This is a genomic window from Winogradskyella sp. UBA3174 (genome assembly GCF_002364335.1).
Taxonomy (GTDB): Bacteria; Bacteroidota; Bacteroidia; order Flavobacteriales; family Flavobacteriaceae; genus Winogradskyella.
Map to the genome: position 1 here is coordinate 16,644 of NZ_DEXW01000039.1, position 57,671 is coordinate 74,314.

The following is a 57,671-nucleotide window of genomic DNA, read 5'->3' on the forward strand; positions in this document are numbered from 1 at the left end:
GAAATCACGGGAAGTTCAACAAACGAAATTCACGATAGTAAAAGTTTTAAATCACTTTTCACAGAATCTACAAGCATAAGAGATTATCAATATTCTGAATTAGTTGATGGTGCAGATGATGAATGGACAATAAGTAATGGAACATATAAACTTATTGCCAATTCAGTTGGAATGGAAGAAATGTACAATTTAGTGAATGACCCATATGAAAATAGCAATTTATTGAATGGACCTTTATCAACAATTGAACAGAACGCAAAATCGGAATTAGAAACTGAATTAACAAATATCCGAAATTAAAATAACTGGCTACAACACCGCATATTAAAAATTACTTCAAAGTGTCTAATCCATTGGGTTTTTTATATATTTATTGTCTTTTCTAATCCGAAAGGTTCGTCCTTATTTACACGGAACTTTTCATATAGAAACCCGTTAGCATTCATTAAGACCAACCATTAACCAAATGATAAAATTCTTTAGAAAAATTCGACAAAATATGCTGACTCAAAATAAATTCAGTAAATATCTGATTTACGCTATTGGAGAGATACTTCTTGTTGTCATTGGAATATTAATGGTTAGCTATTAATGATTGGAAAAACGAACAAAGAATCAATTCAGAAGAAACAGCAACATTACAAAAGCTTATTCAAGATTTAAAAAGCGACAATAAACGTTATTTGAATAATATTGAGTTTGGCGACTATTTAAAAGATGCCAAAGAAATTATGTTTAAAGAATCATTATCTGATGCTGAAATAAAAGAAGTTATGATTTTTAATGGTGCAATTCACAAAGATTTAAACACACGAACTACAACCTATAATGAAATGCTTAATTCTGGTAGAATTTATAATTTATCCAATGAAAAATTGGTAGATAATGTTATAGCATATTATCAATTTCTTGACGAAAGCATTTACCAAACCAAAGAAAGTAGAAGAGAGTTTAGAACATTGTTTTACGGTCCTTATTTTACTGATTTCTGGTTTTGGAGAGTTGAAAAAAATCCTTTTCCTTATGCGAAAACTTTTTTTAGTAATAATGATTCACCAGCATACAGAAAATTAAAACAAAGTTCAGGATGGAGTATATTTATTAATAATGATTTGTTGGAGAACAACCATGAATTATTAGAAAAGAACAATAAATTAATTGATTTTATAAGTAAAGAATTGACAGATAAAAAATAACGAAAGGCTAACAACGTGTATAATTCTCACCCCTACTGAATAAAGGCTAAATAATTCTAAAAAAATATGTGTAAATATGATAATCTAAGAAAATATTGAAACTTTTAAATAAAAATTTTAATCAAAATTAATACCGATAATAATATTAAGATTAAACAAAAAAGCCTCTATTTCAAAGAATAATCAGAATAATTCACTGGCTTACTTTTTAGGTTTTTTTTGATTTTTAAAATAGTAAGAATGAAAAACTAATTAACTCAATATTTATACTGCATACAATTCTGAATACGGTTTTAGCAATTATTAACTTGTGAGCCCAGTAAACACCTTCTAAAACTTGTTAACCAAGAGTTTACAACCCAGAGATCACGAGTTAAATTCTCGTTCTCGCTACAGCAATAAAAACCGGAATACCTGATGTGGTTTTTTTTAATGCTTTACTAAAGAATTACTTCAAAATACAAAGTCATAAAAAAGCTGGCACCAATTAGTCTAAAACAAGTATAAAGTTGAATTATAATCTATTAGAAATTCAATAACCCATATTATTACGAATAACTATGTCAAAGTAAAAAAATCGCAATACTAAAATGTATAAATTATCTCTTTTTAACTTTAGATTTCACCTCTTTTATTTTTACATAAATCAGCTTCATACGCCCTCTTGAGTCTTCTCGTCTTTCTATTTCAAAAGCAGGTATCGATTTAATTAAAGGTGTTAGTTTCTGAAAGCCATAATTTCTAGAATCAAAATTAGGTTGTTTCTTTTGTAGCAAACTACCAACATCTCCCAAAAACGCCCAACCGTCATCATCAGCAACATCATCTATGGTTGCTGCTATAAACCGAATCTCTTTTTGAGTGATATTATCGTAGTTATTTTTAGTAACAGTTGTGGTCTCTGTAGATTCTGACTCACTTTCTGAATTCTGGTGTTTTAAAATTTCGATATAAATAAATTTATCACAAGCCACTATAAAAGGATTTGGTGTTTTCTTTTCTCCAATACCGTACACAGCCATACCTGCTTCACGTAAGCGAGTTGCCAAGCGTGTAAAGTCGCTATCACTAGATACTAAACAAAACCCATCCACTTTCTCTGAATACAAAATATCCATAGCATCGATAATCATTGCAGAATCTGTAGCGTTCTTACCTGTAGTATACCCATATTGTTGAATTGGTGTAATGGCATTTTCTAACAGCAAATTTTTCCATTTATTTAAATTTGGTTTGGTCCAATCCCCATAAATACGTTTTATGGTTGGGTTACCGTATTTGGCAATTTCTTCCATCATTTCTTTTACGTATGCAGATGGTATGTTGTCTCCATCAATAAGGACTGCTAATTTTATATCCATAAACTTTAATCAAATTATTTATTTACTTATAAAGGTAATTAGTTTAAAGTAAAAAACCACTCAAAAAGAAGTGGCTTTATTAAACGTTGCTTAAAACTATTATGTACGACTTGACTTTTTAGCCAATTTTGCAGCTTTTTTTTCTTTAGGTGTTAATGCCGCCTCTTTTTTTACATTTTTTTTTGAGTCTTTAGATTTTGCCATGCTATTTCAAAGTTTATGATTGTGTTTTTAACTTAAAGAATAAATGTAGTGAAAAAATATCATTGTGCGGCAACAAGTAATCTGCAGGTTGATAATTCTTCTCTTTATAAGATTTTATTAGTTTATTCGCAATAATCACTCTCCCTCAATCCATTTACTATATGTGTATAGAATTCTTCATTTTATCATGTTTGTTTAGTCCTTATTAACAACATTAAAATATATGTCTATTGCTTGAATATTTAAAAATAGCATCTTGTTTTTCTTAAATAATAAACCAATAATACTTTTAGTTTACACATCAAGCATTATAAAATAAACACCCTCATTTATAAGTAATTATAGAAGTTCTTTTAATTTATGAATTAATACTAATCAATCATTAATTTGATTATTTTTAAACACTTAATTAAGCTAATTAACCACATTATGAAAAAACACATTCACTTTTGTATTACCCTCCTCCTGTTGTTTTGTTTAAATTTTTCAACGGCACAAGTCGCCTCTAAAGCAAAAGACACTGCTAAAAAAGCGACTAAAGAATTACCTTTAGAACCCACCCGAAAAATCAACTTTACTACCAATAAAGGGACTTGGGTTTCGGTAGATGTAAGTCCAGATGGTACAACCATAATGTTTGATATGATGGGAGATTTATACACCATACCTATCTCTGGTGGAAAAGCTAAACGAGTTACAGGTGGTATGCCTTACGATGTGCATCCACGCTATAGCCCAGATGGAAAAAGTATTCTGTTTATTTCAGACAAAAGCGGTTCAGATAACCTTTGGACTATGGATTTAGACACCAATGAGCAAACCCAACTCACAAAAGATAAAAACAAGTACCATGTCTCAGCTGCTTGGAGTCCAGATGGTGAATATATTGTTGGAACACATGGTAGAAGAAATATAAAACCATTTATTGTACATAAAGATGGTGGCTCTGGTGCCGATTTAATGAAAGAGCGCAAATCTGGCAAATATATAGATCCTGCCTTTAGTGCAGATGGAAAGCATATATATTTTTCAGCTCGTAACGGTGCTTGGAACTACAATGCGCAGTTACCACAATACCAAATTATGAGTTTTGATCGTGAAGATGGAGATACCGAAACCATAACATCTCGTTATGGTTCTGCCTTTACTCCAACATTATCTAAAAACGGAATGTGGATGGTATATGGTAGCCGTTTTGAAGAGCATACAGGCTTAGTATTACGAAACCTCAACACTGGTGAAGAACGTTGGCTGGCTTATCCTGTTCAACGCGACGACCAAGAATCCATTGCTCCTCTAGGCGTTTTACCAGCAATGGCATTTACACCAGATAGCAAATATCTTGTCGCTTCTTATGGTGGCAAATTGTACAAAATAGGAATTGCTGATGATAAAGCTCAAGAGATCCCATTTTCAGTAGATGTAAATTTAGATATGGGACCAATGGTATCGTTTAAATATCCTATTGATGATGAACCTGAAGCATTTGTAACACAAATTAGAGATGCAAAACCATCACCAGATGGCAAACAAGTTGCATTTACGGCTTTAAACCGACTTTACGTAATGGCACTTAAAAATGGAACTCCAAAACGTTTAACCAATCATAATTTTACAGAAGCCATGCCAGAATGGTCACCAGATGGAAAGCAAATTGTATTTACAACTTGGAAACCAGATGGAGGTCATTTATATAAAGTAAATACCAATGGTAAAGGCAACCCTCAACAATTAACTAAAGAACGTGGTATTTATAGTAATCCCGCTTGGTCTTATAAGAGTAACCGTATTGCTTTCACAAAAGGATCTGCGCAAACGTATGATGACGCTATTGATCCCTTTAACGGACGTGTGTATGAGGAATTAGCTTGGATTTCTATTGAAGACGGAACTATTACAATTATAGACAAGTCAAAAGGCAGAACAATGCCTCATTTTACCAAAGTGACTGACCGTGTGTATCTAAATCATGCTGTTAAAGGTTTAATCTCTATTCGTTGGGATGGTAGTGACGAAAAAGAACATTTAAAATTAACAGGAATAAAAACTTATGGATCTTCTGATATCTTTGGAAAAGACCACGACAAAGCAGCTGCAATGCCAACACATGAAGAAGGTTGGCGTGAAACCAACAAAGGCTCTAGTCCTAGTGAAATAAGAATTGCTCCAGATGGCAAACACGCTTTGGCTAAGATAAATAACGATATCTACTCGGTTGTGATACCTATGATTGGCACCACTCCATCCATCAATTTAGCGAAACCAGAGAATGCAGCATTCCCGGCAAATAAGTTAACGGTTATGGGCGGTGAATTTCCTGCTTGGTCTAACGATAGTAAAAAAGTACATTGGTCTTTAGGAGCAAGTCATTTTGCTTATGATTTAGTAAAAGGGAAAGTCTTTGCAGACAGTTTAGCATTAGCTAAGAAGAAAACGAAAGAATTAAAAGGAGCTAAAAAGAAAAGCGACTCTACCAAAACAGACAAAAAAAAAGAAGTTAAAAAGGATACTCCCGTTTTTAAAGCTCATGAATATAAAGTAAAGGTAACTTACAAACGTGCTATTCCTAAAGGTAAAACCTTACTTAAGGGAGGACGGATTATTACCATGAATGGTAAAAACGTTATAGAAAACGGTGATCTTTTAATTGAAAATAATCGTATTGTAAATGTTGGTGCTTCAGGAAGTTTTAACATACCAAGTGATGCTAAGGTTATAGACATTACCGGAAAAACAGTCACACCAGGTTTTGTAGATACACATGCGCACATGTGGCCAAATTGGGGAATACATAAAAACCAAGTTTGGATTTATTCTGCAAATCTTGCTTATGGAGTTACAACAACTAGAGATCCACAAACAGCAACAACAGATGTACTTACGTACTCTGACATGGTTGATGCAGGTGTCATTCATGGTCCTCGTGTATATAGCACAGGTCCTGGAGTTGGCTATTGGGCTTATAATATTACAAGTCTAGAACACGCAAAAGAAGTGCTGAAGCAGTACAGCGAATACTATAATACTAAAAGTATAAAGAGTTATTTGGTTGGTAATCGTCAGCAAAGACAATGGGTTATTATGGCTTCGAAAGAATTAAAGCTAATGCCAACAACTGAGGGTGGTTTAGATTTTAAACAAAATATGGTAAATATGATGGACGGTTATCCTGGTCATGAACACTCCTTCCCTATTTATCCTATTTACGAAGATGTTATAAAAACGGCTGCACGATCTCAAATGGCAATAACGCCAACACTTTTGGTGAGTTATGGTGGACCTTGGGCAGAAAATTATTTCTATTCAAGAGAAAACCCTTATACAGATAAAAAGATGCAATATTTTACACCTTATGCTGAATTGGCTCAGAAATCGAGACGAAGACCGGGTTGGTTTATGGACGAAGAGCACGTGTTTAAGAAACACGCCGAGTTTATGAAAGACCTAATCGAGGCAGATGGTATTGGAGGTATCGGTAGTCACGGACAATTACAAGGCTTAGGTTTTCATTGGGAATTATGGGCTGTTGCCAGTGGTGGTATGAGTAATTATGATGCGTTGCGTTTGGCGACAATAAAAGGTTGTGAAGCTTTAGGTTTAGATAACGACTTAGGAACGTTAGAAGTTGGTAAACTGGCTGATATATTAATTATGAGCGGTAATCCTCTTAATAATTTAAGAAACACAAATACGTTAACACACGTTGTTAAAAATGGTGTTGTTTATGATGCCAATACTTTAGATGAAATTGCACCTATAGCAAAGAAAGCAGAAACGTTTCATTGGCAAACAAAAAAACCACAAGGTTTACCAGGTGTCAAAAATTAATGAAAACGCTAAATTTAAGTTAAAGCCATTACTATAACAGTAGTGGTTTTTTCTTTAACCTAAGATTATCCTTAACTTTGCTTTTGTATATTAATTGCATTCTATTAAGCTATGAAAAAGGATAAAAAACCAGACCACGTTGTATATAATACCGAAACAGAACGTTATGATGCGTTCTTAAAACCCTATGCAACAAGTTTATCAGCACCTGTAATTACAACTACAGATTCTTTAGCATGGAAAAACAGAAATATTAATAAAGTTAATAAACACGTACAAGCTAAATACAACGAACTTAAAACTGCTTATACTGAAATGATGCAGCAGTACGAGTATAATAATTTGGTATATGGCGCTAGGTTTAATTTTGAACCTATTGTTGGCCAAATCTATCATCTTTATAAAAGAAAGGATGAATCTATCTTCCTTTCTATAATTGCACCTGAAGAATGTAACTTCAATCATGTTAATAGCTTTTATCTAGATGCTGATGGCATTTGGCATAAGAAATAAACACTTCTAAATACAACAATTTACACTTACAAACTCCTCATTTTTAGAATTTCAAATACTAATTTGAAACCTCTCTTGTTTTTCTAATATCCGAATTATACAGTTTCCCCCTACAATAAACATAACCATAAAAACCTAGTTATCAGGTGTTTATTTTTTAATAATGTATTTCATCGATTTTATTTGTATTTAATAGATGATACACTTAGATTTGATACATAATTTAGTCCCAAACTAAAGTTAACCGCTTATGAAAAGTTTTACCCCAACCTCAAAAAGGTGTGCTTTATTTTTATATGCCATCTTATTTACAAGTTTTAGTTTCTCACAATCTGCAGATTTCGTTGTTCAGCATATACAAAATGATGTTAGTAATTCAGGGATTACTAGCGCTATTACACCTGTTTCTTCATTGAATAACGCTTTTGCATTACCTAACAACAATAGAAAGGTAAATGCTGGTCTTAGCAGTGTTACCGACACCAATTTACGTGGAGATGATTTATCTGGAGCACAGGTATTAACAGACACAGGTACTTTATCATACTATAGACAAGGAACCTCAGATTCAGCAAATATGAGGTTTAACTCTTCTATATGGGAGTATATTGGTCCAATTGGCGGTGCTAATGAAATGATTATTAGAGACCGTTTAACTGTTACTTTAAATGGAACTACAAATAGCGTAACTCAAGCCTTAAGTGGCATAACAAATGCAAATAAGTGCATTCCTTTTATAACAGGTATTATAAATAGTGCTTCTGCTGCTGGTGGTGCAGATTCTGGTACAGCCCTTGCCTATTTAGAAAGTGCAACAACATTAAGAGTGCAAAAAGGTTCTAATGCAAATAATGTTACAGTTTATATAACACTTGTAGAATTTACAGGGAGTAATTGGACGGTTTTACATGGTGACTCTGGCAATACAGATGGAGATACTGGGACTGTTACTTTACGTGATGGCTCAGACGGTTCAGGTACAGCAACTAATGTAAGTGCATGGAATGAAGCTATTATTTTTAGTCAACACCGTGCAGATAATAACGCTAGCGGTGTTAACCAAGCTATTGAAGATAACTGGCCAATTATGGATCCTGGTTCAAATAACCAACTCGTAGATTGGACATTTCATAGTGGTCACCTATCTAATGGTACTAATAGACAGTTTGTACATGTATTATCAAACCCAGACCTAATTATTAATCGTTTTCAAAATACGAGTAATTCAGCAAATGCAACAACACTAAATATTACATCTGCAGGTTTAAGTAATATAAACGAAGCATTAATTGTTGGTTCATCTATTAGTACTGGTGGTGGGACAGCTTATGGTAGAGGTTGGAGAAATTATTATTTAAATTCAACCACCCAAGCCGCACATTGGTCGCATAGAAACAATAACACAATGAGCCATGAAATACAAATTGTAGATTTATCTAATTTAACAACAGCTGCTGGCCCAGAGATTAATATACTAGGTAACACAACTTCTATACCAGACGGTGATTCGTTACCTGATCTTGGAGATCATACAGATTTTGGAGATGTAGATACAGCTTCTGGGACACAAACACGTACATTTACTATACAAAATACGGGTGTCTCTGATTTAAATTTAACTGGTGCATCACCTTATGTTGCAATTGGAGGAACGCATTCAGCAGATTTCTCTGTTTTATTAATACCAACAACACCTATAATAGCTAGTGGTTCTACAACATTTCAAATAACTTTTGACCCGAGTGCCGACGGATTAAGAAACGCATCATTAACTATAGCAAATGATGATAGTAACGAAAACTTATATACTTTCAGTATTCAAGGTACAGGTTTTATGCCGCCTTCTTGTGGTTCTACTGTAGTACATACCGCAGATTTTGAAGCTGGCTTAGACGGTTGGACATCTGGTGGGGTTGATGCCGCTAGAGTTAATAACGGTACATGGTCTTATGGTGGTAGTTATAGTTTAAGAGTAAGAAATGATAATGCTGCAGGCTCTGCTTCATCTTTTGATTCTCCTGCTTTTGATTTATCTAGCTACAACAAAGTAGATTTTAAGTTTTTCTTTGCGCCATATAGTGTTGAAGATGTTGAAGGTTTTATGATTGAATATAGTGACGATAATGGAGCAACATGGACAACCGTACAAATATTTGAAGGTGGTTCCGTTGCAGCTAAAACAGCAGATTTTGAAACCTCTACTACTGCTATATTTTACAGTAAAACCGTTACACTAAAAAGCACAGATTATGCATTCCCTGCTTCTGTTACTTCTAGATTTAGAGTAAGATGTGATGCTAGTGATAATGATGACGAAGTATTTATTGATGACATTACTATAACAGGTGTGAGCTATTGTACGCCAACAGAAGCTCCAGGAGGAGTCACTTCTAACTTAGATCTTTGGTTAAAGGCAGATATGATTAATGGTATAAACGAAGCAGCCGATGCATCTTTAGTAAACCAGTGGGTAGACAATGGTAGAGGGAATAATGCAGAAGCTCTAGTTCCTGGTCTAGCACCTATTTACAGAAATAATACGACAAGAAACTTTAACTTCAACCCAGTTATTGATTTTGATAATGACAATAATACTGCAAACAGAGATATGACTTACATTATCAATGATGGCAGTAGAAATGAGCTAAAAGGCACTGGCGGATTTAACAGTAATGATATGTACGTGGTAATTATGCCAGATCCTACAATTACAACAAGTATGATTCCTTTAGATACATTTACTAGTTCTGACCCTACTACATTAGATATTCAAACAGAAGATGTTACTGGTTTCGGGTATGGTGCATACACCAACCGTATAGCAGGTGAATATTTCTCATATTGTATCGGAGTTACATCTGGTACATCAGGAGGTCCGGGTTACGGTAAAGGAGATGCTACAGGTAGTTTTGATTATAATCAAATTAGTATTATTAATATTAGAGATAATGCATCTCTAACCGAAGTAGATATGTACTTTAATGGTAATGTTATAGGAAATATTTCTAATGATATACCAGATTTCTCATCAATCAATAATACAAAATACTGGTTAGGAAGAAGTCAATATTGGAATGGAAGTTTTGATGGTCGTATAGCTGAAGTTATTACTTATTCAACAACAAATAACGATGGAGATTCAACACAAGATAGAAATAGAATACAATCTTATTTAGCAATTAAATACGGAATTACTTTAGGCATTAATGGTACATCACAAGATTATGTAAATAGTGATGGTACTTTAATTTGGGATCAGGTAGCAAATACCGGATTTAATTATGATATCGCTGGTATTGGTCGAGACGATGTTTCTGAGTTAAACCAAAAACAATCAAGTAGTGTAAATAATGCTACAGATGTTGAGGGACCAATTGAAGGTGTCATAACCATAGGGTTAACTGATATTTATGATACTAACAAAGAGAACAAAGATTTTAATGCTACAACTTTAAACAATAAAGAATACTTAGTTTGGGGTAACAATAATGCTGATTTAACTTTAGATCCAACAGAGCACATTGTAAATATGAGTTCTGGAATTATGGCGCCTTCATTGCCACTCGTTACTGATGTTTCGTTTCAATCTATTGAGCGCATTTGGAAATTTATTGAAACAGGTGGTGATGTACCAACTGTAAAATTAAGCATACCATTAAGTGCTGTTAGAAGTATTACACCACCAGGAAATTACTATATGTTTATATCTAATACAGGTATATTTAATCCAACTGCAACTTATCGAGTAATGACAGATGATGGTAACGGTAATCTTGAAACTGAATATGATTTTACTGGTACCGAATACATCACTTTTGGATATGCTGAACGAGTAGAAGTTGAGCGTTCTATATACTTTGATGGTGCTGTAGATTTTGTTAATGTAGAAAATAAATTAAATCTTGATGATACAGGGTTTACTATTTCTTCTTGGATAAAAAGAGATGCAGCAGATACTGGTACAGCTTCTATAGTATCTAAAAGAGATGCAGCATTTACACAAGGTTATGATTTTACAATTTTAGATGATAATAGAGTTGAAATTTTCTGGAAAAATGGAACAGATCAAGTTTTACGATCTAATACAAGTATTCCAGATGATATTTGGCACCATGTTGCTGTAATATACGACGGTACTGAAGTTGCAATCTACATAGATGGCGTATTAGATATTTCTGCAAACAGAAGCCCACCAACAGATACAAATGAGTCTTTCTATATTGCTGCAGCCGGTAAAAACACACCTACACAATATTTTAGAGGAAACATAGACGAAGTCAAAGTATGGGATACAGCACTTAGTGTAGATCAACTTCGATTTGTAATGAATCAAGAGATTTCTGATAACGCTGGTCAAGTAATGGGTAATGAGTTACCTACTGCAATTACAAGAAATGATATTGATGCTATAGATTGGAGTGACTTAGCCGCTTACTACCCAATGTCTGTTTATACTTATACAAATACAGATGATGCATCAGGTAACGCTAATCAAGGTGCTTTAAGAAATCTAAATACTGTAGATAGACAAACAGCTCCACTACCTTATGCATCTACTCAAGATGGGGATTGGGATCTTAATACAACATGGACTAACGGAAATGTACAGTACATACCAGGATCAGCATCTATCGTAGACCCTACAACAACAGTTAATTGGAATATTATTAAAACAGCGCACGACGTTAGTTTAGATAATGCAACATTACCTGTTGCAAATTTAGAAAACAGAGGAGTATTAGGCTTATATGTTGATGCTAACGAATTAACTTTAATTGGTGATAACGCTACAAATACTGGTAACGGAATCACAGTTTCTCATTACTTAAGCTTAACCGGAAAAATTGATTTAGAAGGTGATTCTCAATTATTACAACCAATAGATAGTGATTTAGATGTTGCTGTTAGCGGAGCTTTAGAAAAAGACCAACAAGGAACAGCAGATACTTATACTTATAATTATTGGTCAGCACCAGTTGGAGAAACAGATATTGCTAAAAACGATTACCGTTATACATTAGAGGATATAATGTTTGATGGTACAACACCTATAAACTTTACTCCTATTGGATTTGATGGATCTGCCGGAACACCAATTACTATTGCAGACTATTGGGTTTGGAAATTTGCAAACCAAGCAGGTGGTGACTATTCAGCTTGGCAACATGTAAGACGTACAGGTACTATAGATGCTGGTCAAGGATTTACAATGAAAGGACCTGGTACTGGACCAATAAGCACAGATCAAAACTATGTGTTCTTAGGCAAACCTAATAACGGAGATGTAAATCTCGCTATAACTGGTGGAAACAATTACTTAGTTGGTAATCCGTATGCATCAGCTATAGATGCTAACCAATTTATTATAGATAATGGAGTTGTTTTAGACTATGATCCAGATGCAACAGACCCATCCTCTGTGCCAGATACGACACCATTAATAAGTGGTACGTTATACTTCTGGGAACATTGGGGAGGCGGTTCACATGTATTAGCAGAATACCAAGGTGGTTATGCTACTTATAATTTTTCTGGTGCAGTTGCAGCTGCATCTATAGGAACTAATGATCCAGACGTTGCAACTGGAGGAACTCCAACTAAAACTCCTGGTCGTTACATACCTGTGGGCCAAGGATTCTTTGTATCTGCAGAAAATTCAGGTGTAGTTAACTTTAACAATGGTCAGCGTGTATTCCAGAAAGAAGGCACTGCTAATTCAATATTTGTTAGACCAGACGGTGACGGAGCAGCTTCTAATACAAACGCACAAAGAACTGAAGAAACTGATGACCGAATGAAATTTAGATTCGGATTCAATTCAATAAACACCATACATCGTCAAATACTTTTAACAATTGATGAAAACACAACATCTAATGCTGATTGGGCGTATGACGCCGCTTTGAATGAAGTACAAATAGACGATATGTTCTGGGTTATAAATAATTATGAATATGTAATCCAAGCAAGTGATGAAGCAGAAGAATCTTCTATCTACCCTATTGGTATAAAGACAGATTCTGATGGAATAAATTCAATCACAATTGATGCGTTAGAAAACGTACCAGATAGTATTGATATATTTATTAATGATACAGAATTAAATACATACCATAACCTAAGAGATAGTGATTTTGAAATCTTCTTAAATGCTGGCGAATATTTAAATCGTTTTGAAATTACATTTAGTGAAAACAGTAATATTCTTGGAGTAGATGATATAATTAAAGAAGGAATTGACATTCTTTACTCTAATGATATCGAAAAAATTGTGTTGATTAACCCTAACTTAATTCAAATAGAATCTATTGAACTATTCAATGTTTTAGGCCAATCTGTAAATACTATTGAAAATATTTCGGAGAGTGGTTACTCTGAATATGAAGTTGAGAATTTAAGTACTGGAACTTTTATTATTAAGTTATATACTGTAAGCGGTTCAGTAGTAACTAAAAAAGTTTTAGTAAACTAATTTTGCCCCAAATCTTGAATCTTAACCTAAAAAAGTCCTGATCTTATCAGGGCTTTTTTTTTAAAACCTATTTAGGTCTTAACAAACCTTTATCGTTTTTACTTTAGTTTTAAACTCTTTCTGTAAGATTTGATACTAATAATGTCATTACTCTTTTTAGGATTGATTTTTAAAAGCTTAGCTCTCAACTCAGAAGAAACACATACTTCTGAAGGCACCAAAACTTCTTTGTTTATCTTTTCAGTTTCAATAACGTTACTAGAACTAACTTTAGTTTGTCCAAAGGAAATTGTAGTTGCGATTAGTAAAAAGACTATTGAGGCTATTAATTTTTTCATCCTTTTTTAAAGTTCTATAGTTTAACTTCTATACAAAGTAACAAACAAGACTAATTACAGTTTATATTTTTTAGATGAATGAAAACGGTAAATAGATAAGTGGAAAACGAGAACAATAAACATCGATGAGATACACAAAACAGGTTTATATCCCAATAAAATCAGGGTTTTAAAGAATAAATTTTAATAAACAGTAGTTAAAGTGAAGCTTAGGAAGAAAAACACCTGATTTTATAAAAAAAATGAGTTTTTTACATTTTTGAACAAAAGAAATCACTAGTCTTAATAAGAAATAAGTTAGTAGTTAGTCACAAAAGAGTCTCATTCTAATCAAGATTGAGGCTCTTTTATTTTAAAGCATCTAAAAGTTCAGTATACGGCAACTTTTGTTGTTCTCCAGAACTCATGTTTTTTAGTGTAAATACTCCAGATTTCAATTCTTCTTCACCAACTAAAACTACAAAAGGAATATCACGACGATTCGCATAATTCATTTGTTTTTTCTTTTGTTTACCTGATATCGCTGAATCAGGATATAATTCTGCTTTTACACCAGCTTGTCTTAAACCAGTTACCGCTTTTAAACATGCCATAGCTTCATTGTCACCAAAGTTAATAAACAATACTTTTGTTGAAACCGCAATAGTATCTGGAAACAAACCTAATTCTTCTAAAACCAAATAGATACGGTCCAATCCAAAACTAATTCCTACTCCACTCATATTTGGCAGTCCAAAAACACTTGTAAGATCATCGTAACGACCTCCACCACCAATCGATCCCATATTAACACCTTCTGGTGCAGAAACTTCAAAAATAGCGCCTGTGTAATAATTTAAACCACGTGCAAGCGTTACATCTAACTGCAAGTTTGCTGTTTTTAATTTTAAGTTTGAAATGGCTGTATTTATAAACTCTAGTTCTTCAATACCTTTTAAACCTATTTCCGAAGTACTTAAAATAGATTTTAAACTGTCTACCTGATTTCCAAAATCACCTTTTAAAGTAAATAAAGGTTGAAGCTTAGTAATACCGTCTTCAGAAATACCTTTAGAACGCATTTCTTCTTTTACCTTCTCCTCTCCTATTTTATCTAACTTATCTAAAGCAACTGTAAAATCTATTAATTTATCTTGCGCACCAATAACTTCTGCGATACCAGATAAAATTTTACGATTATTAATTTTTATGGTAACACCTTCTAACTTTAAAGCTGAAAACACAGTATCGTAGAGTTGTATAAATTCAACTTCTTGAAACAAAGATTTAGAACCAACCACATCTGCATCACACTGATAGAATTCTCTAAAACGTCCTTTTTGTGGACGGTCTGCGCGCCAAACAGGTTGCATTTGATAGCGCTTAAATGGGAATTCTATTTCGTTTTGGTGTTGAACTACATAGCGTGCGAAGGGAACTGTAAGGTCGTAACGTAGGGCTTTTTCTGAAATATAATTAGAAAAATAATTTGACTTTAATGTAGAATGCCAATCAGCAAAAATTGTAATAATTAACTGCTCTAATTCTGAATTATTTAATTCAACAAACTCTTTTGACTTTTCAGGATTAGGTGTTGTATTCGTAAATACAAACCAACCCAAATCATAAAGCAACTCTTTTTTTGGGATTTTCTCCTGAATAAAATATTCGCTTTCTTTTTTATTTATCTCTTTTGAAAATTTATCTCTAAAACTATCTACATAGTTATTTTGATTCCAATCAATATCATGAATATGGATTTTCATTTTTTCGTAATGGTAGAAAACAGCCATTTTTATTAGTTTAATCATTATGTGATTAAAACTTTCAATAAACTCTCCACTATTCAAAATCTTAAAAATCAAGCGATCACCTTCATCACCATACTTTCCCATTAAAGTATCCGAGTTTTCAAAACTTGGTGTTTCAATAGGTTGAAACCCAAAGACCTTAAATTGCTCTTTTATGGTTTCCATAATATAAGAACGCTTTGCAACTTGTTCTGCATTAAAATCTCTTGTACCTTTTGGGATGCTTGGTTTTTGTGCCATGTTTACTTCCCACGAAAGTGGGAATCTCTTTTTAGTGAAACTTATGTTTTAGAACAGAGCCTCTAGCTTAAGACGTTTAATATCAAAAGCACTTCGACTGCACTCAGTGTAACAATAATTATTATATCGTTATACTTCAATTAATCACAAAAATATTATAATTTTTAGAGGCATTACTAAGTAATCTCAAATTTATAGTAACTTTATAGTGTTTAAGTAGTCTTATACTTAAAAGAATCCAACTAACTACAAGAAAAAACTATGTTTTCACTAGCTAAAGAGAATATTAAAATTGCTTTTGATTCTATTAAAAGTCAACTATTAAGAACCATTTTAACGGTTTTAATTATTGCGATAGGCATCATGGCTTTGGTTGGTATTCTTAGTGGTGTGTCTGCTTTAGAGAATACCATTTCGGGCAGCTTTGCATCTATGGGTGCAAATACCTTTAATTTTCAGCGCTATGAGTTTAGAGCACAACGTCAAAGTAGTAGAGAACGCCAAAAAGTAAATCCGATTCTTAGTTATAGAAATGTAAAAGACTTTATTGAGTCTTACGACTATCCTTTTACTAATGTAGCGGTATCATTTACTGGTTCTTTTGCTTCTGAGGTGAAATACGAAAATAAAAAAACAGATCCTGAAGTGTTAATAACTGGTTCTAACGAATTTTATATTGAAAATTCTGGTTTAGAAATAGAACAAGGACGCTCTTTAAACTTCGCCGATATAGAGAATAACAATGCCGTTTGTGTTATTGGTAGTGATTTGCAAAAGGCTTTATTTCCAGATGAAAATCCAATAGATAAAATCATAAGTATAAGAGGTTCAAAATTTAAAGTTATTGGGTTGATTAAAAAGAAGGGGTCTACATTTGGCAACAACCAAGATTTAACGGCTATTATTCCTATACAAAAAGCACGTTCTATTTTTACCAATCCTAACATTAATTACAGACTTAGTGTTAAAGTAGATAAAAAAGATATGTTAGAAGGAGCACAAGATGATGCGATAATCACTTTTAGAAATGTACGAGGATTAAACCCAATTGAGAAAAATAATTTTGGAATTGAGCGTAGTGAAGACTTAATTAACAGGGTTGCAGAAAATACATCGACGCTTTATATTGCAGCTTGGATTATAAGTATAATCACCATTTTTGGCTCTACAATTGCTTTAATGAATATTATGTTAGTATCTGTTAGTGAGCGAACTAGAGAGATTGGCGTTCGTAAAGCACTAGGTGCAAAAAGCAAGACTATCGCTTTTCAATTTTTTATGGAAACTATAATTATTGGTCAGCTTGGTGGTATTCTCGGAATCGCTTTAGGTGTTCTTATTGGGTGGGGAGTTGCATCTGCATTCGACCTTCAATTTTCTACACCTTGGGTGGCTATGATTTGGGCAACTAGTATTGCGTTTATTGTTGCTGTGATTTCTGGTTTATATCCTGCAACAAAGGCGGCTAAATTAGATCCTATTGAGTCTTTACGTTATGAGTAATACAAATTCCTTTGAAAAAAGTAATTCGAAGATTAAGCGAAGCTAATCTCACTTTAAATTATTAATTAATATCCCTCCTAACGTTAATTTGAGTGATAAGCCCATGCTTGCTATCGAGAATTTTTCAGAAGACCATCTTAAAAAGAAAAACGTTAAGCTTCTCGATACAATTCCTCATTCTTCGAAATCACTCGAAATGACGAAACGAGAAACTAATAAGTCTAATTGAAAATAAAAAAGAAAACACTGAAACTAGTTCAGTCTGATAAAACGAGGAGATAATTATCTCAACTAAAACAGCTTCAAAAAAAAACAATTTGCCTTCAAAACATACTTCTACTAAATTCATTTAACTCTAATAATGAGATTCCTGCCTTCGTAGTAATTTAGCCCTTTATCAAGGTCGCAAAATACTCAAACAAATCACCTTTTGTGATATGTCCACCAGATTGAATCATTTTAAAAAGATCTAAATGCTTGTCATCAGAGTACTCTTTTTTTGCATTGAAAAATTGAATACTATCAGATAATAAATTATCGCGTAACCAATTAAAACCTTCTTTTGTCGTAAAATCAACAACCTCATTTTCAATTTTAAAAGCAATTAAGCGCATGCTTTTTTCATTACATTGAAAAAGGTGGATTTGTTGCGGTGAAATATGCTCTAGATACTTAACCTTGCCTAAAACTCCGAACCATACCAAATCACTAAAAACATCTAATTCTTGTTCAGCAGCTTCTGGTTTATTCGTTTTTATATCATTCCACTCATCGGCCGTAATAGACTGTGAGGCTAAAAAATTAATGAATTCTTGGTGTAATTCTTCAAACTGTTCCTTAGAAAGTCTTGCGTACTTCATAAAAATTTAATTTATAGTATTGTAAGCGGCAAATGGTCTATCTGTAGCTAAGATATCTACACCTAGATTTTTCCATTTATTATATAAGTTGTCACCTCTAGCTTCTGCTTGCCGATCTAAGTTACCCAATGTACCAAGCATACAAACCATATCTTCTTTATGCAATCGTTCATATAATGATGCATCTGATAAACGTGTACCTGTAAAAGCCAACATATTTTGGGTTGGAATTTTAGTCTCAAGCAAACGATTAAATTCCTTGTCATTTCTCGCAGATACAGATAATAATAGGTCTGGCGCTAATTTGTAAGCTGATTGTGCTTGCGAAACGTTGTAAGTTATAATAATAGTTATATCCTCTGCTTTAGCGTCTCTAATCGCTTTAATAACTACCTCCTGACTTACACTTCGCTTAATATCTACAGTCAGAATTACGTTATTAGTTTTACACCAATTTAAAACATCTGAAAATAAAGGGATTTTAAAAGCAGTTACAGTATTGTAATCATCTACCAAAAAGAATTTACTTAATTCTTTATACGTTAATTTTTTTACAGAACCACTTCCGTTGGTTGTTCTATCTATAGAATTATCGTGCATTAAAATGAGTTGCCCATCTTTTGTTTGTGCTACATCAATTTCATACACTGCAGAAATACTATCGCTAATATATTGAAGTGTTTCTAAACAATTCTCAGGATACCTAGCTAGACCTTTTCCACCACGATGCACACTAATGTTTGGATAATCACCTTTAGATGCTTTAAAAACATCTATAAGCTTAGAATTGGTAATCGTTGTTACTGATAAATCTTCCGTTTCAGATTGTTTACAACCTAAAAAGCTAATAATAACTATGGCAATAAAAATACGTTTCATTAGAGATTAGAATCAAAAAAAACCGCTTAGAAGACTAAACGGTTTTTTATTATTTTAAAAAAGAGATTAAGCTTCTGCAATAACTTCGAAAGTTAAATCTACAGTAACAGACCTGTGTAATCTTACAACAGCTTCGTACTGACCTAAACGCTTAATATTACCACCATTAATAGAGATAAATTTCTTATCTACATCATGACCTTCTTTCTTAAGTGCTGCAGCTAAATCCATATTGGTAATTGAACCAAATATTTTGTCCCCAGCAGTGGCACCTGTACCAGCCTTAGATGTAATTTTAATCTCAAAACCTTTCATTGCTTCTGCAGTTTTTTCTGCATCTGCGATTTCAGATTTTTCTTTAAATGATCTTTGTTTTAATGTTTCTGCTAATACTTTCTTAGCAGAAGTCGTAGCCATTACAGCTTGTCCGTGAGGAATTAAAAAGTTTCTACCATAACCGTTCTTAACAGATACAATATCGTCTTTAAATCCTAAATTTTCAACGTCTTGTTTTAATATAAGTTCCATTGTTATGATATTTTATTTTAATAAATCAGCTACGTAAGGCATTAAAGCTAAGTGTCTCGCTCTCTTTACAGCTACAGATACTTTTCTTTGATACTTTAAAGATGTTCCTGTTAAACGTCTTGGCAACAATTTACCTTGTTCGTTTACAAAACCTAATAACCAATCTGCATCTTTATAGTCTACATACTTGATTCCAGATTTTTTGAAACGACAATATTTTTTAACTTTAGACGTCTCAATATTTAACGGTGTTAAATATCTAATTTCTCCGTCTTTTTTTCCTTTTGCTTGTTGTTCTATTGATGACATAATTACGCTTTTGCTTTTGCTTTAACTTTCATTTTTTCTCTTCTTCTCTCAGCCCATGAAATAGCATGTTTGTCTAAACTCACGGTTAAGTAACGCATAAAACGCTCATCACGTCTAAATTCTAACTCTAAAGGCTCAATTGCTTGACCATCTACAGTGTACTCAAATAAGTGGTAAAATCCACTTTTTTTGTTTTGGATTGCATAGGCTAGCTTTTTTAAGCCCCAATCTTCTTTGGATATCATCTTAGCACCTTTAGAAACGAGCATATCCTCGTATTTCTTTACTGTCTCCTTTATCTGATCTTCAGATAAAACGGGATTTAAGATGAAAACAGTTTCATAATGATTCATAATAAAAATTATTTTTTTGTTGTTAAACGGTTGCAAAAATAAGGATAAATTATAATTCTGGCAATGTTTTTAATATGTTAATTCATAGGTATACTTATGTAATACTTCATGTTAAAAAATACAGTTTGTCGGTAATATTTGTTTTTTAACCGAATTTATTGTACTATTGTCGATATCTTAACCTAATAAACAAATAATGTTATGACTTTAAACTGTGTAGTTGTTGATGATTCTGCGATTCAGCGCCTCTCTATAGTTAAGTTAATCGAGAATCATTCCTCGCTTAACCTAATAGCAGAGTACAGCAGTGCGTTAGAAACAAAAAACGGTCTTAATACCCATAAAGTAGATCTTATCTTCCTAGATATAGAGATGCCAGTATTAAACGGTTTTGAACTTTTAGATGTACTCAACAACAAACCCCAAATTATTTTTGTTACCGGTAAAACCGAATATGCTTTTAAAGCATTTAATTACGATGCTACCGACTACCTACAAAAACCAATCACCAAAGAACGTTTTAATACAGCAGTAGAAAAAGCGGTAGAACAGCATAAATTAAAATTAGATTTTAATGAAACTGACGGTGAACACATCTTTGTGAAAAGTAATCTTAAAAAACGTAAAGTTTATATTAAGGATATTAAATGGATCGAAGCTTTAGGTGATTATGTGAAGGTTGTAACAGAAGAAAACAGCTTGGTAGTATTATCTACTATGAAAGCTTTTGAACAAGAATTACCAGAAGGTAAATTTTTAAGAATTCACAAATCTTATATTGTGAATTTAGATAAAATAGACCGTTTTAACAGTAAAAATGTTGAAGTTGGTGCTTACGAGATTCCATTGAGTCGAAATAAAAAGACCCAATTGGTTGATGCTTTGAATAATATGTAGAAACATTACATTAGCGTTTGATGCGTCACATTATAAGTTAAAAATCCTAAGCTATCTTGCTTAGGATTTTTTTATACATAAAGTTGTGATTTAAAGACCTTGCTTTAAATTAGGATTAGTTCAACTTATAAATTTCCTTGTACTTAATTACAGTTTAAAAATTTGAGTTTCACTAATAATTATCAACATTCAAGACGACTCTAACTGGTCTAAAATCTTTGACCGCATTAAAACTGTTCTCAATCTTCATAATAGCTTCTTTTGTTTTTCCTATAGACTGATTCTGTGGAATTTTAATTAAAATGTTCTTATTATACAAATTTCTTATCCTAGATATTGCTGGGAATTCTGGACCTAAAACATTGCTCTTAAATACTTGTTTTAAAGATTTCGCATACCAATCTGCAGCTAAATTAACACGATTGTAATCCTTGTGCTTAAAGGTTATTTTAATAAGCCTATAAATTGGTGGGTATTTATAATTATGGCGATCATTCATTTGCTCAGCAAACATAGCTTTATAAGAATTTGTAGATACTTGTTGCAAAATATTATGATGCGGATTATACGTCTGAATCAATACTTTTCCCCTTTCTTCAGTTCTCCCTGCTCTACCTGCAACTTGAGACATTAATTGATAACTACGCTCATGCGCTCTAAAATCTGGGAAGTTGAGCAAATTATCTGCATTCATTACACCAACTAATTTCACGTATCTAAAGTCTAAACCTTTGGTTACCATTTGTGTACCAACCAATATATCGACTTCACGTTGCTCAAAACTATTTATTATTTTTTCGAAACCATATTTACCACGTGTCGTATCTAAATCCATACGTGCCACTTTATGATCTGGAAACAGCGCTTTCACCTCCTCTTCTATCTGCTCTGTCCCAAAACCTTTAGTATCTAAGGTTTGATTTCCACAACCTTGACAACTTTTTAACATGGCAGAATTATAACCACAATAATGACAGCGTAATTGATCGCGATACTGATGATACGTTAAACTCACATCACAATTAGGACATTGCGGTGACGTACCACAGGTTGTACATTCTATAATTGGCGAAAATCCTCTTCTATTTTGAAATAATATAATCTGAAAGCCTTGCTCTAAAGTTTCAGTCATTTCTTGAATAAGACGGTCACTAAAATGACCTTTCATGCGTTTTCGCTTGTATTTGTCAGCAATATCTACAAGCTCAATTTCTGGCATTAATACATCATTATATCGTGTATTTAATTCTACCAAACCATATTTGCCTTGGCTTGCATTATAATAACTCTCTAAACTTGGCGTAGCAGAACCTAAAAGTGTTTTAGCTTTATGATAATTAGCTAACACTACTGCTGCATCTCTGGCATGATAACGTGGCGCAGGATCGAATTGTTTATAGGATGACTCGTGTTCTTCATCGACTATAATTAATCCTAAATTATTGAATGGCAACAATAATGACGAACGTGCTCCTATAATAACTTGTGCTTTTTCAGAATTATTGAGCATATTGGTCCACACCTCAACACGTTCGTTTCCTGAATATCTACTATGAAATACAGCAACTTTATCTCCAAAATAATCTTGTAAACGTTGCACTAATTGGGTTGTTAAAGCAATTTCTGGCAATAAATATAAAACCTGTTTACCTAAGGCTAACTGCTTTTGAATAAGCTCTACATAAATTTCTGTTTTACCAGATGATGTTACACCGTGTAATAATGTAACAGACTTGGTTTCAAAAGCTGTTTCAATTTCTGCGTAAGCTTGTTGTTGCGCTTCACTTAATTTTTTTGTATCGGCATCACCTTCTCCTTCAAATTCAATTCTATCTGTTTGAATATGATATTCGTCTAAAATATTCTTATCAATAAGTGTTTTTATAATAGACGTTGATGCTCCACTACGTTCTACTAATTCTGATACTTTTATAGATTCATTGGATGACGCTTCCATCGTAAATAATGCCAAAATAACGTCGCGCTGCTTCGGTGCTCTACTTAATAGCTCTAGTAATTCTTGAAGCTTCCCTTCTAACTTATGGTTATCGTGAAGCTTTACGTAGCGCACCAATTTAGGTTGGTATTTTTCGTAAAGTTCTTCTTGTAAATTCAAAACACCTTTAACCACTAAACCATTAATGACAGGCAATACACGCTTTTTGTCTAAGATAGAAACCACATCTTGAATCTTTAGAGATGACTGATGCAGTAAAGCTTCATAGATTAAAAACTCATCATCTTTTAATTCAGCTTCTTTAACATCTGCATTTTCGTTTTTAGAAATAATAGTTTCACTTTCTAATATAAAAGCGTTGGGCATTGCAGCTCGCATTACTTCGCCCAAACTGCACATATAATAGCCAGCAACCCATTCCCAATGTTTAATTTGTGTTTCTGTAACTACAGGTTTTTCATCGAGGATCTGATGAATGGTTTTAGCTTCATAAGCTGTTGGTGGATTATTATGAATCTTATAAGTCAGCGCAGTATAAATTTTACTCTTACCAAAGGGCACAGCGACGCGCATTCCTTGTTTTAAGAAGTTTGCTTCGGCTTCTGTTATATGATACGTAAAGGCTTTTTGAAGCGGAATTGGCAGTATGACGTCTATAAAATATATCAATCTATAATGCGTTGCCAATATTGGGTTTTATAAAAAAATGCGACGTAGCCTCTAACCTGAAGTTGGTTAGGATTATCTTCATCTAATTTTAATCGGCATTTATAAACTTTACCATTACTTGGGTTAAGTACACTACCACCTTCATAGACATCATCATCTTTTGAAAGACCATCTATAATAAGCATCCCTAAAATAGGCTTGTCTTTATATTTACCTTCGCATTTAGTACACTTAGAATTCTTCTTTTTCGGATTTAAAATTTCAATAATTTTGCCATAAATTTGACCTTCTTTTTCATAAATAGTGACTATAGATTTTTCTTCACCTGTTTCATCATCAATAGTTTTCCATTCACCTTTAATAGATTGTGCAAATGTTAATGCAAAATAAATAAAGAATACTGTACTAAAAAAAATCTTTTTCATCATTTAATATCAAATTTACTTAAACGTCTTAATGTCGCATTTAACTCATATCCTAAGAGTAGAATATTAGAGTTTAACCATAGATAAAATAAAAGAATTAATAAACCTCCAATTGAGCCGTAAAGCTCGTTGTATTGGGAAAAGTTATCAATATAAACACCAAACAAATACGATGTTAATATAATTAATAATGTGGTTAGTAAGGCTCCAAAAGAAAAGAAGCGTGTTTGTCTGCCTTCTTTAGTCCCAAAGTAATATAAAATTGCAGTCGCTAAATATACCATCAATACAAAAAACATATACTTTGCAAATACAATCCACCCTACTCCTTTGTCGTTGCCTGCTAAAGCTTCTCCACTATAACTCTTATATATTGGAGCTAAAATATAAATCTGAAAATAGCCAAATACAGCTACTGTAAGTAATACTAAAATTGCAAGAATTAGAGCTATCCCTAATGCGTACATGTATTGCTGAAATACATTACGCGTCAATTGTGCATGGTATGAATTTTCAAAACCCGAAAACACTGCATTAACTCCATTTGCCATTAACAACATTGATAATAAAAAAACTGAGGATAATAAACCTGCACCTCCACTAATATTTTCAAAAATATTAGAGAAGAAAAAATCTGAAGTTTGAGGTGGTAAGAATGAATTTAAGAAAAGTTCAAACTCAATTTGAAAATCTTTAATTGGTATATGTGGTATAACGATAACCACAAATAACAAAAACGGAAAAATAGCTGTAAAGAAACTAAAAGCAATAGCACTTGCTCTGGTGGTTACAGCACCTTTTACAATACCCAAAATATAAAGCTCCAATAAGTCATAAATAGATAGACCTTCAAAACCTGGTAACTTTATTTGCTTAAAAAAGCGAACAACCAAGTTAAGCACTGGTATTTTATCTAATTTATTCTCAATGGGTTTTGACATCTTAAACGGCTTTCAGGCTTAAATCCATATTATAAACAGAATGCGTTAATGCACCTGAAGAAATATAATCTACACCACATTCTGCATATTTTCTAACCGTATGCTCATTAATACCACCAGAAGATTCTGTTAAACATTGGTCTCCAATAAGCTTAACTGCTTTACGTGTGTCGTTGTAATTAAAATTATCGATGAGAATTCTATAAACTCCACCACAATCTAAGATTTCTTTAATTTCTTCTAAATTTCTGGCTTCAACTATAATTTTTAAATCTCTATTTGTGTCTTTTAAGTATTTTTTAGTAAGGTTAATAGCCTTAGAAACTCCACCTGCAAAATCGATATGATTGTCTTTTAGCATAATCATATCGTACAATGCAAATCTGTGATTTTCGCCACCTCCAATTTTAACAGCCCATTTTTCTAAAGCTCTAATACCTGGTGTTGTTTTGCGTGTATCTAAAATCTTTGTTCCCGTACCTTCCAATAAATCTACAAATATCTTGGTTTTAGTAGCAATAGCACTCATACGCTGCATAGCATTTAAAACTAAACGTTCTGCTTTCAAAATAGACTGTGAAGCACCTTCTACAAAAAATACAATATCGCCATATTTAACATCGCTTCCTTCTTCTATTAAGGTTTCTACTTTCATATCTGCGTCGACATAAGCAAAGACCTGTTTTGCAAACTCGATACCTGCAATAATACCATCATCTTTTACTAAAAGTTTTGCTTTACCCATCGCTGAAGCTGGTATACATGCCAATGAACTATGATCACCATCACCGACATCTTCTCTAATAGCATTGGCTATAATTCCTTCTACTTCTTTATTGAATTGTTCTTGTGAAATCATTAGTAAACTTATTTACTGTAAAAATAGGAATTGAAAGATTAAAACATCAAAAACTAAATACCAAATTCCAAAAAAGTATAACTTTGTGATTATGAATATTAAACTGATAGCCATAGGAAAAACAGACAATAAAAACTTAATCGCACTAATAGAGGATTATAAAAAGCGATTAGGGTTTTACATTCGGTTTGAATTTGAAATAATTCCAGATTTAAAAAAGGTGAAGCACCTTTCTGAAGCGCAACAAAAAGAAAAAGAAGGGGAGCTTATCTTGGCTAAAACACAAACCGCTGATGTACTTGTGCTTTTAGATGAAAATGGAAAACAAATGGACTCTATTGCATTTTCTAGCTATTTACAAAAACACATGAATGCCGGAATTAAGACCTTAATCTTTGTAATTGGAGGTCCTTATGGGTTTTCTAATGCAGTTTACAAAAGAGCGAATGGTAAACTAGGCTTATCTCAGATGACATTTTCTCATCAAATGGTACGCTTATTTTTTATAGAACAACTATACAGAGGATTTACTATTCTTAAAAACGAACCCTATCATCATAGATAATTCTGTGGTTTGTATTATATAATTAAGGGACTAATAAATAGCTATCGTTAACTAGTTACTAATCCCTTATTTACTAAAATCTAGATTATATTTAATGTGTTTTAAAAGTCTCCTTGCGTTTTTTAAGTTGACGTGTTAAATCACTAATCGTTTCATTAACAGATGTTTCATAGGTATGCTCACTCGAATTAGCAAAAATACGAGGACCTGGTAAACTTAATTCTATATTACAAATTTTACCTGCATCGTGGTCTTTATCATTGTGCTTAAAATAAACCTGAGCTGAAATAATAAAATCAAATTTATTAGTTAATTTTTCTAATTTATCTTCTGTGAAAGCTGATAATGTTTCGCTTACGTCTACATTTACATATTGAAAGTTTACCGTCATAATTTATATTATTTTAATTCATATTTTATATCTGAAAGATACATATTTTACCACTTTTTATTCCTGATTTTTATCATAAATAATCGCTAAAATTTATTTGCTTTTAAAAAGTAATTTTTAATAACCTCTTCTATTTAATTCTAAACTAGCTAATTACTAAAAAACAAATACTATAGTTTGTATTTTGTGTCATTTTTCATAAAACATAAATATTTGGTCATTTAAATTTGATTATTATATTCGTTTTAATTTAAATATGTATCTTAGTTTTGCTATTAACCTTCAATGAAACGAAAAACTAGATTATTAATTAGAGATGCATTTTTATCAACAATACTGTCGTGCATATTATTAGCTATTCTTTCTATAGTATTTGTTAACATCAGGTTTTTCAATCCTTTACATAAAGCGCTAAAAGATTTTAGCTTTTTAGATGTTTATTATGCTGAAAAATTTGAAGATAATTCTAAGATTAACAATGATATTATTTTGGTTAATGTCGAAAACCATGGAAGAGAAGTTATTGCTACACTTTTAGAATCTGTTTTAAATGAAGATCCCAAAGTTGTCGGTTTTGATATAATCTTAGAAAAACATAAAAGCCACAATCATTCCGATTCGCTGCTTGCAAAGTTGCTTAAAAATAAAAAAGTCGTTACTTCTTTTGATTTTAATGAAGATGATATTGAAGATAATGTAATAGAGAACGAATCTTTTTTCTACAACCCAAATGAGTCTGCCTATGTTAATTTCGATTTTAACGAGGAAATCGCTGTAGTTAGAGAATTTCAAGGTATGATGGACATAAATGGAGAGAAACGACTTTCATTTGCCACCATGATTTCTAAACATTATTTAAAACCAAAAACATGGAAAAAAAATAAGTACGATACAAAATTAGAAAATTTACAGGTCATCAAGTACTCTGGTAATTTGGAAAAATTCCCTATACTCTCTATTAATGATTTTCTTTTTAGTAGTTCTAAAAAAATATTAAAAGATAAAATAGTAATACTTGGTTATTTAGGTTCTTCAAAATCTGATAATCGTTTTGACATAAGAGATAAACACTTCACTCCATTAAATAATCAATTAGCCGGTAAAAGTGATAAAGACATGTATGGTGTTGTTGTCCATGCCAATATTGTAAACATGCTTATTAAAAATGATCTTATATATAGAGTGTCTTATTTATGGCAAGGTGTAATTACCTTTATTTGTATGTTTATATCTACTATGGTTTATATGAAACTAAATAGGAACTACAAAATAAGTTATCGAACTCGAAAACAGACCTATCAATTTACCTTTTCAGTAGTTTTATTACTAGTTGTATTTGGCTTATTAAAAAATGATATTGTTTTAAGTCCATTCATTATAATAATCGGAATATTATTGGCAGGAAGTTATTTTAAATATTATAAACATTTAGTACGCTACATAAAAACAAAAAGAAAGTGGAAAACCTATGTAAAATAAAAAAATGTATTCGCTTAACCCTATTAGCCGTTCTTATAAGTTCAGCAAGTATGGCTCAAAACAACAACTTATTTGTGCTTAAGTTTGAAGGAGAACCTTATACAAAAAAAAATGACTCGGTAGAAATAGTAACTATAGGAACTATAATAAGCAAGAAAACCAAACTTATTATGAATAGAGACGATGTCGCCTATATCATTAACAACGAGGGAGATGTTTATGAACTGCATGAAACCGGAACCTTTAAGCATAAAGAGCTATTAAGGTTACAGGCAATTAAGAGTAATAATAGCTACAGTAGAGAGGTCATGATTTATTTCTGGAAAGAGTTTACTAACACTCTTTCTGATGGTTATAATAAAAGTGGTTTTGTGTATAGAGGAGATTATGTAAATCTAATTCAACCTATAGACAGCACTAACTTATATTCCAATGAAATTCGTTTTGAGTGGGAACAAAAAAAGAGTAAGACCAAACCTTACTATTTTGTTTTAAGAGAAACTGGTTCTGATAAAGCAACTAAAATTGGAACACACGATACTAACATCACACTTTTCATAGATGACATAAACCTTAAATATGGAGGCTCTTACGAGTGGACCGTAATAGAAAGTAAATATGAAAATTTAGAGACAACTGAATTTAGTCTATTTAAGGTACTTAAAGAAACAGAATACAAAACCAAACAACTAGAATTAAAAGCATTATCAGAGTTCTTGAAACCCCTTGGTTATGGAGATTCTGAAATTAAAGATATGTTTTGCAAGAGTTATAAAACCTGCCTATAACTCTTACATAGATTAAATAAAGTTCTTCTATTCCTTTATGAATTTTATAATTTTCTGTTGCTTTTTATTTGAAATTTTCAGAAAATAAACACCGGCTTCAATCATCTTTACATCAATTTCTTCAAAATTACTTTTAATACTTTTAATTTTTTGTCCAGCAATTGAGAATAGATCAATTCTTTCAACTAAAGTTGTATTACCTTTTAAATAAATAAAATCTGATGTTGGATTTGGATAAATATGTAACGCATCTAATTTGTTAATATTAATGACAGATAAAACAACATCAACTACAGCAGATCTTTCTTCACAAGCACCTGCAGCATGAGTATATGTGTACATTTGAACACCATCTGGAGTAGGTGACCAAACACCTCCTGGATCAGGCGTACCTTCTAAAGCATTAAATAATTGAGATTCAGTTACTGTTTCTCCTGAATTAATTGTGTAACCACCATTCTCACCTGCAGACAGTTGTATTTCTTCTGTTACTGTAACAGTTGCTGAATCACTATTTACGGCATTAACAGTATAGGTATAAACTCCTCCTCCGTTAAGGGCCGGACTCCATGTACCACCAGTTTGTGGACTACCATTTAATGCATTAAACATTAGACCTTCAGTTAATAAATTACCTGAACAAATGTTTAAATCTCCATTCTCTCCAGCATTATCTGGAATATCAATAACAAAATCGAAAGTTGCAGTTTCACTTTGACCGCATTCGTTTTCTACCAAATAAGAGAAGCTATAAAAAAACTGACCTGCACCAGTATCTGGAAAAACAACGGTACCATCATCAACGTTTACTAATAGATCTCCTGACCATAAACCTCCAAGTGTAGCATTATTACTTAAATAGGTGTCTAAATCAACCACACTAGGACTTATAGAAATATCTACTTGACTATTTCCTGCATTAACATCTTCAACATTATTAATTTCAATGTCAATTAGTGCTTCATCTTCTTCACCACAAGAATTTTGTACTCTATATATGAAGTTATAAGTAAACTGACCTGCACCAGTATCTGGAAACTCCACATCTTTATTATTAATAATAGTAAGTCCATCAAGACTTTCCCAAGTACCATTAGCATCAGCATCGAAACTAAGATAATTGCTTAAATCAACAGTATTAAAATCAAAACAATCTTCAAAAACGAAATCAGAGTCACCAGCTACTGGAGAGGGTTCAAAGTCTAAAGTCACAAATACGGGTTCCCCAGCACAATCCTCTAAAAAATTCTTAGCATTGAACTGATAAACACCAGGTTCTGTAATTTCCGTTAAAGGAGACGGGTTAGAGCCATCTTCTAAATTATCGTTTTCATTATACCAAGAATTTTGGGGTTCAAAGATATTACCAAAATCTGCTGCTTCGTTAAATTCCGAAGTATCTACATCTAATTGAATTTCTAACTCATTATACAAATCTAAAAGGCTTGCATTATCAAAATCACATAATTCAACTGTAATATTGGGTCCAGGCTCAAAAGGAATTATCACTTCACCAACTGTCAAATTTGCTGTAGATTCAACATCTAAAGTTAATGTACTACCTATACCTACAGGCGTATCGATGGAAACAATTAATGAATAGGAAAATTGACCTGCCCCTGTATCTGGAAAAGTAACGACTGGACCAGATGAAGTTACACCAGGAAAACCGCCATTTTGGGAAACAGTAATAATAGACGAATTAAATTTTGTGCTATTATAATTTGGACTTGCTAGCTGATTTAAATCATAAGATGTAATGCCGCACAATGTGCCTCCGTTACCAAGACTTAATCCAGCAGTTGGAAAGCTTTCATATTTTAGTAGTGCTGTACTATTACCAATCTCAATTTCATTTATATCAAATGCTTTGAATTCTATTGTGCAAACTAAAAAAGTATCGTCAGGATTTACATCTGTACTCAATTGGAAATCGGTTAATTCCCATTCCCATGTAACATCTCCACAACCTAATGTCGTAGCGCCACCTTTATTATCAAGCCATGCATCAATTTCGGTGTTATTTCCATTTGAATCGTATTGTATGACAAGGTTTTGAGCTTGTTGATTTATTATTAGGTCACCAATAAGTGTTACAAAGACGGGCTCACCAGCACAATCCTGTAAAAAATTCTTAGCATTAAACTGATAAACACCAGGTTCTGTAATTTCCGTTAAAGGAGACGGGTTAGAGCCATCTTCTAAATTAGCGTCTTCATTATACCAAGAATTTTGGGGCTCAAAGACACTACCAAAATCTGCTGCTTCGTTAAATTCCGAAGTATCTACATCTAATTGAATTTCTAACTCATTATACAAATCTAAAAGGCTTACATTATCAAAATCACATATTTCAATTTCAATATTTGGCCCAGGCTCAAAAGCAACTGTTACATTATTTGCGGTATAATTAGTTGTTGTTTCATACATTCTGGGTAGTTCCATTCCAATAATTACTGTTGTCTGAACTTTAAACTGAAAATTAAAAGTAAATTGTCCTGCTCCGGTATCAGGGAATTTTACATCTGTTCCCTGTCTTTCTAATCCTGGCTTACCACTTGTTTGTTCAATGTCAAATATTGATGAGTTATATTTAGCATCTGTATAGTCTACTCCTTGATTTGGAAAAGTAAATAAATCATCATCAAAATCACTTATTGGAAAAGTGTCCTCACAGATTGCCCCTCCGTTACCTGCACCTTCTCCTGCTGTTGCAAAATTGTCGAAAACAATAAATGCATTAGTAAATATTGAATTTCCTTCTTCATCTATTCCTATGAATTCAATTTCAATATTGAGTCTATCGTCTAAAGAATCACCATTAGTATCTTCTAAAAAGTCATCGATAATATCATAGTCCCAATCTACATTACCACATGGTGTGCTTACAATGGCATTACCATTATTGTTTAACCAAGTATTCACCTCATCTACATTTCCATTTCCATCATAAATTAATTCTAAATTTTGAGCAGATTGACTAAGCGTTAGTTGGCAATTATCCTTAATAGTAAAATCATCAAACCCAACACCCTCATCATGTACTATTTGGTCCGACCCAAAAGCGAGTCTAAAATACACACTACCCATTCCAGCTAAATTACTTAAAGGATGTGAAACAGTTACCCAATCACCAGAACCATTATTAGTACCAAGTTCTCTTCCACTCCAGCCTTCATTTTGCCCACCAGGACTTCCACCACCATATCCTCCATCTACTAAGAAAGTATTAAACCAGTTGATTCCAGTTCCAACAGTTCCTACATTTTGCCAATTGACCAAGTCTGAGGAATACTGTAATACAACACCATCCCATTCAAACTCGCTATTCCACCATAATTTAAATTCAACTGAAGGGGTATATAGAAAAGAAAAATCAAATTGTGGGCTGACCACCGACCCGTTTTCATTTGGAACATAATCTCCTGACAAATTAGTCACCCATGCATTAGTACCAGAAGCGGCCGAATTAATTATTGGAGCCAATGGTGAGCCTAAAGTCCAAGTTGTAATACCACCTTCTACTGTCCAACCCGAAGGGCCTGATTCAAAATCCTCAGTATAAGGATAAGACGTTATTTGAGCATTTAAACTACCACTTACAAGAAGCACAAAAAGAATAAGTATTTGATTTAAGGTTCGAGAGAGAAATGTATGTTTTTTCATAATATAATTAATAGCTTGACTAAAGTAATAAAAATAATTTAATATAACGTTAAAACGCATTAAATCAGCACAATAGAACCCTTAACATGTAGGGTTTATAGCAAACTCTTAATTTAAAACTACTCAAACAACACAAAAGCCGCCCATTTTTGAGGCTCTTTTTTATACTTTAAGTACATTTTGCGTTGTGTATTAATAAAAGCATCTCTTAAAGTGGTTCCTTGTAGCCAATTATTATAAAATAATTTCATAAATTCTGAAGTCTCCTCATCTGGCACTTCCCATAAGCTCATTATTAACCGCTCTACGCCTGCCATTTTAAAAGCACGTTGCAACCCATAGACTCCTTCACTTCCATCGATATCACCTAAGCCCGTTTTACAAGCACTTAAAACTACAAGATCCGTATTTGATAAATCTAAATTAGAAATCTCCATAGCAGTTAAAATGCCATCTTCTTCTTCATTTGGATTGCCACCATTTTTCCATGCATAATTAGCACCTGCTAATATTAAGCCTGAGCGCAATAATGGATCTTCTGCTAATCTATAGTTATCTTCTGTACTTAAATTAAATTCTGTACTTGCATCCCTATTTAAGTTTTCATAAAAGAATCCATGCGTAGCAATATGAATAAGGCTTGGACTTTGACCACTAAAAGTTTTAAAACTTGCTTCTGTCGCTTCGTTTTTTGTTAAAACCGAAACACTTGTACCTTCTTGTTTTAGTAAACTATTTAAACTTTCAATTTCATCTACTGCCCCTTCAAGAAGCGTCCAGCTTTCCCCTCTACTCTTTGTGCCTCTTAGCTTATTTAAAGCAGGGTTATTTAAAAAAAAAGTATCCTCTTTTTGGGTTGTTTCGGCTTCCTCTCCATTAGACGATTCATAATCATAAGTTATTCCGCCAATAAGTACTGTTGTATCCATGTTTAAAGGTGCAATTTCTTCAATCAATTTATAGGTACTGCTCAATTGTATGAGTTTATATTGATTAACTAATGCATTATTACTTTTAGTAATAGCGGCGAAAGCGATTTGATTTAGTAAACCGCTCGGTGCGTAAAATATACTATTGCCCTTTGACAAGTGTATTTTAATAGGTTGCCAGATTAAATTGTACAATTGATCTGAACTGTACCAATCATCTGGTGATTTTCTAGCAATGGCTTTTTTCAATTCAGATTCTTTAAATAAAGGGACCACTTTAGGGAATTCATCTATTGCATTAAACACATAAGCGACGTACATGACTTCACCTGTCAACTCATTATCTTTCAATACATTAAAGTGTGAAAACTCAATAGCAACGGCATCGTTCTTTAATTTACTTTTAACAGCTTCCCAATCTCTCACTAATGAAATACCACCCTCAAAGTTAGATGTATATAACTTTACCAGCTCAGCTTCTCTTTTATTAATTATGATTTTTAAACTATCTGCCTCTACCCTGCTTTTTGCTAAATATTGTGTTAATGATTTAGTCCTTTTATTATTTAATTCTTGATAGCTTTTTATTTTAGCGTTAATAGCATCATCTTCTAAAGATTTTAATTTAAAAGTGATGTCTTTGGAGTTATTCAACAACAGTCCTTTTAGCATCAATTGGTTATTTAAATTAATAGTATTTAAAAGGTCATTATTTAAATTTTTGGAAATAGCAATGGACTGCATTTGGTTAAAATTCTTGGTTAGCATTTTTATAAATGCCTTTTTTTCATTTTCACTACTGAACCTAAATATTTTATCTATTTGATTTACAAAAACACTGTTAGATTGTTCTAAAGCGAGCACAGCCTGTTCCGTCATTCCTAAACCAAAATAGGTATCGCCCAAGGTCTTTAAAAACTGACCATAGTCAACATGCGCCTTTCCTAATATTTCTCCTAGCATTTTTGTAGAACCTTCTATTAGAGGTAATGCTTTTTGATAATCACCTCTTAAATTATAAGCTTTGGCAAGACTAAATTTTCTATTATAATATTCTTCATTTTTTGGCCTCTTATTAGTTTCAAAATAAGTTACATTTTTTTTCATAAGTTTAAGCGCCTCTTCAAAGTCACCTAGCTCGAATAAAGTTTTTGAATAATCATTTAACATATAACTATAAAATGAATGCCATATCTGACCTTCTGGAACTTCAATAATAGTTATGGCATCCCTAAAATAGACAAGTGCGTCCTTATATTTCCCTTCTACAAAATAAAGCTTACCAATATTATTGAGCAACTTTGCATATTCAGGATCCTTTTTACCATGAGAAATTTCCATAGCTTCTAAAGCTTCAATATAAACTTCGTGAGAACGCCCATATCGTCCCATATTTTGATAAAAATAGCCCTTATCCATTAGCCTGTTACTATAAGTGATTTTACTTATTTCAGGAATCTCTAGCGCTTTATTACAGTACAGCATTGCTTTTTCATAATCACCAATGCGATCATAGTTCAATCCTATATTTCCTAATGTTATTGCATAGTTATCATTGTTTGTTTTATTGTTTTTTACAAAAACATCTTGTACTTTCATAAAGGCTTTAATAGATTCTATGTAGTTATTATTATCTTTTTCTATGCGTCCTAACATATAGTTAACCGATAAGTAATACATACTTTCGTAATCACCTAAGTCTTCAAATGTTTTTTGAGCTTTGCTCATATAATGTGACGCCTGATCTAAAAACCTTGCATTGAAATAAGCTAGCCCAATATTATAAAGCCTACTTGCAAAAGCTTCATTTATCTTTCCTTCCTTATTCTCAATTAGACTAAGTGCCGATTTAACAGCTTTATTAGCTTTATCTTCTTGCCTTAAGCCAAGATAAACTGGCAGCAACTCTATTAAAACAACTTCTACTTTTAAAGTTTGACTTGGGTCTTGAGATTCAACTATAGTTAATGCATGTTCTAAATATTCTTTAGCTTCAATATTATTTTTACCTGTACCCTTATAGCTTTTACCAAGTCCGAAAAGTGTTTTCGCATAGGTAGAATCCTTGCTATTGCTTACTAAATCGAGTATAGCCAAATACTCATTGTACAACATTATAGCCTTTTGAAATTGTCTATTAGTTAAAGACAAATCTGCCAGTTCTTGAATCTTTGTAGAATATTCGGAACGTTTTGAAGGTTTTAAGGACTTTGAGTAAACCAAAAGTTCTTTAGTAAGGTTTAAAGAATCTAAGATAGTATATGATTTAGTATACATATTAACCTTATAAAAGTTATATAAGGATTTACCATATTTAGGTCTACCTTCATAATGCGCTTCTGCGATAGTATACGCATCTTGCAAATACGGATAGGCTAGCTTAACCGAATCCTTCTTTAATAAGTTTTCACCTTGCTCGTTTAAGGACTTCCAATACTTGGGTTTTAAGTCTTGTGCATTTAATTTGAAAAAGACAAAAAGGAGTAGACTAAATAATATTTGCTTGTAGAACTTCATAATGTTGATTTAATAGCTAAATCAGAACATAAGCCTAGAGCTGAAAATATGTATACAATAGATTTTAGGTGCTATTAAAATAGCTCTTTTTTATAGAAGAACAAAATTGAAGCTATAAGTAGGGTACTTTATATTTTATCTATCAATAACAAAGTCAAATTTTATCTAATCTCTTGTTAATCGCATTTTAGATAAATTTATTTAAATCCATCTCATTTATAGCACCATGAGAATCGTGAGCTACTACTACTCCATTCTTTATCACTAAAAGCTGAGGCGACTGGTGCATTACTTGAAATTTATAACCCACTTCGTTAGAGACATCGCGATAACTCAACAAGTCTAAATAGTGTAAATCAGCATTGTTATTTAAATCATAAGCAGCAACAAACTGTTTCATGACCATTCTACTAATGCCACAAGTTGTAGAATGCTTAAAAACAAACTGTGTTTTGCTTTCCGATTTTTCTTTGATGTTTTCTAACTGAGATACATCATTTAATGCGATCCAAGGCAACACTTTTTCTTCTTTTGGTTCTGATGAACCACTAAACATTTTATTAAAAATTCCCATACTTTAAAATTCAATTATTAAGACCTATAGTCGTTCATATTCTCTAACCTTACAGACTGACGAAACGTCACGCTATCACTGAATAAATCAGTCATTTTGTCGCTAACCCTATGTTGGTAAGATTATTGTCTAAAGGTAAACAAATACAACACTACTATAAACACTATTTGTTTGAGTTTCGTAGAAATAAAGATTGTTTCAACTCTATTCTAGCAAATAAAAATAAAATTAAATATGAACTTTAATAACTATACAATAAAATCACAAGAAGCAATACAGCAAGCACAGCAGCTCGCTCAAGGTTTTGGTCATCAACAAATAGAAAATGAGCATGTTTTTAAAGCGCTGTTTAATGTTGATGAAAACGTATTACCATTCCTCTTAAAAAAGTTGAATGTTAATTTGGCTATGCTTCAACAAATATTGGATGCAGCACTCGAAAGTTTTCCAAAAGTTTCTGGCGGTGAATTGATGCTTTCTCGCGAAGCCAATAAAACGTTAAACGAAGCCTCTATCATTGCTAAAAAGATGAATGACGACTTTGTGTCTATTGAGCACTTAGTATTGGCTGTTTTCAAATCTAAAAGTAAAATAGCACAAATCTTAAAAGACCAAGGAGTTACTGAAAAAGGCTTAAATGCTGCTATTGAAGAATTGCGAAAAGGAGACCGTGTAACATCTCAAAGTCAAGAAGAAACTTATAATGCATTAAATAAATATGCTAAAAACTTAAATCAATTAGCCCGAGATGGTAAGCTAGATCCTGTAATTGGTCGTGATGAAGAAATTCGAAGAATCCTTCAAATTTTATCGCGTCGTACCAAAAACAATCCAATTTTAGTCGGTGAACCTGGCACTGGTAAAACTGCAATTGCAGAAGGTTTAGCACACAGAATTATAGATGGTGATATTCCAGAAAATTTAAAAGACAAACAAATTTTTGCTTTAGATATGGGTTCTTTAATTGCAGGCGCTAAATTTAAAGGTGAGTTTGAAGAGCGCCTAAAAGCAGTCATTAAAGAAGTGACTGAAAGTGATGGAGATATCGTTTTATTTATCGACGAAATTCACACACTTGTTGGCGCTGGTGGAGGACAAGGTGCCATGGATGCGGCTAACATTTTAAAGCCAGCACTAGCACGTGGCGAATTAAGAGCAATTGGAGCTACCACATTAGACGAGTACCAAAAATACTTCGAGAAGGATAAAGCTTTGGAACGTCGTTTTCAAAAAGTTATCGTCAACGAACCAGATACCGAAAGTGCGATTTCGATTTTACGCGGAATTAAGGAGAAATACGAAACACATCACAAAGTAAGAATTAAAGATGAAGCTATTATTGGTGCTGTAGAATTATCTGAACGCTATATCACAAACCGCTTCCTTCCAGATAAAGCTATTGACTTAATGGATGAGGCAGCATCTAAATTACGAATGGAAATTAATTCTAAACCAGAAGAATTAGATGTCTTAGACCGTAAAGTGATGCAGTTAGAAATTGAACTCGAAGCTATTAAACGAGAGAAAGATGAAAGCAAACTAAAATCTTTAAAAGCCGATTTAGCAAATCTTAAAGAAGAACGTAACGAACTTAATGCCAAATGGAAATCTGAAAAAGAGATTGTAGAAAAGGTACAGACTATAAAGCAAGATATTGAAAATTATAAGCTTGAAGCAGAACGCGCAGAACGCGATGGTGACTATGGTAAAGTAGCGGAAATTAGATATGGTAAAATAAAGGAAGCTACTGTAGAGCTTGAAAAATTTCAGAAGCAATTATCAGAGCAGCAAGAAACCTCTATGATTAAAGAGGAAGTTACTTACGAAGATATTGCTGATATCGTAGCAAAATGGACCGGAATTCCGGTGACCAAAATGCTTCAAAGTGATCGTGAAAAATTACTAAAACTTGAGGACGAATTACACAGGCGTGTTGTTGGCCAAGAAGAAGCGATTGAGGCGGTTAGTGACGCTGTAAGACGCTCTAGAGCTGGGCTTCAAAATCCACATAAACCAATTGGTACATTTCTATTTTTAGGAACTACAGGAGTTGGTAAAACAGAATTAGCAAAAGCTTTGGCAGAATATCTATTTGATGATGAAAATGCAATGACCAGAATAGACATGAGTGAATACCAAGAACGCCATGCTGTAAGTAGGTTGGTTGGCGCACCTCCAGGATACGTAGGTTATGATGAAGGTGGACAGTTAACGGAAGCTGTTAGACGCAAACCCTATTCTGTCGTTTTATTAGATGAAATTGAAAAAGCGCATCCAGATACCTTTAATATTCTATTACAAGTTTTAGATGAAGGTCGCTTAACGGACAACAAAGGACGAATTGCAGATTTTAAAAACACCATTATTATTATGACTTCAAATATGGGAAGTCAGATTATACAAGAGCGTTTTGAAGCAACAAAGGATATTCCTTCAGCTATCGCAGCAGCAAAAATAGATGTTTTGGCTTTATTAAAACAGAGCGTTAGACCAGAGTTTTTAAATCGTATCGATGATACCATCATGTTTACGCCTTTATCTAAAAAGAACATTACCGCTATTGTTGGATTACAGTTAAAAGGTATCACAAAAATGATTGCACAACAAGGCATAACGTTTGGTGCAACACCAGAAGCTGTAGCATATTTAGCAGAGAAAGGTTATAATCCAGAATATGGTGCGAGACCTGTAAAACGAGTGATTCAAAAAGAGGTTTTAAATCAACTTAGTAAAGAAATACTCGCTGGTAAAGTAACCACAGATAGTATTATTTTACTCGATGAATTTGACGGACAATTAGTCTTTAGAAATCAAGGTCATTTGGCAGTAACAAAATTATAAACATTAATGTAACAATTAGGTTACAGAATAGTCTTTATATTGATTGGTTGGTTAAGAGCAACATAAATCTCAAGTACTTGGGAGGAGTGTTGCTCTTCCTTTATAATTTTAATACTTTTTTAGATTTATGAATTTGTTCTTTAAACAAATCTTTGGTTAATGATAGGTTATGCCAAAATGCACCCAAAAGTGGTGATATATTATTCAAATTTACAGATTTAAATAAATCGAAAATTAGAAACTTCTTTTAAAAATTTAGGACTAAAACCTGGAAATGGCACAAATAACAATTCTCGTTTACCATCAATATAACGTGTGTCTAAATATGTTGAAGACATCGGTGGATTTGAGGGCCTGCTTTACTTTATACATTAGTATTATGTAAATTAATAATAGCTTCATTAACTAAGTACGACCAAAATTATTTAGAGACTTCAAACTGTTTACAGATATCTATTGCTTTTTTAATAGATACAAAACCATCCTTATTTTCAGGACAATAATTTAATTCGCATAAAGTAGAATAGCCATTACCAGCATTACCCCAAGCAGAAGAACTCTCTTGCGCCACACCATCTAAACGCTCTAAAATTAGCACCTTTAAATCTGGTTTAATAGTTTAGAAATTAATGCTAAAACAGCACTCATTATACCACCTCCAAAACATATTAAATCGTACTCTTGATTTTTATCAATTTCGTCTTTCATTTATAGGTATGTTAGATATATAGATAATTCATATAATTTACTTAAGTCAAAAAAACAATTTTATATATTTGACTTCAAATTCACAAAAAAATAGCTGCTATGGGTATGTTTCATTATTACGAATTACCAAACTCAGAAATGTTTGTTTTTGATGAGTTTTTAATTTGCCAGATAAAAGAAGGCGCTGAAATAAAACCTGAGCTAAATGAACGATTAAATAAAATTATTCAAAATCATTTTGAAGGTAAAAACATTGTCTATATATCTAACCGTGTAAATTCCTATTCTGTAGATCCCTTAACCTATTCTGAAACAGAAAAAATCCCAAACCTAGTTGCTATTGCTATAGTTCCTAATACACAACTTATGCGTAAAAATGCAGAATTTGAAAGTGAGTTTTTTCATAAACCTTATGAAATTTTTGACACATTAAGTGAGGCAATTCAATGGGTTCACAAAATTATTGAGGCAGAATCGAAGTAGTCTACTCACTTTATTCAAAAAAAAATAGGTTTTTTGTAACATTTACTTTTTTTTCATACCAATATGAAAACATAATCTTTAAGAATGAAATATTTATTATCCTTTTTAGTCTTAGTTTTATTATCAACAAGCTCTGTAAATGCACAGGAATTAGAAAATTCTACACTTTGGAAAATTGAAGGTAACGGATTAGAGAAAGCATCTTACCTATTCGGAACAATTCATATTACTTGTGATGCAACCATAGAAGACGATGTAAAAAAAGCACTTGATGCAACATCGCAAGTTGTGTTAGAAATAGATATGGACGATCCTAATATGCAAAGTAAAATGATGCAAGGTATGTATATGAAAGACGGACAGAAACTTAAAGATTTAGTGTCGCCTGAAGATTATGCTGCTGTAGATTCTCTTTTTATTAAAAATATGGGAATGTCTGTTAAAGTGATAGAAAACATAAAACCATTTTTTCTAACAGCAATGCTCTATCCTAAATTATTAGATTGCCCTATGCAATCCTTTGAAACGGAACTAATGAAAGTTGCTAAAGAACAAGGAGAAGAAGTTAATGGATTAGAAACTATTGAAGATCAACTTAAAGTTTTTGATGACATTCCTTATAAGGCTCAAGCAGAAGATTTAGTGCGTAGTGCAAAAGATAATATGACCTACGATAAAGAAACTTTCTCAAAAATGTTAGATATCTACAAAAAGGAGGACATTAATGCAATGATAGAAATGATGAATGACGAGAATTTCACTTCTGTCGCAGAGCACCAAGATGAATTACTTGATAACAGAAATAAAAACTGGATACCTAGAATAGCTGAATATGCAAAAGAACAACCAACATTTTTCGGAGTTGGAGCAGGTCATTTAGCTGGTGATAATGGCGTTATAAACTTACTTAGAAAAGCAGGTTATACACTAACCGCAGTAAAAAACTAGTCTATAATACATATAATCAAAAAAGAGCTCAATAACGAGCTCTTTTTTGATTGTACATTAGAGGTATTAAAATTTCATACCTACACCAAAACCTATAATTAAAGGATTAATATCTACATCTACACCAACTGTAGCTCCTAATGCTGAAGTAGCATCTACAGTAGCATCTGTTGATAACAGAATATACTTAACATCTAAGTTTAAAAACCATTTATCATTTAAGTTATAGTCTAAACCACCCTGAAAAGCAAAACCTATGCTGTTTTCGTACTCAACATTATCTGCTACATCACCTTCATCTATACCATAAAAAATCGTATAGTTAATACCTGCACCTAAATAAGGCTTAAAATTACCTGTGTAAAAATGATACTGTAAAGTTAGTGTTGGAGGTAATAACCAAACATCACCTAAATCTATATCACCAACAGCAGTATCTACCGCATTAACATCGTGATTTGCTGTAGCAAGAATCAACTCTACAGCCCAGTTTTTAGTAAAAAAATAAGTAAAATCAAGTTCTGGTACAAAAGCAGCATCAATTTCTACATCACCACCAATAGCTTCTATATCAGCAGATTCATTCGGTATTACACTAATTAACCTAAATCTAATTTGCCATTTACTATAATCGTCTGTCGCCATATCTTCTTGTGCATTTAAGTTAAAAGTAAAGCCAGCTAAAAGCATAAATAAGAATAAATTTTTAATGAGAATTGTGTTTTAATTTTCAACAAAAATAAAGGTGTCTAAGCACAAAAAAACTGACAAATGTCATAATCTAAAACATAGTCTTATACTGTAATTATTCATTCTATATTTATAAAAAAATAAACTATTGAAATACAGCTTTTTATAGTTTAAAAAGAATGTTTTCGATAAAATGAATAATAAACACGAATTTAAATGCTCATATTATCGGATAAATCATTAATTTTATCGTGCTATTTAATTCCAACAAAACATAAGACATAATTAAAACTTGTCTAGTAATCCCTCTACTTGTAGAAATTACTATAGCTAAATTATTGTCAAAACCCTACTTAAAAAATTGAATGGAATTAAATAGATACATAGACCACACCCTACTTATTGCTTCTGCAACAGAAGCAGATATTCTGCAACTTTGCGAGGAAGCTTTAAAATATAATTTCTATTCTGTTTGCATAAATAGTAGCTTTGTAGCAATAGCGAAACAAGCTCTTGGTAGATCGGATGTAAAAGTTTGCACAGTTGTTGGTTTTCCATTAGGAGCTATGTCTACTGAAGCAAAAATATTTGAAGCTAAAAAAGCTATAGAACAAGGAGCCTCCGAAATAGATATGGTAATGAATATTGGCAGACTTAAAAGTAATAATCATGTTGCAGTGCTAAAAGATATTAGCAATGTAAAACGTGCCATTGGTTTAACTCCATTAAAAGTTATTTTGGAAATAAGCGAACTTTCTAAAAACGAAATTGTAAAAGCATGTGAGATTTGTATCGATGCTAAAGCAGACTTTGTAAAAACATCAACAGGATTTTCTAAGAGTGGAGCCACCTTTACTGCTGTAAAAATAATGAAGAAGTCAGTTAAAGACCAACTTAAAATAAAAGCATCTGGAGGTATTAGGGATGTTGAAACGGCTTTAAAATATATAGAAATTGGTGTTCATAGAATTGGAACATCTTCAGGAGTTGCCATGATGACTAGTCAAATTTTACATTCTACTTACTAATATTAGCCACAATCCTTAACTTTACACCATGAGTGTACATATAGGAGCCAAGAAAGGCGATATCGCAGAAACTATTTTATTACCTGGTGATCCGTTACGAGCAAAATGGATTGCAGAAACATTTTTTGAAAACCCAAAGTGCTTTAACGAAGTTAGAGGCATGTACGGTTATACAGGTACATATAAAGGTAAGCGTGTTTCAACAATGGGAACAGGTATGGGTGTTCCAAGTATTTCAATCTATGCCAATGAGCTTATTACTGAATTTGGTGTCAAAAACCTCATTAGAGTTGGTAGCGCTGGTTCGTATCAAAAAGATGTAAAACTTAGAGATGTTGTTTTAGCTATGGCTGCCTCATCTACTTCTGGTGTAAACGAAATACGTTTTAAAGGTGCCGATTACGCACCTACTGCAGATTTTGGTCTGTTTATAAAAGCTGTTGAAGCTGCTAAATCTAAAAATATTCCTATAAAAGCTGGCAATGTTTTATCTTCTGATGAATTTTATGAAGATGATAAAGAGGCTTATAAAAAGTGGTCTAAATTTGGTGTCCTTTGTGTAGAAATGGAAGCTGCCGGATTATATACTGTAGCAGCAAAACATAATGCAAATGCATTAGCAATACTTACCATTTCCGACTCCTTAGTGACTGGTGAACATACAACTAGTAAAGAACGAGAAACTACATTTAAAAGTATGATTAAAATTGCTCTTGAGTTAGTCTAATACTATGATTTCTATAACAGATAAGATACAACTTCAAGATATTAAAATTGAAGACCAGTCTAAATTAATGACGCTTTTAGAGTCCATTTATCCTCCTGCCTATGAATATCTTTGGAAAAATAAAGATTGTAGTTTTTACTTAAATAAATTCTACAGTCTAGAAAATTTGGAATTAGAATTAGCCGACCCAAATGCCACCTATTATTTTGTCACATATAATTCTGATCTAGCTGGGATATTTAGAATTATTTATAACAAATCATTTGAAGAATTTCAAAAGAAAAAAGCGACCTATATTAATAGAATTTATCTTGCAAAAACTGCTCAAGGTAAAGGAGTGGCTCAACACTTATTTAATTGGGTTGAACAAGAGGCAAAAGAAAAAGGTAATACACTACTTTGGCTAAAGGCAATGGATTCTAAGAAACAAGCATTACGGTTTTATGAGAAACAAAGCTATAATTATGCTTCACCAACACATCTAGATTTCCCCTTAATGCATACTAATTTAAGAGGAATGCAAATCATGTATAAACTACTGACTTAAAATAAGTTATTTAATAAGCTTCTAAAAAATACTAGTATTCTCTTTATATTTGGGTACACTAATTAATCAATCTTATTATGAAATCTTTTATTCTATCAATCATTCTTGCACTATCATTCACTATTTCTGCACAAGACAATTCTGATAAAGCTCAAATTGAAACGACACTAAACAATTATATAGACGCCTTTTATAAAGGTGATACCACAAAGCTAAAAGTTGCGATAAAACCGAGACTAAATAAATTCGGTTATTGGAAAAACGAAGAGTCTGGAGACTACGAGTACTATGCGCATATGAATTATCAGCAAGCGATGAATTTTGTTATAAAGATGAAGGAAGAAGGTAAATCTAGAGATGAAAATGAAATTAGAAATGTTGAAATCTTAGACATAGGTAACCACATTGCTTCTGCAAAAGTTACAGCCGCTTGGGGAATTGATTACATCCTGTTATCTAAAGATGAAGGTAAATGGATGATTGAACAAGTAATCTGGGAAGGCCCATACCAAAAGGAAAATACACAACAAATAACAACGTATTATTTAATAAGACATGCCGAAAAAGACCAATCAGACAAAACCAATAGAAATCCTCATTTGATTGAAGCTGGTATAAAACGCGCAAATAATTGGGTAAAAGTTCTTAAAGATATAAAGTTTGATATGGTCTATTCTACAGACTACAACAGAACTAAAGAAACTGCTGCACCAACAGCAAAAGCTAATGAGGTTGAAGTTAGCTTTTACAATCCTAGAGATTTAGCATCGTCTGCTTTTATGGAAGCTACAAAAGGTAAAACAGTCCTCATTGTTGGTCATAGTAACACAACTCCGATGTTCACAAATGGTTTATTAGGTGAGAAAAAATACGATATGATAACTGAAGATAACAATGCTAATCTTTATATCGTCACTATTAATAAAGACTCAAAATCATCGACTATTTTAGTCGTAGAGTAAGTCTACTTTTACGTTTTTGAGTTCTATTTTAGAAAGTAACTTTAGTTGGTTTTCATTAAAAGCTTTTCCTAAATCAAAAAGCGCGATGGATGTATTTTCAGATTTGTAATTATTGTAATCTACAAATCGTAATTTGTTTATATAGCGTTCGTTATATGCTTCTCTAAAACGCATCCCTACGCCATCGTCTTCATTATAAGAATAGGCGATATAATCTGTTTTAAGCATTTGTTTATTAACCCAATACACAAATACATCTTCAAAGTCCTCACCTCCACCTTGTTCATTAAACGTGACTTTAATTTTGTAATATGCTTCACCCTTTATGAGCTCTTCTCCAAGCAATTCTTTAATAACTGCTTTATCATTTAAACCATAAGGTAAAACGGAAAAATAATGTACAGAATTAACTGATGCAGTATATTTCACAGCCATAGAATCTTCAACCATGATAAACTCTTTATCTACCATTCTTTTAAAACCTGAGTTATCAAGAATATCGATAATACTGTCGTTATTTTGTTTAAATAACCTTAAAAATGAGAATTCCCTTTTTTCTCGATTAGCCACGTATGCTTTATCCCTGAAATCAAATCTAATTATCGAATTTCTGTAGTTTTTCCCACCTGAAATTTCAATAGATTTATTAATAATATCCTTAGCTGACAAAACATTAGAATCTGATTCACCTTTGCAGCTAGCAACTAAAAACACTAATAAAATTATCTGAAAATACTTCATATTAAAGATTTAGACTTTAAAGTCGTAAAACTAGCTAATACATAACAAGTCTATCCCAAAATAATTATAATTTCTATACCTTTGCTATCCATGCAAAAAACAGTTAACATACTTAACAAAAAGGCTAAATTTCAGTACGATATACTAGATAAGTATACGGCCGGAATAGTTTTAACCGGAACTGAGATTAAATCCATCAGATCTGGTAAGGCTTCTATTGCTGAAAGTTTTTGCGAATTTAATGACAGAGAAGAATTATTTGTTATTAATATGACTGTTGAAGAATATGCATTTGGTAATTACTACAATCATAAACCAAAGGCTGAACGAAAGTTACTTTTAAATAGAAAAGAGCTTAAAAAGCTTAAAAAGGAAATGGATGTAAAAGGTAACGCTGTAATTCCATTACGCCTATATATTAACGATAAAGGATTCGCTAAATTAATTATCTCTTTAGCTAAAGGTAAAAAACTCTACGATAAGCGCGAAACTATTAAAGACCGAGATAACAAGCGGGATTTAGATCGTATTAAAAAGAATTTTTAATAAATTTTAAGAGATTTATAACTTTTGTAAGTATTTTTTTATATTATTTTTGAAATAATATAGGCAACCATTTATTAAAATGTTACGTCTATATAAATAGAATCATTAATCAAACACTATGACTAAAAATCTACTCGGCTTATTATTTATTTTTTTAAGCACAATTGCCTCAGCGCAAATTGTTGGATCAGTTACCAACGAAAAAAACGAACCGCTTCCTTTTGTTAATATTCTTTTAGAAAACACCTATAAAGGAACTACTAGTAATGATGATGGGTATTATGAGCTTAATATATCAGAAACTAAAACCTACACACTTGTCTATACCTTTTTGGGATATAAAACGGTTAAGAAAAAAATTACTGTAGATAAATTTCCTTTTGAACTCAATATTACCTTAAAAGAAGAGTCTGTCTCTCTAGGTGAAGTTCTAATTAATTCAGAAGAAAATCCTGCTGATATTATTATTAGAAAAACCATAGCTCAACGTAAGGCTAATCTAGAAAAGATAAATTCATTTAAAGCAGATTTTTATTCTAGAGGATTAATTAAAATTAAAGATGCACCAGAGAAAATATTAGGTCAAGAAGTTGGTGATTTAGGTGGTGGTTTAGACTCAACACGTACCGGAATTATTTACTTGTCAGAAACTATTTCTAAAATTCAATATTTAAGACCAGATAAACTTAAAGAAAAAATAACCGCATCTAAAGTTAGTGGAAACAGCAGTGGCTTTAGTTTTAATAATGCTATTGATGTCGATTATAATTTCTACAATAACACTATTGAATTTGGTAACGAAATGATTTCTCCTATCGCTAAGAATGCTTTTGGCTATTACCGTTACAAACTAGAAGGTGTTTTTTATGATGATCGCGGAAACTTAATTAATAAAATTAACGTGATTCCGAAACGAGAAAATGACCCTGTTTTTACAGGAAGCATTTATATTGTTGAAGATCAATGGACCATTTATGCTTTAGAACTTCATACTACAGGTATTCAAGCACGTATACCAGCTGTAGATATATTATCGTTAAAACAAACATTTTCTTACTCAGAAGAAAATAGTATTTGGGCTTTAATTTCTCAAAGTCTGGACTTTAAGTATGGTATTTTCGGTATTAAAGGAGATGGTCGTTTTACAGCCGTTTACAGTAATTACGAATTTAACGAACCACTAACTAAAAAAGATTTTGGACGAGAAATTGTCGCTTTTGAAGACCAAGCTAATAAAAAAGATTCTTTATTTTGGAACAAAATTAGACCTGTACCTCTAACAGTTGAAGAACGCACAGATTACATTAAAAAAGACAGTATTCAACTTATAAAAGAATCAAAACCATACTTAGATTCTGTTGATCAAGCCAGAAATAAATTCAAATTAGGAGACATTTTAGGTTACACCTATCAAGATTCTGAAAAAGATATTCGGTTAGGTTTCGATATACCAGCAAACGTAAGCTTTAATACAGTTCAAGGCTATACCGCAAATGCAAATGTGTTCTTTACTAAAGATTATGGTGATTTTAAGCGCTATTTTAGTGCTAGAGCCAATTTAGAATACGGATTTTCAGATGACCGTTTAAGAGCAACAGGATCGCTAACTTATAAATTTAATAACACAAGCAGAGGCCTTTTGACGTTCTCTGGAGGTGTGCAAGTACGGCAATTTAATGCTTCAAACCCTATAACAGCCATCGGAAACAGTATTGCAACGCTTTTCTTTGAAGAGAATTATTTGAAACTCTACGAGCGTCGTTTTTTGCAAGTCAACTATTCTGAAGAATTATTTAATGGCTTGGGCTTTTTCTCTAACGTGAGTTATGAAAATCGTAGTGCACTGTTTAATACTACAGACCAAACATTTTATCCAGACAGAAACAAGGTGTTTTTAAGCAACAATCCTATAGACCCATCAAGTACAGACGCGCCATTTGAAAATCATAATATTGTAAAAATCAATGTTTCAGCTCGGATAAACTTCGATCAAAACTACTTAAGCTATCCTGATAGTAAGGTAAATATTTCAAATGACAAATACCCAACATTAGTATTAGGGTATGAAAAAGGCTTAGGAGCCACAAATAGTAATTATAATTTTGACCAAATAAAAGCAAGATTATCTCAATCTCTTAATATCGCGGACAAAGGTCGTTTTAGTTACAACCTCAGAGCTGGTAAATTTTTCAATGCAGATGCTATTGCCTTCATGGATTTTCAACACTTTAATGGGAACCAAATTAACGTAAGTAGAAGAGGTAATTACACGGATGTATTTAACAATTTAGGCTACTATGATTTAAGTACTAATGACAGTTATTTAGAAATGCATGCTGAGCACGATTTTAATGGTTTCATTTTAGGGAAAATTCCACTCTTAAATAAACTTAACTTTAATTTAGTTGTTGGAGCACACAACTTATCTACACCAGACCGCAGACCCTATCAAGAATACACTATTGGTCTCGATAATATTGGTTGGGGAAAATGGCGTTTCTTACGTATAGATTATCTAAGGTCTTACCAAGGAGGTTATCAAGGTGATGCCATTTTGTTTGGACTGAAATTCTTTTAACTTTATAGAATGAAAAATATCTGTTTAGTTTTATTAGTACTCGCTTTAAATACCAAAGCCCAAGAAGCAAAAGACTACTCTAAAAACGTAGCAACATTAGACACTACTATCGAAACTCTATATTCAGTTATATCTGGTGATAAAGGAGTAGAACGCGATTGGGATTTATTTAAATACTTATTTCATAAAAATGCTAAACTAATCCCAACAAGCAAAAATGAAGCTGGTAGAACAGTTGCACGTTTTATCTCACCAGAAGATTATATTAATACCTCTGGGAAATGGTTGCTTGAAAATGGGTTTCACGAAGTAGAGCTCTATAGATCCATCCAAACCTTTGGAAATATTTCACAAGTATTTAGTACATATGAATCTTTTAAAAGTAAAAACGATACGGAACCTTTTATGAGAGGTATCAACAGCATTCAATTAATGAATGATGGAGAGCGTTGGTGGATTATTAATATTTATTGGATGCAAGAATCTGAGGAAAACCAAATTCCTGGTGAGTATTTACCGAAAAATTAATTTTAATAAGCTACATGCTATGTCATTTCGAGTGAAATTCTCTTTTTAGGGTTTTTTTATCTAGAAGCATAAAAGTACAAGAGGTTCTCTATACAATTTCGACGCTTCAAAATCAATCGAACTGACGATATAACTTCTAATTATATCAAACTTATCTTAAACCTATTTGAGTTATAACTTATAGTCCGTATTTTAACATAATATTTTTTTAAACCATATTAATATGTCATTCAAATCAAATTCAATTTTATTTTTTGTTTTTGCTTTCTCTATTTTAAGTTTAGCACAAAATGCAACAGAAAAAGCACAACCCATTTTTAAAGATGGTGAAGCACAAATCGTTGAAGCTTTTAATAATCCTAAAAAATATATTCGTCACGACCTTTGGGTAGAAACGGAATTTGACACAGATGGAGATGGCAAACCAGATCGTATGCACGTTGATGTAACACGACCAGAACAAACAGAAACAGAAGGTTTAAAATTACCTGTAGTTTACGAATCTAGTCCTTATTTTGCTGGTGTTGCAGCTGACGCACCTGGTACAATGTGGAATGTAGAACACGAATTAGGAGGCATTGGTGAAGAACGTTTTCACCCAGAAGTAACACGTCGTGGTAAACGACCAATCATATCTAATTCGCAAATAAGAACTTGGGTTCCTAGAGGTTATATTGTAGTACATTCGTCGTCTCCGGGAACAGGTTTATCAGATGGTGCACCTACTATAGGTGGCAAAAATGAATCTTTAGCTCCAAAAGCAGTTATCGATTGGCTTTGTGGACGTGCAAAAGGGTATAAAGAACGTGATGGAAACGAAGAAGTAAAAGCATTTTGGTCTACAGGAAAAGTAGGAATGACAGGTACATCATATAATGGCACAATTCCGTTAGCTGCTGCAACAACTGGAGTTAAAGGTTTAGAAGCTATTATTCCTATTGCACCGAATACATCTTACTATCATTATTACCGTTCTAACGGTTTAGTGCGCTCTCCTGGTGGTTATTTAGGTGAAGATATTGATGTGCTTTATGATTTTGTTCATAGTGGTGATGAAGACAAACGTGCTTACAATAACAAAACAGTCCGAGACACAGAAATGATGAATGGTATGGACAGACAAACAGGCGACTTAAATGAATTTTGGTCTAGTAGAGATTACCTCAACCAAATGGATAATATGGAAGCTGCATTATTAATGTCACACGGCTTTAATGATTGGAACGTAATGCCCGAACACAGCTATAGAATCTATAAAGCTGCTAAAGAAAAAGGATTATCAACTCAAGTTTATTATCACCAAAATGGACATGGTGGACCACCACCAATGTCTATGATGAATCGTTGGTTTACTAAATACTTACATGGTATTGATAATGGCGTTGAAAAAGAAGAAAATAAAGCTTATATCGTAAGAGAATATGACGACAGGCAAAAGCCAACGGCTTATAAAGATTATCCAAATCCTGAAGCTAAGGATGTTACTTTTTATCCTTTTTTAGCAGGTGCATTAGACCCTATAAAACCTAAGAGTATAGCTTCCGATACATTCAGTGATAACGTTGAGTTTAGTGGTAGTGACTTAGCCAAAGCAAAAAAATCAAATAACAGATTATTATATGTAACCTCAACGTTAAACGAAGATTTACATATTTCTGGTGTAGCAAAAGTGAGTATTACTTTGGCTAGTAGTAAATCTGCAGCAAACTTATCGGTTTGGATGATATCATTGCCTTGGCAAGAAGGAAAAGACGTTAAAATAACGGATAATATTATAACACGTGGTTGGGCAGACCCAAAGAATCACAAATCTTTAACTGATGAAGAAGATTTAGTACCAGGTCAGTTTTACACTGTTAATTTTGAATTACAACCAGATGATCAAATTATTAAAGCAGGACAGCAAATTGGATTCATGATATTTTCTAGTGATAAAGAATACACATTACATCCAAAAGCCGGAACTGAATTAACTATTCAATTAAATAAGACATCATTAACGTTGCCTGTCGTCGGTGGTGAAAGAGCTTTTAATAAATCAACAAGTCCTATTGCCTTCGGTAAAAAAAAATAGATAAAGCTAAAAACTAGTTTTTTATAAGCTTAAAGGTATTTGATGTGTTGTTATTTTCAATATTCAAGAAGTAAATACCAGCTTCTAATGCTGATGTATTTATTGTATTGTAATTGGAAGTAATTATAATCTGCTTGCCTGTAACATCAAACATTTTATAAGTGTTTATTGTGTTAGATTCAATCGTAATTATGTCCGTAAACGGATTTGGGTAAACATTTATTAGTTCTATTTCATTTTCAGCAATATCTAATAAATCACTACAGTTAGGGTTAACAGCAGTGCTAGACTGAAATGTACCATTATTAATGTACCAGTTTTGCCACTCGCCTCCACTTCCGGTTTGCCAATCCGATAAATCAAAATAGTTTTCTCCTGTTGTTTTCCCTGGTACTTTATAAACTTTTAAGGCTTCATTACTACGTGTCCAATTTAGTGGATTTCCGCTAGTGCAATTTTCTGGCAAATAGTCTGTAGCACAATTAGTTTGAATAAAAAAAGCATGCTCCTCATAATTAGGATAATCACCAAATACATAAGCACGTCCATTAGAATCTACACAAACAGCCGTATATTCATTACAAGCAATACCAAAAGCTCTAGACGAATTATCTGTAGCATAACGTGCTAAAAACGTACTATGTCTAGCTCTTCTATCTGGGTCATCGTAATGTGAGTCTGTAATAAGGTTTTCTAAATACGGAATCTCTAAAAAATCATTATAACCTAAAGTTAACCGATTATGATATGGATTACTCAAAGCTTGTGCATTTGTAATTGTTCCGTTTTCAGCAGAAAAATAACCACCACCTAAAATCGCCATTCCTGCACTTGTCCCTCCAATAACTCCACCTTTCACATTTATAAAATCATTTAGCGCATCTTCTAAGGCATTGTCTTTAAAATAAGTTACATAATCGAATTGATCACCTCCTGCAAACCAAATAGCTTCAGCTTTTTCAACCTTATCTAATACATAAGCACTCGTAGCTCCTTCTGCATTATCAATAACGAAGGTTCTAACCGAATTCACAGTAACTCCCAATTCAGAATAAAAATAGTTATTATAACCATCACTTCCCGAAGCTCTTAATACAACAACATCACCTCCATTGGCTTTGTTTAAAAACCAAACCATAGCTTCATCGCTTTCGGTTGCTCCACCCATTAGGCAAATACCAGCATCTGGACTTATAACTGCGTCAATAGTATTTCCTGTAACGTATTCTGTGTAGCCTTGAGAAAAACTTAACTGACCACAAACTAAAAAAAGTAAAATAATTCTATACATATCTAATTTTTATCTTCTAATAAAGGCACAAATCGAAATTCTCCAAACTCATGCTTTTCAAAATCTTTTGAGCCTTTTCTAATAAACAAAGTCATGGTTTGAACATCGTCACCAACAGGTATAACCAAGCGTCCACCAATTTCTAATTGACTTAATAATGGATTTGGAACAAACGGTGCACCAGCCGTTACGATAATACTTTTAAAAGGAGCTTCGTCTGGTAACCCTTTATAACCATCACCAAAAATAAGTTTTTTAGCTCTGTAGCCTATTTTGGGTAGAAATTTAGAAGTTTTTTTAAATAATTCTTGTTGACGCTCAATGCTATAAACTTTTGCTCCTAGCTCAATTAAAACAGCACATTGGTAACCACTTCCTGTTCCAATTTCTAGGACTTTATCACCTTGTTCAATTTGTAATAATTCGGACTGAAAAGCAACTGTGTAAGGCTGAGAAATAGTTTGATCTGCACCAATCGGAAAAGCTTTATCTTGGTATGCATGATCTATAAAACCAGAATCCATAAACAAGTGTCTTGGGATTTTTCCAATAGCCTTTAAAACACCATTGTCATTAATCCCTTTTTTTGTAAGTATGTCAACGAGTTGCTGACGCATTCCTTGGTGCTTAAATGTATCTTTCAAAAGCTTACTTTAATTTACGCTAAATTAAATTAAAGAAGGACAAATTCAAAGCACGTAATTAAACTTTATTTAATTATTAAATTCACAGTATTTTATATTTTCTTTTTAAAATTTCTAATTCAAAACGACTATTTTTGTTAAAAACAGAAAAACATGCTAAAAGTTGGTGTTCTAGGTGCTGGTCACCTTGGTAAAATTCATTTAAGACTACTCAACCAATCCGATAAATATGAACTGGTAGGTTTCTATGATGCTGATGCTGAAAATGCAAAACGTGTAGTTGAAGAATTTGGATATAAATACTTTGATACAATTGAAGCATTAGTAAATGCTGTTGCTGTTGTTGATATTGTAACTCCTACACTTTCACATTACGATTGTGCAAAACAAGCTATTAAAAAAGGGAAGCATATTTTTATAGAAAAACCGATTACAAATACTGTTGAAGAAGCTGAAACTATAAGAGCTTTAGTAGTTGAACATGGTGTTAAAGGGCAAGTTGGACATGTAGAGCGATTTAATCCTGCTTTTACTGGAGTTAAAGATAAGATTGAAAACCCAATGTTTATTGAATGTCATCGTTTAGCAGAATTTAACCCTCGTGGTACTGATGTCCCAGTAGTTTTAGATTTAATGATTCATGATATTGATATTATTTTGAGTGTAGTTAATTCGCCTGTAAAGCATATTTCCGCAAGTGGAGTTTCTGTAGTTAGTGATACACCAGATATTGCAAACGCGCGTATAGAATTTAAAAATGGCTGCGTAGCCAACTTAACTGCAAGTCGTATTTCTTTGAAGAACATGCGTAAAACTCGTTTCTTTCAAAAAGACGCTTACATCTCTGTAGACTTCTTAGAGAAAAAGTGCGAAGTTGTAAAGATGAAAGATGCACCAGAAAACCCTGGTGATTTTGATATGATTCTTCAAAACGCAGAAGGGATTAAAAAACAAATCTATTTTGATAATCCTGAAATAGAAAACAATAATGCCATTTTAGACGAACTAGAAACATTTGCTGATGCCATTAATAATAACACTACACCAATAGTAACATTGCATGATGGCACTGAAGCTTTACGTGTTGCTACAATGATTATTAATCAGTTTTAGATAAATAAATAAATTTTTCAACCTAAATAATAATGAAAAACATAGCAGTTATAGGTGCAGGTACAATGGGTAACGGAATTGCCCACACGTTTGCACAATCCGGATTTAAAGTTCAACTTATAGATATTAGTGAAGCTTCTCTAAAACGAGGTTTAGATACTATTGCTAAGAACTTAGATCGTATGGTCGCTAAAGAAAGAATCACTGAAGCAGAAAAAACCCAAACTTTAGAAAACATAACGCTTCATACAGATATTAAAGAAGGTGTTGCAAAAGCAAGTTTAGTGGTTGAGGCGGCAACAGAAAATGTAGACTTAAAGTTGAACATATTTAAACAACTCGATGAAGCATGTGGTGACGACACTATTTTGGCTACAAACACATCTTCGATATCAATTACTCAGATTGGTGCCGTAACATCGCGACCAGATAAAGTTATTGGTATGCACTTTATGAATCCTGTACCAATTATGAAATTAGTAGAAATCATTAGAGGTTATAATACTAGTGACGAAGTAACACGTATAATTATGGAACTATCTAAAACCTTAGGAAAAACACCTACTGAGGTTAATGATTATCCAGGCTTTGTTGCTAACCGTATATTAATGCCCATGATTAATGAATCTATTGAGACATTATATAATGGCGTAGCTGGTGTTGAAGAAATTGATACGGTTATGAAATTAGGAATGGCACACCCAATGGGACCATTACAATTGGCAGATTTTATTGGGTTAGATGTATGTTTATCTATTCTAAATGTAATGCATGATGGTTTTAAAAATCCAAAATATGCTCCTTGTCCATTATTAGTAAATATGGTTAGAGCTGGTAAACTTGGTATAAAATCTAAGGAAGGTTTTTATGACTATTCTGAAAGTCGTAAAGCTGAGCAAGTTTCTAAACAATTTTTATAGAACAAAGTGATTAGGAATTAGTAATAAGACACTAATGCCTTTTTTTACTAATTACTAATTTTATGGCAGAAATAATTCCATTTAAAGCAGTAAGACCAACACGAGCTATTGTTGGTCTTGTTGCTGCACGCCCTTATCAAAGTTATACAGTAAATGAGCGTGAATCCCGTATGGATTACAATCCATTCAGTTTCTTACACATCGTTAATCCTGGTTATAAATACGATCAGGAGGTTACAGGCACCGAGCGCTACAATCTGGTTAAAAATCGTTATTTAGAATTTAAAGAAGATGGTATTTTTATCCAAGATGAAAAGCCTTCATTTTATGTTTATAAAATAGTGAATAGACTTGGACAAGCATTTAATGGCATAATAGCCGCTACAAGTGCTGAGGACTATGAAAAAGACATTATTAAAAAACATGAAGACACCTTAGCTAAACGCGAAGAAACTTTTAAAAGCTATATACAAACTGTTGGTTTTAACGCGGAACCTGTACTTCTTACCTACCCTGACAACCCAATTATTTCTAAAATAATAGAAGAAGCTCAAAAGGGTTATGCTGAATTTGAATTTACCATGACCTATAGAGATACGCATTATTTATGGAAAATAGATGATGAAGATACGATTGCAACCATACAAACCGAATTTAAAACTATGCAGACCATATATATAGCTGATGGTCATCATAGGTCTTCTTCTTCATATTTATTATATAAAGATGAAAAAGAAAAAAACTCAAAACATAATGGAAGTGAATCTTACAACTTCTTTATGTCTTACCTTATTCCTGAATCAAATTTGGTTATACAAGAATTTAACCGACTAATTAAAGATTTAAACGGACTAACCAAAGAAGTATTTTTAATTAAATTAGACGGTTTTTTTCGGATTGAAAATAGAGGTCTAATGCCATATTCCCCATCTAAACCACATCATTTTAGCATGTATTTAGATGGGGAATTTTATTCTTTGTATTTACGTAAAACAAATTATGAGTTTAATACATCTTTAGATGAACTTGATGCGCAATTACTTTACAAAACTATATTGAAACCAATTCTTGGAATTGAAGATTTAAGGACTGATAATAGAATTGAATACGTTAATGGTAAGCACGAAATGATTACGATTAAAAGTAGTGTAGACAGTGGTAAGTTTAAAGTAGGGTTTGGTATGTGCCCAGCTACTATTACTCAAATGAAGCAGATTGCAAATGAAGGTTTAAAAATGCCTCCTAAAAGCACTTATATATTACCAAAACTA

General features: G+C 32.6%; 45 protein-coding genes and 1 pseudogene (1 of these 46 only partly in view). 24 read left to right on the plus strand and 22 right to left on the minus strand.

The genetic code is table 11. The features are described from left to right. Together B2U95_RS05950 and B2U95_RS05955 are read left to right on the plus strand one after the other, a co-directional pair. A pseudogene (locus B2U95_RS05950) lies at positions 1 to 300 on the plus strand (sulfatase); the annotation flags it as partial. Between the two features lie 383 nt (positions 301 to 683). After that, complete coding sequence (locus tag B2U95_RS05955) at positions 684 to 1,196, plus strand: hypothetical protein (RefSeq protein WP_296313777.1); 513 nt, start codon at positions 684 to 686, stop codon at positions 1,194 to 1,196. A 599-nt stretch (positions 1,197 to 1,795) separates the two neighbouring features. On the opposite strand, the gene B2U95_RS05960 is transcribed toward B2U95_RS05955, so the two are convergent. Next, positions 1,796 to 2,557 (minus strand): NYN domain-containing protein, encoded by a 762-nt coding sequence (locus B2U95_RS05960; RefSeq protein ID WP_296313780.1) that lies wholly within the window; start codon positions 2,555 to 2,557, stop codon positions 1,796 to 1,798. Between the two features lie 633 nt (positions 2,558 to 3,190). On the opposite strand from B2U95_RS05960, the gene B2U95_RS05965 reads away from it, so the two are divergent. From B2U95_RS05965 to B2U95_RS05975, 3 genes are all read left to right on the plus strand, one after another. Beyond that, on the plus strand, positions 3,191 to 6,589 hold the full coding sequence (locus B2U95_RS05965) for an amidohydrolase family protein (protein WP_296313782.1): 3,399 nt from the start codon (positions 3,191 to 3,193) through the stop codon (positions 6,587 to 6,589). A gap of 111 nt (positions 6,590 to 6,700) precedes the next feature. Further along, on the plus strand, positions 6,701 to 7,102 hold the full coding sequence (locus tag B2U95_RS05970) for a DUF2452 domain-containing protein (protein ID WP_296313784.1): 402 nt from the start codon (positions 6,701 to 6,703) through the stop codon (positions 7,100 to 7,102). A 250-nt stretch (positions 7,103 to 7,352) separates the two neighbouring features. Beyond that, the gene (locus B2U95_RS05975) at positions 7,353 to 13,574 is read left to right on the plus strand and encodes a LamG-like jellyroll fold domain-containing protein (protein WP_296313785.1); all 6,222 of its coding nucleotides are present in this window, start codon (positions 7,353 to 7,355) and stop codon (positions 13,572 to 13,574) included. 98 nt (positions 13,575 to 13,672) lie between these two features. Here B2U95_RS05975 and B2U95_RS05980 read toward each other — a convergent pair whose 3' ends face one another. Both B2U95_RS05980 and hisS read right to left on the minus strand, forming a co-directional pair. Continuing rightward, positions 13,673 to 13,912 carry a hypothetical protein gene (locus B2U95_RS05980; RefSeq protein WP_296313787.1) on the minus strand — a complete coding sequence of 80 codons (240 nt, stop codon included), beginning with the start codon at positions 13,910 to 13,912 and terminating at the stop codon, positions 13,673 to 13,675. A gap of 347 nt (positions 13,913 to 14,259) precedes the next feature. Further along, positions 14,260 to 15,942: a histidine--tRNA ligase gene (gene hisS / locus B2U95_RS05985; protein WP_296313788.1), complete on the minus strand. Its 1,683-nt coding sequence runs from the start codon at positions 15,940 to 15,942 to the stop codon at positions 14,260 to 14,262. Between the two features lie 261 nt (positions 15,943 to 16,203). On the opposite strand from hisS, the gene B2U95_RS05990 reads away from it, so the two are divergent. After that, positions 16,204 to 17,445: an ABC transporter permease gene (locus tag B2U95_RS05990; RefSeq protein ID WP_296313790.1), complete on the plus strand. Its 1,242-nt coding sequence runs from the start codon at positions 16,204 to 16,206 to the stop codon at positions 17,443 to 17,445. A gap of 386 nt (positions 17,446 to 17,831) precedes the next feature. Here the strand turns inward: B2U95_RS05990 and B2U95_RS05995 are convergent, their stop codons facing one another. The 5 genes from B2U95_RS05995 to rpsF form a co-directional block, all read right to left on the minus strand. Beyond that, on the minus strand, positions 17,832 to 18,305 hold the full coding sequence (locus B2U95_RS05995) for a DUF6495 family protein (protein WP_296313793.1): 474 nt from the start codon (positions 18,303 to 18,305) through the stop codon (positions 17,832 to 17,834). Positions 18,306 to 18,311: 6 nt separating this feature from the next. Then, positions 18,312 to 19,184: a glycerophosphodiester phosphodiesterase family protein gene (locus tag B2U95_RS06000; RefSeq protein WP_296313796.1), complete on the minus strand. Its 873-nt coding sequence runs from the start codon at positions 19,182 to 19,184 to the stop codon at positions 18,312 to 18,314. A 66-nt stretch (positions 19,185 to 19,250) separates the two neighbouring features. Next, positions 19,251 to 19,712 carry a 50S ribosomal protein L9 gene (rplI, locus tag B2U95_RS06005; RefSeq protein WP_296313798.1) on the minus strand — a complete coding sequence of 154 codons (462 nt, stop codon included), beginning with the start codon at positions 19,710 to 19,712 and terminating at the stop codon, positions 19,251 to 19,253. A 12-nt stretch (positions 19,713 to 19,724) separates the two neighbouring features. Next, positions 19,725 to 20,024, minus strand: a complete 300-nt coding sequence (gene rpsR, locus B2U95_RS06010) for a 30S ribosomal protein S18 (protein ID WP_173588564.1) — start codon at positions 20,022 to 20,024, stop codon at positions 19,725 to 19,727. Further along, positions 20,024 to 20,374 (minus strand): 30S ribosomal protein S6, encoded by a 351-nt coding sequence (rpsF, locus tag B2U95_RS06015; RefSeq protein ID WP_296313800.1) that lies wholly within the window; start codon positions 20,372 to 20,374, stop codon positions 20,024 to 20,026. Before rpsF ends, rpsR begins: the two co-directional genes overlap by 1 nt. Before the next feature lie 201 nt (positions 20,375 to 20,575). Here rpsF and B2U95_RS06020 point away from each other — a divergent pair, with 201 nt between their 5' ends. Beyond that, complete coding sequence (locus B2U95_RS06020) at positions 20,576 to 21,271, plus strand: LytR/AlgR family response regulator transcription factor (RefSeq protein WP_296313802.1); 696 nt, start codon at positions 20,576 to 20,578, stop codon at positions 21,269 to 21,271. A gap of 172 nt (positions 21,272 to 21,443) precedes the next feature. Here B2U95_RS06020 and priA read toward each other — a convergent pair whose 3' ends face one another. The 4 genes from priA to nadC are packed head-to-tail and all read right to left on the minus strand — an operon-like array spanning position 21,444 to position 26,122. After that, positions 21,444 to 23,897, minus strand: coding sequence for a replication restart helicase PriA (gene priA / locus B2U95_RS06025; protein WP_296313958.1), 2,454 nt, complete (start codon positions 23,895 to 23,897; stop codon positions 21,444 to 21,446). Next, positions 23,894 to 24,325 (minus strand): DUF2147 domain-containing protein, encoded by a 432-nt coding sequence (locus B2U95_RS06030; protein WP_339614323.1) that lies wholly within the window; start codon positions 24,323 to 24,325, stop codon positions 23,894 to 23,896. Before B2U95_RS06030 ends, priA begins: the two co-directional genes overlap by 4 nt. Further along, positions 24,322 to 25,263: a YihY/virulence factor BrkB family protein gene (locus B2U95_RS06035; RefSeq protein ID WP_296313804.1), complete on the minus strand. Its 942-nt coding sequence runs from the start codon at positions 25,261 to 25,263 to the stop codon at positions 24,322 to 24,324. Before B2U95_RS06035 ends, B2U95_RS06030 begins: the two co-directional genes overlap by 4 nt. Before the next feature lies 1 nt (position 25,264). Then, complete coding sequence (gene nadC, locus B2U95_RS06040) at positions 25,265 to 26,122, minus strand: carboxylating nicotinate-nucleotide diphosphorylase (RefSeq protein WP_296313807.1); 858 nt, start codon at positions 26,120 to 26,122, stop codon at positions 25,265 to 25,267. Positions 26,123 to 26,213: 91 nt separating this feature from the next. On the opposite strand from nadC, the gene rlmH reads away from it, so the two are divergent. Beyond that, entirely contained in the window at positions 26,214 to 26,687 is a 474-nt protein-coding gene (gene rlmH, locus B2U95_RS06045) for a 23S rRNA (pseudouridine(1915)-N(3))-methyltransferase RlmH (protein WP_296313808.1), read from the plus strand. Between the two features lie 91 nt (positions 26,688 to 26,778). Here rlmH and hpf read toward each other — a convergent pair whose 3' ends face one another. Next, a complete protein-coding gene (hpf, locus tag B2U95_RS06050; protein ID WP_296313810.1) occupies positions 26,779 to 27,078 on the minus strand; it encodes a ribosome hibernation-promoting factor, HPF/YfiA family in 300 nt (99 codons plus the stop codon). Between the two features lie 285 nt (positions 27,079 to 27,363). On the opposite strand from hpf, the gene B2U95_RS06055 reads away from it, so the two are divergent. Both B2U95_RS06055 and B2U95_RS06060 read left to right on the plus strand, forming a co-directional pair. Next, a complete protein-coding gene (locus tag B2U95_RS06055) occupies positions 27,364 to 28,557 on the plus strand; it encodes a CHASE2 domain-containing protein (RefSeq protein WP_296313813.1) in 1,194 nt (397 codons plus the stop codon). Between the two features lie 50 nt (positions 28,558 to 28,607). Next, positions 28,608 to 29,345 (plus strand): hypothetical protein, encoded by a 738-nt coding sequence (locus tag B2U95_RS06060; protein WP_296313815.1) that lies wholly within the window; start codon positions 28,608 to 28,610, stop codon positions 29,343 to 29,345. A 27-nt stretch (positions 29,346 to 29,372) separates the two neighbouring features. Here B2U95_RS06060 and B2U95_RS06065 read toward each other — a convergent pair whose 3' ends face one another. The 3 genes from B2U95_RS06065 to ytxJ form a co-directional block, all read right to left on the minus strand. Continuing rightward, entirely contained in the window at positions 29,373 to 33,011 is a 3,639-nt protein-coding gene (locus B2U95_RS06065; protein ID WP_296313817.1) for a T9SS type A sorting domain-containing protein, read from the minus strand. 119 nt (positions 33,012 to 33,130) lie between these two features. Then, a complete protein-coding gene (locus B2U95_RS06070; RefSeq protein WP_296313819.1) occupies positions 33,131 to 36,457 on the minus strand; it encodes a CHAT domain-containing protein in 3,327 nt (1,108 codons plus the stop codon). Between the two features lie 187 nt (positions 36,458 to 36,644). Then, positions 36,645 to 37,031, minus strand: coding sequence for a bacillithiol system redox-active protein YtxJ (ytxJ, locus tag B2U95_RS06075; protein WP_296313821.1), 387 nt, complete (start codon positions 37,029 to 37,031; stop codon positions 36,645 to 36,647). A 234-nt stretch (positions 37,032 to 37,265) separates the two neighbouring features. On the opposite strand from ytxJ, the gene clpB reads away from it, so the two are divergent. Then, the gene (gene clpB, locus B2U95_RS06080) at positions 37,266 to 39,872 is read left to right on the plus strand and encodes an ATP-dependent chaperone ClpB (RefSeq protein WP_296313822.1); all 2,607 of its coding nucleotides are present in this window, start codon (positions 37,266 to 37,268) and stop codon (positions 39,870 to 39,872) included. 218 nt (positions 39,873 to 40,090) lie between these two features. Here clpB and B2U95_RS16205 read toward each other — a convergent pair whose 3' ends face one another. Together B2U95_RS16205 and B2U95_RS06085 are read right to left on the minus strand one after the other, a co-directional pair. Further along, the gene (locus B2U95_RS16205; RefSeq protein ID WP_349675755.1) at positions 40,091 to 40,210 is read right to left on the minus strand and encodes a malate:quinone oxidoreductase; all 120 of its coding nucleotides are present in this window, start codon (positions 40,208 to 40,210) and stop codon (positions 40,091 to 40,093) included. A gap of 83 nt (positions 40,211 to 40,293) precedes the next feature. Continuing rightward, positions 40,294 to 40,470 carry a malate:quinone oxidoreductase gene (locus tag B2U95_RS06085; RefSeq protein WP_296313823.1) on the minus strand — a complete coding sequence of 59 codons (177 nt, stop codon included), beginning with the start codon at positions 40,468 to 40,470 and terminating at the stop codon, positions 40,294 to 40,296. Positions 40,471 to 40,679: 209 nt separating this feature from the next. On the opposite strand from B2U95_RS06085, the gene B2U95_RS06090 reads away from it, so the two are divergent. Together B2U95_RS06090 and B2U95_RS06095 are read left to right on the plus strand one after the other, a co-directional pair. Next, on the plus strand, positions 40,680 to 41,063 hold the full coding sequence (locus B2U95_RS06090; protein ID WP_296313824.1) for a hypothetical protein: 384 nt from the start codon (positions 40,680 to 40,682) through the stop codon (positions 41,061 to 41,063). 84 nt (positions 41,064 to 41,147) lie between these two features. After that, on the plus strand, positions 41,148 to 42,011 hold the full coding sequence (locus tag B2U95_RS06095; RefSeq protein WP_296313826.1) for a TraB/GumN family protein: 864 nt from the start codon (positions 41,148 to 41,150) through the stop codon (positions 42,009 to 42,011). A 66-nt stretch (positions 42,012 to 42,077) separates the two neighbouring features. Here the strand turns inward: B2U95_RS06095 and B2U95_RS06100 are convergent, their stop codons facing one another. Next, positions 42,078 to 42,701 carry an OmpW/AlkL family protein gene (locus B2U95_RS06100; RefSeq protein ID WP_296313828.1) on the minus strand — a complete coding sequence of 208 codons (624 nt, stop codon included), beginning with the start codon at positions 42,699 to 42,701 and terminating at the stop codon, positions 42,078 to 42,080. 365 nt (positions 42,702 to 43,066) lie between these two features. Between B2U95_RS06100 and deoC the strand changes: the two genes are divergently transcribed. The 4 genes from deoC (at position 43,067) to B2U95_RS06120 (ending at position 45,965) form a co-directional block, all read left to right on the plus strand. Beyond that, a complete protein-coding gene (deoC, locus tag B2U95_RS06105; RefSeq protein ID WP_296313830.1) occupies positions 43,067 to 43,729 on the plus strand; it encodes a deoxyribose-phosphate aldolase in 663 nt (220 codons plus the stop codon). A 28-nt stretch (positions 43,730 to 43,757) separates the two neighbouring features. Then, positions 43,758 to 44,456 (plus strand): purine-nucleoside phosphorylase, encoded by a 699-nt coding sequence (deoD, locus tag B2U95_RS06110; protein ID WP_296313832.1) that lies wholly within the window; start codon positions 43,758 to 43,760, stop codon positions 44,454 to 44,456. A gap of 4 nt (positions 44,457 to 44,460) precedes the next feature. Next, the gene (locus tag B2U95_RS06115) at positions 44,461 to 45,003 is read left to right on the plus strand and encodes a GNAT family N-acetyltransferase (RefSeq protein ID WP_296313834.1); all 543 of its coding nucleotides are present in this window, start codon (positions 44,461 to 44,463) and stop codon (positions 45,001 to 45,003) included. A 77-nt stretch (positions 45,004 to 45,080) separates the two neighbouring features. Then, a complete protein-coding gene (locus tag B2U95_RS06120; RefSeq protein WP_296313836.1) occupies positions 45,081 to 45,965 on the plus strand; it encodes a histidine phosphatase family protein in 885 nt (294 codons plus the stop codon). Here the strand turns inward: B2U95_RS06120 and B2U95_RS06125 are convergent. Then, positions 45,951 to 46,706 carry a DUF6503 family protein gene (locus B2U95_RS06125; protein WP_296313838.1) on the minus strand — a complete coding sequence of 252 codons (756 nt, stop codon included), beginning with the start codon at positions 46,704 to 46,706 and terminating at the stop codon, positions 45,951 to 45,953. The genes B2U95_RS06120 and B2U95_RS06125 overlap by 15 nt on opposite strands. A 90-nt stretch (positions 46,707 to 46,796) precedes the next feature. Here B2U95_RS06125 and smpB point away from each other — a divergent pair, with 90 nt between their 5' ends. The 4 genes from smpB (at position 46,797) to B2U95_RS06145 (ending at position 52,432) form a co-directional block, all read left to right on the plus strand. Then, positions 46,797 to 47,252: an SsrA-binding protein SmpB gene (gene smpB / locus B2U95_RS06130; RefSeq protein ID WP_296313841.1), complete on the plus strand. Its 456-nt coding sequence runs from the start codon at positions 46,797 to 46,799 to the stop codon at positions 47,250 to 47,252. 118 nt (positions 47,253 to 47,370) lie between these two features. After that, the gene (locus tag B2U95_RS06135) at positions 47,371 to 49,830 is read left to right on the plus strand and encodes a DUF5686 and carboxypeptidase regulatory-like domain-containing protein (RefSeq protein WP_296313842.1); all 2,460 of its coding nucleotides are present in this window, start codon (positions 47,371 to 47,373) and stop codon (positions 49,828 to 49,830) included. 9 nt (positions 49,831 to 49,839) lie between these two features. After that, complete coding sequence (locus tag B2U95_RS06140) at positions 49,840 to 50,358, plus strand: hypothetical protein (protein WP_296313844.1); 519 nt, start codon at positions 49,840 to 49,842, stop codon at positions 50,356 to 50,358. Between the two features lie 223 nt (positions 50,359 to 50,581). Next, entirely contained in the window at positions 50,582 to 52,432 is a 1,851-nt protein-coding gene (locus B2U95_RS06145; protein WP_296313846.1) for a Xaa-Pro dipeptidyl-peptidase, read from the plus strand. Between the two features lie 13 nt (positions 52,433 to 52,445). On the opposite strand, the gene B2U95_RS06150 is transcribed toward B2U95_RS06145, so the two are convergent. Continuing rightward, positions 52,446 to 53,723, minus strand: coding sequence for a T9SS type A sorting domain-containing protein (locus B2U95_RS06150; protein ID WP_296313848.1), 1,278 nt, complete (start codon positions 53,721 to 53,723; stop codon positions 52,446 to 52,448). Between the two features lie 2 nt (positions 53,724 to 53,725). Further along, positions 53,726 to 54,367 carry a protein-L-isoaspartate(D-aspartate) O-methyltransferase gene (locus B2U95_RS06155; RefSeq protein ID WP_296313849.1) on the minus strand — a complete coding sequence of 214 codons (642 nt, stop codon included), beginning with the start codon at positions 54,365 to 54,367 and terminating at the stop codon, positions 53,726 to 53,728. A gap of 153 nt (positions 54,368 to 54,520) precedes the next feature. Here B2U95_RS06155 and B2U95_RS06160 point away from each other — a divergent pair, with 153 nt between their 5' ends. From B2U95_RS06160 to B2U95_RS06170, 3 genes are all read left to right on the plus strand, one after another. Then, on the plus strand, positions 54,521 to 55,480 hold the full coding sequence (locus B2U95_RS06160) for a Gfo/Idh/MocA family protein (RefSeq protein ID WP_296313851.1): 960 nt from the start codon (positions 54,521 to 54,523) through the stop codon (positions 55,478 to 55,480). Positions 55,481 to 55,512: 32 nt separating this feature from the next. Then, the gene (locus B2U95_RS06165; RefSeq protein ID WP_296313853.1) at positions 55,513 to 56,400 is read left to right on the plus strand and encodes a 3-hydroxybutyryl-CoA dehydrogenase; all 888 of its coding nucleotides are present in this window, start codon (positions 55,513 to 55,515) and stop codon (positions 56,398 to 56,400) included. 62 nt (positions 56,401 to 56,462) lie between these two features. Then, positions 56,463 to 57,671: the 5' portion of a DUF1015 domain-containing protein gene (locus B2U95_RS06170; protein ID WP_296313854.1), read on the plus strand. 30 nt of this gene lie beyond the right edge of the window; 1,209 of the gene's 1,239 nt are visible here — the first part of the coding sequence; the start codon lies at positions 56,463 to 56,465; the stop codon falls past the right edge of the window.

Coding starts and splice junctions, on each gene's coding strand:
- deoD (WP_296313832.1), top strand. CDS start 43,758: ATGAGTGTACATATAGGAGCCAAGAAAGGCGATATCGCAGAAACTATT.
- B2U95_RS06140 (WP_296313844.1), top strand. CDS start 49,840: ATGAAAAATATCTGTTTAGTTTTATTAGTACTCGCTTTAAATACCAAA.
- B2U95_RS05995 (WP_296313793.1), bottom strand. CDS start 18,305: ATGAAGTACGCAAGACTTTCTAAGGAACAGTTTGAAGAATTACACCAA.
- B2U95_RS06090 (WP_296313824.1), top strand. CDS start 40,680: ATGGGTATGTTTCATTATTACGAATTACCAAACTCAGAAATGTTTGTT.
- rlmH (WP_296313808.1), top strand. CDS start 26,214: ATGAATATTAAACTGATAGCCATAGGAAAAACAGACAATAAAAACTTA.
- B2U95_RS05960 (WP_296313780.1), bottom strand. CDS start 2,557: ATGGATATAAAATTAGCAGTCCTTATTGATGGAGACAACATACCATCT.
- nadC (WP_296313807.1), bottom strand. CDS start 26,122: ATGATTTCACAAGAACAATTCAATAAAGAAGTAGAAGGAATTATAGCC.
- B2U95_RS06100 (WP_296313828.1), bottom strand. CDS start 42,701: ATGCTTTTAGCTGGCTTTACTTTTAACTTAAATGCACAAGAAGATATG.
- B2U95_RS06165 (WP_296313853.1), top strand. CDS start 55,513: ATGAAAAACATAGCAGTTATAGGTGCAGGTACAATGGGTAACGGAATT.
- B2U95_RS05975 (WP_296313785.1), top strand. CDS start 7,353: ATGAAAAGTTTTACCCCAACCTCAAAAAGGTGTGCTTTATTTTTATAT.
- B2U95_RS06070 (WP_296313819.1), bottom strand. CDS start 36,457: ATGAAGTTCTACAAGCAAATATTATTTAGTCTACTCCTTTTTGTCTTT.
- hpf (WP_296313810.1), bottom strand. CDS start 27,078: ATGACGGTAAACTTTCAATATGTAAATGTAGACGTAAGCGAAACATTA.
- B2U95_RS05990 (WP_296313790.1), top strand. CDS start 16,204: ATGTTTTCACTAGCTAAAGAGAATATTAAAATTGCTTTTGATTCTATT.
- B2U95_RS06035 (WP_296313804.1), bottom strand. CDS start 25,263: ATGTCAAAACCCATTGAGAATAAATTAGATAAAATACCAGTGCTTAAC.
- B2U95_RS06145 (WP_296313846.1), top strand. CDS start 50,582: ATGTCATTCAAATCAAATTCAATTTTATTTTTTGTTTTTGCTTTCTCT.
- B2U95_RS06125 (WP_296313838.1), bottom strand. CDS start 46,706: ATGAAGTATTTTCAGATAATTTTATTAGTGTTTTTAGTTGCTAGCTGC.
- B2U95_RS06160 (WP_296313851.1), top strand. CDS start 54,521: ATGCTAAAAGTTGGTGTTCTAGGTGCTGGTCACCTTGGTAAAATTCAT.
- B2U95_RS05980 (WP_296313787.1), bottom strand. CDS start 13,912: ATGAAAAAATTAATAGCCTCAATAGTCTTTTTACTAATCGCAACTACA.
- B2U95_RS06150 (WP_296313848.1), bottom strand. CDS start 53,723: ATGTATAGAATTATTTTACTTTTTTTAGTTTGTGGTCAGTTAAGTTTT.
- B2U95_RS06000 (WP_296313796.1), bottom strand. CDS start 19,184: ATGAAACGTATTTTTATTGCCATAGTTATTATTAGCTTTTTAGGTTGT.
- B2U95_RS16205 (WP_349675755.1), bottom strand. CDS start 40,210: ATGTCTTCAACATATTTAGACACACGTTATATTGATGGTAAACGAGAA.
- B2U95_RS05965 (WP_296313782.1), top strand. CDS start 3,191: ATGAAAAAACACATTCACTTTTGTATTACCCTCCTCCTGTTGTTTTGT.
- B2U95_RS06120 (WP_296313836.1), top strand. CDS start 45,081: ATGAAATCTTTTATTCTATCAATCATTCTTGCACTATCATTCACTATT.
- B2U95_RS06030 (WP_339614323.1), bottom strand. CDS start 24,325: ATGATGAAAAAGATTTTTTTTAGTACAGTATTCTTTATTTATTTTGCA.
- B2U95_RS05970 (WP_296313784.1), top strand. CDS start 6,701: ATGAAAAAGGATAAAAAACCAGACCACGTTGTATATAATACCGAAACA.
- B2U95_RS06065 (WP_296313817.1), bottom strand. CDS start 33,011: ATGAAAAAACATACATTTCTCTCTCGAACCTTAAATCAAATACTTATT.
- B2U95_RS06055 (WP_296313813.1), top strand. CDS start 27,364: ATGAAACGAAAAACTAGATTATTAATTAGAGATGCATTTTTATCAACA.
- rplI (WP_296313798.1), bottom strand. CDS start 19,712: ATGGAACTTATATTAAAACAAGACGTTGAAAATTTAGGATTTAAAGAC.
- ytxJ (WP_296313821.1), bottom strand. CDS start 37,031: ATGGGAATTTTTAATAAAATGTTTAGTGGTTCATCAGAACCAAAAGAA.
- B2U95_RS06020 (WP_296313802.1), top strand. CDS start 20,576: ATGACTTTAAACTGTGTAGTTGTTGATGATTCTGCGATTCAGCGCCTC.
- B2U95_RS06095 (WP_296313826.1), top strand. CDS start 41,148: ATGAAATATTTATTATCCTTTTTAGTCTTAGTTTTATTATCAACAAGC.
- deoC (WP_296313830.1), top strand. CDS start 43,067: ATGGAATTAAATAGATACATAGACCACACCCTACTTATTGCTTCTGCA.
- hisS (WP_296313788.1), bottom strand. CDS start 15,942: ATGGCACAAAAACCAAGCATCCCAAAAGGTACAAGAGATTTTAATGCA.
- rpsF (WP_296313800.1), bottom strand. CDS start 20,374: ATGAATCATTATGAAACTGTTTTCATCTTAAATCCCGTTTTATCTGAA.
- clpB (WP_296313822.1), top strand. CDS start 37,266: ATGAACTTTAATAACTATACAATAAAATCACAAGAAGCAATACAGCAA.
- B2U95_RS06135 (WP_296313842.1), top strand. CDS start 47,371: ATGACTAAAAATCTACTCGGCTTATTATTTATTTTTTTAAGCACAATT.
- B2U95_RS06115 (WP_296313834.1), top strand. CDS start 44,461: ATGATTTCTATAACAGATAAGATACAACTTCAAGATATTAAAATTGAA.
- B2U95_RS06060 (WP_296313815.1), top strand. CDS start 28,608: ATGGCTCAAAACAACAACTTATTTGTGCTTAAGTTTGAAGGAGAACCT.
- smpB (WP_296313841.1), top strand. CDS start 46,797: ATGCAAAAAACAGTTAACATACTTAACAAAAAGGCTAAATTTCAGTAC.